Origin of the sequence: Haloarcula sediminis, from assembly GCF_035656455.1 — an archaeon.
Classification (GTDB): Archaea; Halobacteriota; Halobacteria; order Halobacteriales; family Haloarculaceae; genus Haloarcula; species Haloarcula sediminis.
Genome location: NZ_JAYMGA010000006.1, coordinates 112,464 through 166,380 on the forward strand (window position 1 = coordinate 112,464; position 53,917 = coordinate 166,380).

Below are 53,917 nucleotides of genomic sequence, written 5' to 3' on the forward strand. Positions count from 1 at the left end.
TTCCCGCGAGCGGCCCCCGCGCTGACCGCGAGATAGGAGCGCTGGCGGTCGAACCCCCCGTCTTCGCTCGCGTCTCGCCAGTGGCGACACGCCGCCCGGAGGGGGGCAAACTGGCCGGTGAGGTTCGTCTCGACCACGGCCGCCCAGTCTTCCGGGTCGAGTTTGTAGCTCATGCCGTCCCGGAGGATGCCCGCGAAGTTCGCGACGAAATCGAGGCGGCCGTGTTCCGCGACGGTCTCCTCTATGAGTCGCTCGGCGTCGTCGAAGTCACACACGTCACAGTGATGGGCCGTCGCCTCGCCGCCGGCCTCGCGGATGTCCGACGCGACTCGCTCGGGGACCGAGGGGTCGCTCCCCTCGCCGGTGACGGACGTGCCGCGGTCGGCCACCACGACCGTCGCGCCGCGGTTGGCCAGCCCGCGTGCCGCCGCTTCCCCGAGGCCGTTCCCGCCGCCGGCGACGACACAGACAGTGCCGTCCATCCTTTCAGAACGGGAACTCGCGGTCGTCGTGCTGGAGCGATATCCACTTCTTTTCGGTGACCCCGTCGAGGAAGTCGTCGCTGTTGTAGCCGCCGACCCCCGACGCGCCCGTCCCGCCGAATGGCACGTGGGCCTCGTCGTTGATCGGCTGGTCGTTGACGTGGACCATCCCCGTCTCCAGTCGCTGGGCGATGCGCTTGCCCGCGCCCACGTCGCCGGCGTGGACCGACCCCGACAGGCCGTACTCGGTGTCGTTGGCTATCTCGACGGCCTCGTCGACATCGGAGAACGGGATGACTGGGACGACCGGGCCGAAGTGCTCGTTGCACGCCGCCGCCATATCGTTTGTCACGTCCGAGAGGACGGTCGGTTCGACGACGAGCGAGTCCTCGACCCCGTCCACCTCGACGGTGTCGCCGCCGGTCTCCAGCGTCGCGCCGGCCTCGACGGTTCGCTCGATGTAGTCCAGTATCTGGTCGCGCTGTGACTCGTCGATGATGGGACCGACGACGACGTGGTCGTGGGCGCTCCCGGCCGGCAGGGCCGACGCTCGCTCGGTCATCCGCTCGACGTACTCGTCGTAGATGTCCTCGTGGACGAGATGGCGGTTGATGGAGATACAGACCTGTCCCTGATGGGCAAAGGAGCCGAACACGCCCGCGTCGACCGCCTGGTCGAGGTCGGCGTCGGCCGTGACGACGTGGGCGTTGTTCCCGCCAAGCTCCATCGCGGCCTCGGCGAGGTTCTCCCCGGCCGCGGCGGCGACGCGCCGACCGACCTCGGTCGACCCGGTAAAGGCGACCACGTCGCTCTCGTCGTGGCCGGCGACGGCGTCACCGATGTCGGACCCGCGCCCGGTGACGACGTTGATGACACCGTCGGGAAAGCCCGCGTCCTCGAACAGCCGAGCGAACAACAGCCCGCCCACGACCGGCGTGTTGCTGGCAGGCTTTACCACCACGGTGTTGCCCGCGGCGACGGCTGGGGCGATGGCTCGCGCCGAGAGGTTCAGCGGGAAGTTCCACGGCGAGATAACCGTCACGACACCCTTTGGCTCGCGCTGGACGATGTTTTCCTTCCCGGGGATGTTCGAGGCGGCGTGTTCCCCTTTCATCCGCCGGGGCAGGGTCGCGGCCTCGGCGACCTGGTCGGTCGCGAGGTGGAGGGAGGTCTCGCCCATGCCCTCTATCTGGCCGGCTTCTGCGGCCAGTAGCTCGACTATCTCCTCGCTGTGTTCGTCCATCGTCCCCAGGAGGTTCCGGACGAGTTCCTCGCGACGGGCCGGCGGTGTCTGGCCCCACTCTGTCTGTGCTTTGGCCGCCGCTTCGTACGCCGCGTCCACGTCCGCCTCGTTGCCGCGGGGCACTTCGGTCACCGTCTCGCGCGTCGAGGGGTCCGCTACCGCCATGGTCTCGCCGCTGTCGCTCCCGCGCCACTCACCGCCGATGTAGTGGCCGCTCCAGTCGGCGTCGATGCTGTACCGTGACAGGCTATCCTGTGCCATACAACAACATGCCGCGAAGCGACTATGAAGGTTTGGTGACACCGGTGTTATCGGCACGGTCCGTCGGCCCGCGGGGAATCCCAGCCGCCCGTCAGTCAGCGGTCGGGCCCGGCGATAGCCGCGTCGAGCGCCTCTATCGGCGTCGGCGGTTCGTCGCGGTCGACGCCAGCGAAGGTCCCGTCAGTCTCGACGTCGAGGTCGGACAGTTGGGTCCGACACGACGCGCCGGGCGCGACGACGGCCTCCGCCTCGCTCCCGTCTACCTGCCCTTCGAGCGTGTCTCCGATAGCCATACTCATCGCGTGGTGTTCGCTCTCGTAGCCGAAACTGCCGGCCATGCCACAACAGCCAGAGTCGAGCGGGTCGACCTCGTAGCCGGCCCGCCGCAGGACACCGACCGCGTGGTGATCCTTTTTCGTCGCCTTCTGGTGACAGTGCCCGTGATAGGCCAGGGAGTGCCCGGGGGCGTCGACCGTCAGCCCGTCGTCCAGGCGGAACGTATCCAGATACTCACAGACCCCATAGCTGTTGGCCGCAAGCGACGCCGCCGCGTCGCCGTCGAGCAGGTCCAGATAGTCCGACTGGAGCATCACCGCGTCGCTGGGTTCCACGACCACGACGTCCCACCCGTCTTCGACGCGCGGGGCCAGCGCCTCGACTGCCTCCGTGGCCGTCTCGCGGGTGGCGTCGACGAACCCCTTCGAGTACGACGGCCGCCCGCTGTCGGTCACTTCGGCCAGCTCGACGTGCACGTTCGCCGCTTCGAGGACCCGGACCGCGGCCTTCCCGACCTCGGGGTGGCTGAAGTTCGTGTACGTGTCGGGGAACAGGACGGCCTTTCGGTCGGCTTCGCTCTCCGGAACCCCCGGACCGCGCGCCGCGAACCAGTCCTGTAAGCTCTCCCGCTCGAAGGTCGGGAGCGAACGCTCGCTGGCGATGCCGAGCGTCTTCTCCATGAGCGTTCGTGCGCCCGGGAGCTTCGGCCCGATGTTCGAGAGCGGGGCCAGCGCGCTCCCGACGCGGGCGAGCGTGTCGACGTTGGCGAACACCCGTTCACGGAGCCCGGCGCCGTGTTCCTGGTGGTGGGCGTGTTCAACTTCGACTTTGAGCTTCGCCATGTCCACCTCGCTCGGGCAGTCGTGGGCACACCCCTTGCAACCGATACAGAGGTCCATCACCTCGCTGACGAACTCGTCGTCGGTCGGGTCGTCGGGAAGGTCACCGCTCATCGCCTGGCGGAGCATGTTCGCGCGGCCCCGGGTCGACGTGACCTCCTCGTCAGCCGCCCGGAACGTCGGGCACATCACGCCGCCCTCGGACTGCTGGGTGCGACAGCCGCCACAGCCGTGACAGAGCTCGACCATCCCCTGCATGCCGTTCTCGTTGTCCCAGGAAAGGGCCGAGTCGAAGCCGGCGTCGAACTCGTAGTCGGGGTCGAACCGCAGGTTCTCCGTCATCGAGACGTCCCCACAGACCTGCCCGGGGTTGAGCAGCCAGTCGGGGTCGAAAGCCGTCTTCAGGTCCCGGAAGGCCTCCCAGAGCCGCTCGCCGTACAGTTTCCGGTTCCACTGCGTGCGGGCGCGGCCGTCGCCGTGTTCGCCCGACACCGACCCGCCGTACTCGACGACGAGGTCGGTGATGGCCTCGCCGATGCGCTCCATCGCGTCGAGGTCGGGCTGTGACTTCGTGTTCACCAGCGGGCGGACGTGTAACACGCCCGGGCCAGCGTGCGCGTAGAACGCGGCGAACGTGTCGTTCGCTTCGAGCACGTCCTGGAACTCGCTGACGAACTCCGGGAGGTGTTCCGGCGGGATGGCGCAGTCTTCGAGGAAACTGATGTGTTTCTCGTCGCTCGTCCGGCCAAGCAGGATGGGTAGCCCCGACTTGCGGAGCTTCCAGATTTCCTTGCGCTCGTCGGCATCGTAGGCCTCCAGCGCGTCGAACGCGTAGCGGTCGGTGTCCGTAGCCGCCTCGTCCCCGCCGTCGGGGAGGCGGTCGGCCAGCAGCCCCGCGACCTGCTCGCGGCCGTGGTCGTCATCTTCGGCGTAGAACTCCACCAGCAGCGCGGCCCGCGTCCGGTCCGGGAGCCGCGCCACTACGTCGGCAAACTCCGTCGTGTCGGCCGCGAGGTCGATGAGTACGTCGTCGATGAGCTCGACCGCCGCCGGGTCGTGGTCGAGGACGTGTTGGACGTCGCTGACGGCCTCCACGACGCTGTCGTAGGTCAGCAGGGCGACCGACTTGGTCTCGGGGAGCGGTTCGAGCGAGACGGTCGCCTCGGTGACGACGGCCAGCGTCCCTTCGCTGCCGGCGAGCAACCGGGCGAGGTTGACCGTCCCTGCCTCGCCGTACTCACCCTCGTACTCGGCGACCAGTCGGTCGAGATTGTAGCCGGAGACGTTGCGCTTGAGTTCGGGGTAGCGGTCGTCTATCTCCCCGGCGTGGTCGTCGAGTAGCGTCAGGACGCCCGCCGCGATTCGGGCTTCGAGGTCGTCGCTTTCTGGGTCGGCGCGCTCTCTGAGAGTGTCGACCGACACCTCGCCGAACGTGGTGACGGTGCCGTCCGCGAGGACGACCTCGCACTCCTCGACGTAGTGGTCGGTCTTCTCGTAGACGAGCGAGTGGGCGCCCGTCGAGTTGTTCCCGATGGCACCGCCGATGGCACTCCGATTGCCCGCCGCCGGGTCCGGGCCGAAGGTAAGGCCGTGTTCGGCGGCCCGGTCGTTCAGGTCCGCAAGCACCGTCCCAGCCTGGACACGCGCCTCCCGGCCCGCGGAGTCCAGCGACACGACGGCGTCCATGTGTCGCGTGAAATCCAGGACGACCGCCTCGTTGACGGTCTGGCCCGCGAGACTCGTCCCGCCGCCCCGCGGGAGGACCGGAATCTCCCGCTCGGAGCAGTACGAGACGACGCTTGCCACATCGGCCGTCGAGGTGGGAAAGACCACACCGATGGGCGTCACCTCGTAGGCGCTGGCGTCCGTCGCGTACAGCTGGCGGGTGTAGGTGTCGAACCGGACGTCGCCGTCGACTCTGGACTCGAGGTCGGAGACGAGACCCGGACGCGCTACCGCCCCCCCGACGTAGTCGTAGTCCGCTCTGGCGTCGCTGGCGGTGGGGGCGAGTTGTGTACCGCCGTCCGTGGCGGTGGGGCTATCGTCGTCGCTCATGTGGGTTGACCTGTGTGAACCAGTCACTTAATCCCCCCGTTGTCAGTCCGCCTGAGAGAGTCTGTACCGCCCTTCTTCTATCGGTTCCGTGACAATATCCGCGGAGCGGTTACAAACGTCAGACAGCTAGTCGACCCCGGTCTGCCCACCGGTTTCGACGCGCCGGAGTACGGCCGCCGACTGTCCCCGTACCCGAATCCGAACTCTGTTTCGACGGCCGGTACTGACAGGCTCGCTGTCGCGACTGTCCGCTACTACGTCGACGGGCACGGTAGTAGCCAACGCCAACATTCTGTATAGCTGTATATGGTTTATAGATTTTTATGTCCCGAGGACATATTCTGCTGTTGGTTGTGTTGACTGGTGGAGTCACAACATCCAACAGAACTATTTGATATGCAACTGTATCCCCGAGCATGCCGAAATCGGCCGATTTAGCTGCGGATACCCCACGGGACTCGACCGCCTGGACGCTGCTGGACCGCGACGGGCTCGTCGACGCCTACTGGGACCTCGTTGCACCCGCCATGCGGGCCGACGGACTCGACCCCGAGACGGAGCAGCCGACCTACGAATGGCTCAACGAACACGGCTTCCGAACCCTCCTCTATACGCTCCAGGAGCACCACGACACGACGTTCTCGGCGTTCTGGCGCAAGGACCTGGGGCTGGATCCCGCCGGCTTCGACTGGCAGATCGACGACGGCGCTACCGTCGACGCCTTCGAACGGTATCTCGACCGCCAGCAACAGCGCAAATCCTGGAGTGAGTCCACTGTCGACGCTCACCGGAGTCGCCTCGCCCGCTACGGGCGCGCCTACGCCGCCGTCAACGACACCGACGACCTCCTCTCTCCGGTCGCCCGGGATTCCGACGTTCCGGCCCACGAGGCTGTCGACGCCTGCTGGGCGACCTTCGACGCGCTGGATACGGAGGTCGCTCGCGAGACGCTTCGGCGCATCTACATCACCGTCTCCGACTGGTACACCACGCTCGTCAGCCGCCGCGAGGCGGCGCTGAACCCGACCGACGGGCTCGACTACAACTGGACCGGCGACGACACGACCGCAAACCCCCCGCTGGCCCCGGAACACGTCGCCGCGCTGTTCGGGGCCGCGACCGATACCAGAGAGCGGCTGCTCGTCGTCGCCCTGTGTGGGTGGGGCCTCCGTTCCGGCGAGGTCGCCGCACTCCACGTCGACCAGCTGGTCCTCGACGGCGACGGACCACACATCGAGTTCGAGAGCCGGAAGAACGGTCCCGGCTCAGTAGCGCTGATATACGGGCAGGACGTCGCCGAGCGGCGGATAGCGGAGCTCGACGCCGAAGCGTGGAACGGCTACCTGTTCCCATCGCCGCGGTCGGCGAGTGGCCACCGGACCGGGGGGACGATTCGCAACTGGTTTCGCGAGCTCACGGAGCGGGCGTCGCTCCCCGACGAAATCGACGGCCACCGCCCGGTCCCGCAGATGGCACGCCGGTTCTGGTACGACCGCTACTCCTCGACGGTCGAGGAACTGGTCGAACACCAGATACAGGAGATCGCCAAAGAGCAGGGGAGCGCATCGGCCGCCGTTGTCTGGGACGACTACCTCTCGGAGGACCGGCGGCGGGAACTACGGCGGGAGTTCATGCAGGAGAAGCTATCTAGTGCGTTTGAGCGCTAACGTCGGGGGAAAGCCGGCTTTGTGCCGGATTCGCTGTGAACCATCAGTATCGAACCCGCCGCTGAGTGTCCAGACGACCCCGGGTCCGGCGATGACGAGCGCTGGCTCGGCTACGTGTGTGACTCCACGAGTGACCGCAGTTGGCCTTCGGGCTTGACGCCGACGATCTCCTCTACCTGCGTGCCGTCGGCAAAGAGGACGAGCGTCGGCACGCCCCGGACGTTGTAGGCGCTTGCCAGTTGCTGGTTCGCGTCGACGTCGACTTTCGCGACGACCGCGTCGGTTTCGGCGGCAAGCCGCTCGACGACCGGTTCGAGCATCTTGCAGGGCCCACACCAGTCGGCGTAGAAGTCGACAAGTACCACGCCGTGTGTCGCTACGAGATCGTCGAGTTGCTCGCCGCCCGAGACGGCCACCGGTTCGTTGCCCGCTTCCACGTCGGTGTCCGCTGTAGTATCAGTTGCCATCACCGTCAGGTAGGGGCCGAGAGAATTTAACAGTTATGGGTATAAAGCACAATACTACACCAAGCGACCACGGCACCACCGTGTCCCTCGGAAAACGCGGCCTCAGCTCTGGGCCTGCGGCGGGGTCTCGGACCTGTCCTCGTACTTCTGTTCGAACTCACCGATGAGCTGGCCCATCTTGGCGTACCAGTCGTTGAGCATCCGCTGCATCTCGTCGGCGATTTTCGAGGGGTCCGTCGGTCGGTAGACGTGGTAGTAGCCGCCCTGATCGTAGTTTATCTGTTCTTTCTGGATGAAACCCGTCTGGAGCAGGCGCTGGACCGCCCGATAGGCGGTCGAGCGCTCGCGGTCGACGGCCTCGGCTACCTCGTCAACAGTGAGCGGTTCGTCGGCGTTGACAAGCGCCTGAAAGCACTCCTTGTCGAGCTGTTTGAGCCCGTGGAAACACTCCAGTAGCCCCTCACACTCCATATCCTGTTGCAGCTGTTCAGTCATCGAATCAGGCATTGGTATAGGCGTACAGAGGTGCTGTACCTGTAAAAAGATTTGTGTAGAGTTCGCACAATTGTGTGGGGACGCGCCTCAGGCCGGCGAGGACGCCTGTGACTCCTCGCGGAGGGCGGTGATGCTGCTGTGGACGACGGCCCCGCTGACCATGAGCGCGGCGCCGAGGATGAGCACCAGACTGACCGTGTTCAGGCCCTCAATGCCGTAGACGTTGCCTACCTCGCGGACCGCGACGGCGAGTGCGCCGCCCAGCAACATCAGTCCGAAGTACACCTTGATCTCGTCTTCGTCGACAATGCTGGTCGCGGCCGAACCGATCCGAGCGCCGAAGGCACTACCGCCCAACAGCGGCACCACGATCGAGAGGTCGACCCCGCCGTCCATCGCGTACAGGAAACTCCCCAGTCCGCCCGAGAAGACGATCTCGAAGAGGTCGGTCCCGACCGCGATGGGGACCGGGACGCCGATGAGGTAAAACAGCGCGGGCATGCGGATGAACCCGCCACCGACGCCCAGTAAGCCCGAGAGCAGTCCGGTGGCGAACGCGACGGCCAGTATGAGCCACAGCGAGACGCTGACGCCGCCGCGGAGCGACATCATCGGGGGCACGCGATAGGACTGTATCTTCTTCGCGATTTCCGGGATGTCGTCGGCGTCCGCCTCCGCGTCCGCCTCGTCGTGGTCGATGCCGCCGCCACTGTCGCCTTTGACGGCTTCGTAGGTGACGAACGCGCCGATACCGCCCAGCAGGAAGACGTAGGTGACACTGATGATGCTCCCGGCCAGCCCGAGCGACTCCAGATAGATGACGATCCGCTTGCCGGCCTCGATGCCGGCGGTCGTCCCGGCGATCATCAACACCCCGAGTTTGTAGTCGACCTGGCCCATGTCACGGTGTTTCAGCGTCGCGATGACGGAGGTCCCGAACACGAACGCGAGCCCGCTCCCGACGGCGACGCGGGTGGGATACCCCATCACCAGCAGCGCCGGGGTGACGAGAAAGGACCCGCCCATCCCGAAAAACCCAAACAGGACGCCGATGAGTAGCCCGAACCCGATGAACAGGAGGACCATCCCCAGACCGAGACCCAGTATCTCCATCCGTTACTCTCCTCGCAGTCGTTCGACCACGCGGTTTCCAACCACCCGTTCGACGGCACCGTAGCCGATGTAGAGGAGGACCGCTTCGAGCAGCACGGTCCCGACGAGCAACGCTGCGTCGACGCTGCCCGCGCCGCCGGCTGCGACCGCCGCCAGGTCTACCATCGATACGCCCTCCCAAGATTGTGGTATCGTGTGAATATCATACTTTTCTGCTCGTCCCCTCCTAGCCGGAGGGTACTGATAATGGTTTTGGGAGTTAGACACAATATTACTGCAGAGAATCCGACCGCTAACCCACCGGAATATCCGGATACGTTATCGGAATATCGGCCACCGGGCCGTAGTGATTACGACCGCCTTATTCGGGTGAAAGTAACTCGCGCGCGCTCCACGTCCAGTATGGGACCGGCGGTTGCCAGCACAGCAACAGGTGCGTCGGTCGGCTCTCGGGGCCGACGCCGCCAGTAGTATTGTTTATTGCAAACAATATTAACGGCGGGTCACGTACCCACGCGTATGAGGGCCATCTATGCGACAGACCTCTCGGCGGCCAGTGAAGCGGCGATAGCGTCGGAGACGTGTCTAGAGTGTCTCGGGCGCATCGGCGTCGACACCGTTCACCTGGTCACGGTCATCCCGTCGAACGTCCACGCCGGGATGGCGGGGATGAACTTCAGCGAGCGGCGCGAGCAGGCGCTGGCTCGCTATCAGAGCGTCATGGCGGACGCGGGGTTCGATACTGAGACACACGTCGTTCGGGGGACGCCCCACCGACGTGTCAACGGGCTCGCCGAGGCCGAGAAGGCGGATCTGACGGTCGTCGGCTCCCGCGGCCAGAGCCCGCTTGAGAACCGCGTCATCGGGTCGACCGCCCGGAACCTCGCGCGGACGACCGTGGTTCCGCTCCTGGTCAACCGCGTCGAACGCGGGGCTGACGACCCCGAAGTGCTCAGAGAACACCTGTTCCAGCGGGTGCTCTATGCGACCGACTTCTCCGGGAACGCCGAGCGCGCCTTCGACGCGTTCTCGTATCTGCGCCACGCCACGCAGGAAGCGACGCTCGTCCACGTCACGTCGCCCAAGGACCCGAGCGCGACAGACGGGGACCCGGCTGACAAGCTGGACGAGTTCGCCTCGACGCTCGGGCGGTGGGATATCGACACGACCGTCGAGGTCCGACAGGGCGACCCCGCCGAGGAGATTCTGGCAGTCGAGGACAGAGTGGCGCCGACGACGACCCTCGTCGGCTCTCGGGGCCGAAGCCGGATACGGCGGCTGTTGCTCGGCAGCGTCTCCGAGGACATCGTGGCCCGTGCGAGCGGGAACGTCTTCCTCGTCCCGCCGCCCCGAACCGCCTGAAAAGGGCCGTCACAACGAGCCGAGGGCGGTCATCGACCCGTATCCGAGGGCAAAGGAGAGTGCGAAAGAGCCGACCCAGGCGCCGACGGTGACAGTTATCTTCCGCGGGTCGACGGCTTCGCTACCGCCGACCGCGGCGCCGCTCCCGATGATGGCGCTGACGATAATGGCGTTGAACGACACCGGTACGCCCAGCAGGACGGCGAGCTGGGCGATGAGGAAACTCGGAACGAGGGCGGCGATGGACCGTCGCGGCCCCAGCGAGGAGTAGTCCTGTGAGAGTGACTTTATCATCCTGGGAGCGCCGGTCCAGGAACCGACGAGGATACCGAGGCCGCCGCCCGAGAGGACGACGGCCGGGGAGAGCATGCCCACGTCGTCGAGTAGCGGGAGCAGCGGCCCGACCGCCAGTCCGACCTGGCTCCCGCCGGCCGAGAACGCCACGAGCGAGCCCAGTGCCAGCAGGACGCGTCTGAGCCCGCCACTCTCGTCGCGGCGAACGTCCCAGTACACGGCGCCGGCGACGGCCAGTGCGACACCTGTAGAGAGGGCGGCTGTCGCCGCGATGCCATCGACGCCGAGCAGCCGCCGCCCGAGCGCCGTGAGCGAGCCCGGCTCGCCGCCGGGCCCGAGGGCGGCGAAATCGACGTTCGCGAGGACGACGCCGACGAGCGCGGCAAGCGCCGGGACGGTCAGCCGTTCGGGGGCGTCCGTCCGCGGCAACACGCTCGCGATACCGTAGGCGATGCCGCCGCCGACGACAGGCGTCAGCAGCCACAGGGTGCCTATCTGCTGGTACTTGGCCCACACCGGGGTCCCCCCCAGCGCCAGGCCGACGCCGATGACCGCACCGGTGACCGTGAAGGCCGTCGCGATGGGGTAGCCGGTGTAGATACCGACGGCCATGAGTCCGGCACCGACGAACAGGGCGACGATGACGCCCGCCGCCGGGAGGCTGACACCGCCGACGAGCCCGCGCCCGACGGCCTCCGAGACGTTCGCCCCTTGGGTCACTGCACCCGCGAGCCCGAAGATACCGACGACGAAGGCCGCACGCATCGTCGAGATGGCGTTGGCGCCGACGGCGGGCGCGAAGGGGGTCGCGCCGCTGGAGCCAGCACCGATGACCCACGACATGAACAGGCTGGCGATACCGGCGGTCAGAAAGAGCGCGATGACTGCAAGTTCCATTGGTTGTATGAGAGTGCAAACCGAGCGTTAGTCCGCGCCCGCGGGGGCGGCGTCGGCGCTACTCGTCCGGCTGCGCCACCAGCCCTGCAGGTACGCGCCGAGGAACATCCCCCCGAGCGCCCAGAGGATGGTGACGTTGCCGATACCGAGGCTGGCGTAGGCGGCCCCGGGACAGATGCCCGAGAGCCCCCAGCCGACGCCGAATATCCCGCCGCCGAGCAGCACGTTCCGGTCGAAGGACTTCAGCCGCCGCTCGAAGCGGTCGCCGGTCAGGGGCGCCCGGTCGAGCACCCGCGGCATGACGAAGAAGACGACGCCCGTCACCGCCGCGCCGCCGAACATCACAAACAGCAGGCCGAAGTCCTCGAACTGGAGGAAGTGCAACACGACCTCCGGGCGGGCCATGTGGCTGTAGGCGAGCCCGAACCCGAATAGCAGCCCGCCAAACAGGACGAGCGGGATGAAAAGCGGGTGTCGGTCCGTCGACGTCCCCGCCATCACGGCGTCACCCCCAGTGCGGCGACTATCTGTGCCGTCACGATAGCGGTGAGCAGAAAGGCCAGCACGCCCGCAATGGACGTTTTCGAGGCCGAGCCGACGCCACAGACGCCGTGGCCCGACGTGCAGCCTTTACCCACTCGGGTCCCGACGCCGACGAAGACGCCACCCACGAGCAGCCGCCACCACGAGACGTCGGTCGTCCACGCGCCGCCCTGGTAGACGACCGCGTACACCGCGGCCCCGAGGACGATACCGAGCGTGAACACGAGCCGCCAGTCCCGCGAGGCGACGTACCGCTGGAATCGGGACTGTCCGGAGACGTACGACAGCGTCGACTCGAGGAACGTGCTCGCGCCGGCGCTGATGCCGGTGCCGACGTAGATGACGGCCGCTCCGAGACCGACGAGCAGCCCGCCGACGGCGTACCGACTGATGCCGTTGGGGAACAGCTCGGCGGCCACCTGCAGCGGCACTGGGTCCGGTACCATCGCCGCTCAGTCACCCGCGAGCGATTCCTGGCTCGCTGCGCAGTTGTTGGGACCGAGTTCGAGCGTGAACGCCGCCTCGTCGTCGACGGTGTTCTGTCCGAGGTTCGTCGCGATGATTTCCTCGTAGTTGGCCGGCCGCGGCGGCATATCGGCAAGCACCGTTTCGACGAAGTCGTCTTTCTCCATCGTGAGCGCGTCCATCTCCTCGACGAGCTGGCCGATGGGTGCGGTGTAGGTGCCGTCGTCGGCGGGGACGGCCGAGTCGCTGAAGTGTGCGCCGCCGACGAGCGTGTCGTCGGGCAGCGTGAGCACGCGCTCTTGCAGCGAGTCGTACAGCATCCGGGCGGCGTCGGGTGCACCCTCGTCGCCCTCCTCGAGGTCGGGACGGGCGACACTCTCGATGAACAGCCCGTCGCCGGTAGCGAGCAGGCTGTCGTCGACGAGATACGAGGTCATCCCGGTCGTGTGGCCGGGCGTCGCGACGGTCTCGATGGTCGCGTCGCCGACCTGGAACTCGTCGCCGTCGTCGGCGGTCGTCAGTTCGTCGGCGTAAGTGACCCCGCGGTCGACGGCCGCTGCGGGGATGACACCCTCGACGCCTTCGGCGGCCAGGTCACGCACGCCCGAGATGTGATCGGCGTGGATGTGCGTGTCCAGTGCGTACTGCAGGTCGACCCCGAGCTCCTCGGCGTCGTCGAGATAGCGCTCCGTGAACGCGCGTAGGGGGTCGATGATGGCCGCCTCGCCGTCGTCGTAAACGAGATAGCCCAGACAGCCCGAGGACGGGCGCTGGTACTGCAGCAGCGTCCCCGCACCGTCGTAGTCGGTGACCTCGACGGTCTCGTAGATGCGAGCCCAGCCGTTCATCCCGTCTTCGAGGTGGTGGACGTCGTAGCCCTCGTCCGCGAGCGTGCCCGCGACGTACTCGCTTGCGCCGCCCTTGGCACAGAGGACTGTGACCTCGCGGTCGTCGGGAATTGATTCAAAGACCTCGTCGTCGATGTCGTCCTCGAGGAACTGGAAGTACGGGACGTTGATAGACTCGACGTTCTCGCCGTCGATACGCCATTCTTCGTAGTCCGAAGACATACGCGCATCGAGGATAGTGACGGACTCGCCGTCGTCGATGCGTCCTTTCAGCGTTTCGGGCGTGACCGATTCGACTTCTGCGTCTGGAGTCGGGAAGTCGTCAGCGTTCATGTAGTACACCCCCCTCTACAGGGTTGATGCATAAAAGAGTTTGTATAGAAATCCCCAATATACACAATACTATACTTCCGAATAGCAGCCCGTCTCGCCCCTTTATATGGCTCAAAGCTGCCCATTGAGCGCTTTAAAGTCAGTCTGGGACGATTCTGGCAGAGACAATAGTTCGGGGTGAGTACAATAATCGACAATGTTTTAACCTGGCACCGAATATTGTGCAGTAGCTCCAATACACCACCTGGAGTCCTTCCAACAATGAGTGAATCATTCGACATCGCAGAGACGCTCGACGTGAAAGGCGAATCGTGCCCGATGCCCGTGGTAAAGACCAAAGGCGCCATCGACGGCCTCCCAGAGGGCGGTGTCCTCGAAGTGCTCTCGACGGACAGCGGCAGCATGAGCGACATCGACGGCTGGGCCCAGGGGACCGACGGCGTCGAACTGCTCGAACAGGTCGCAGACGGCGACGTGTACAAACACTACGTCGAGAAGACCGACTGAGATGAGCACGGAGACACCCTCGACCGGCGACGACGAGTCCATGACCGAAGCACAGCTCCAGGCTCGAATCGAAGAGCTAGAAGAGAGCGTCGCCCAGCTGGAAGCCGACGACGACCAGATGAAGATGACCATCGTCGCCACCCAGGGGACCTTCGATATGGCCTATCCGCCGCTCATCCTCGCCAGCACGGCCGCGGCCTTCGGCTGGGACGTGGTCGTCTTCCACACGTTCTGGGGGCTTGACATCCTCCACGAGGAGAAATCGGAGAAGCTCCAGCTCTCGGCCGTCGGCAACCCAAACATGCCGATGCCCAACGCGCTGGCCGCGCTGCCCGGTATGGACCGGATGGCGACGCGGATGATGGAAAAACGCATCGACGAGAACGGGACAGCGACTATCGAGGAGCTCATCGACCTGTCGCTGGACCAGGGCGTCGAGCTACAGGCCTGTCAGATGACCATCGAACTGATGGACTACGACGAGGACGACTTCCACGACGACGTCACCGTCGGCGTCGGCGCGGCCACGGCGCTCCAGCACATGGCCGAATCCGACATCCAGCTTCTGATCTGAGCGGCCACGTTCACAGGCTACCCTTTGCAGTACTGAAATCACTATGAACCAGACAATCGTAATCGTCGACGCGTCGGTCGGTGAGACGCCCGCAGAACGCAATCTGACACGGTCACTCGACGCCCAGACGCAAGTGTACAAGGTCAGTGACGGCCGGCTCCCCCCGCTTCCGACTGGCCCCGACCGACGGTACGACGGCGTTGTCATCAGCGGTTCCCAGACCTCTGTGTACGAGGACCACGACTGGATTCACGAGCTCACGTCGTGGGTCCGGGAGGCCCACCGTGCCGACGTGCCGACGCTTGGCATCTGCTGGGGCCACCAGCTGCTCGCGCAGGCACTGGGCGGCCGCGTGGTCGACATGGGCGCCCACGAACTGGGCTACCGGACGGTCCACCGGCGCGGCGACGACCCGCTGTTTGCGGGCGTTCCGGCGTCGTTTACCGCCTTCCAGACCCACTCTGACCGGGTTGCCGAGCTCCCGTCGGGTGCGGTCGAGCTGGCGCGCAACGACTACGGGGGGCAGGCGTTCCGGCTCGGCGCCCGCTACGGCGTCCAGTTCCACCCGGAGTACGACCGCGAGACCGCCGAGTGGGTCATCGGCAACAAAGACCTCTCGGACGAGCGGCTCGAAGCAGTGCGGGCGACGCTCACCGACGAGTTGGTCGAGGCGGCCGACGTGGCGACGAACGTGTTCCAGAACTTCCTCGGGCTGGTCGCCGACCACCAGCGCCGCCCTGACCGGACGGACTGACGCTGGCAGTACGGAACGCTTCGGCCGGCGGGTCTGGCAGCGACCGGACAACGAGCCCCTCGCGCGTCGTTCGACCGTCGCCGCCCCTGCCGAGGACGGGCTAGTCGAGCAGTTGGCCGCGGTACCGTTCGGCCAGCGCGCGGTCGAACGCTGTCAGTTCGACGATGTCGTCCTCGGTGAGGGAGTCGACTTCGGCGACGTAGGTAACCGCGTCCTCGCGGGCCCCGAAGGGTGCGGGGTTGACTCGCATCGGGTCCTCAAGGCGGTCGGCGTCGGTCTCTAGGGCGTAGTACGCTGTCGTTCCGTCAATGAGTGCCCGCGAATTGAGGTCTCTGACCCACAGACCAGCGATGTCCGTATCGGTCTCCGCGAACTGCTCGGTGACGGCGTAGTACGTCGTCGCACAGCCCGACGTACAGAAGAACGCTCGGGTGTCGTCGGCGTGGACCGCCTGTGCGTTCCACTCCGGGAAGTTCGCGGCCTTCATCTCGCAGACGGCACACCGAGCGTCCTCGGGGACTGCGACCGCTTCGCGGGCCGCACCGTCGTCGGTCCCGCCCTCGTGAGCGACGTAGCTCGTACAGTAGCCGCTGGGGTCGATCGTCCCCTCGACGATGGTACAGGCGCCGAGCCCGTCACCGTTCTTGTCCGGAACGTAGTAGCTACAGCCGGAACACTGCTTTCCGCCCTGCGGTTCGGACTGGTAGTTCACCGCGCTCTGTGTGGCGAGGGCGTCTGGGTCGCGCTGTCCGTCCCCCAGCCCCGTCGCTGTCCGGTACGCTTCGGGGACACCGTCGCCAGTCGTCGCTGTCGGCGTCGGGTCACCGCCGCCGCCACAGCCCGCGAGGGCACCAGCGGCACCGCTCCCCAGCAGCGCGAGCATGGTTCGTCTGTCGAGTGCCGTCATCTGTCCTTTGCCCATGCATCGACATCTATCGGCGACGAGGAAAGCCAGTCTGGTACGATCGTCGTTCCGTTTCGAGAGCCCCACCAGACCCCTTACCTCCGCCAGACAGAAAGTGAGGACCATGCAGCGACGGAGCGAGCGCGCGGCCGCCGGCAGCGGCGTCTGTCTCACCCCGGCCCTCGGTGAGAGCGGCAGCGAGACGGGGGCGCCTGACTGATGCAGTCCTGTACGCCGAGCAATCCGCTCTTGGGCACGGAGACGCTCGGCCTGCCGGTGCTGGCACTCGTCGGTCTGCTCGGCGGCGCCCACTGTATCGGAATGTGTGGCCCGCTGGTCGCAATCTACGCCGAGCGGATGGCCGAGGGCGAGCGTGACGACATCCTCTCGTTTCGGGAAATCCGACAGCACACGGTGTTCAACCTCGGACGGACGGCCACCTACTCCCTGCTGGGCGGTGCCTTCGGGCTCGCCGGCCGGCTCACCTTCGTGAGCCTCCGGAACGTGACCCTCCTAGCGACGGAGGTCCGCGCCGTGACAGGTATCGGCGTGGGGCTCGCCGTCGCCGTCGTCGGTGGCAGCTACGTCACCGGCACCGATGTGCGGACCGTTCCGATACCGGGTATGGACCGAATCATGGGTCCGGTTCGGGACGCCCTTCTCTCCCGGGTCGACGAGTGGGTAGGCGACTACCGCATCGCCGGCCTCGGTGCCGTCCACGGGTTCCTGCCGTGTCCGCTGCTGTACCCCGCCTACCTGTACGCCTTCGTGCAGGGGTCTGCACTGGGTGGCGCGGCGGCACTTGCTGCACTCGGACTCGGAACCGTGCCAGCAGTCTTCGTGACTGGGACGGTGTTCGAGGGGCTGAACGTCGACAGTCGACAGTGGCTCCACCGCGGGCTCGGTGTCGCCTTCGTCGTGCTGGGGTACATCCCGCTCCAACACGGGCTGGCCGCCCTCGGTGTCCCGCTGCCGGCCATTCCGCTCCCACATTTCCGGCCCTGGTAAACTATCCCCCTGCACCCGGGCGCCGCCCGGAGCGGACACGCCCGTCACGGGTCGCTGGACTGTTGTCGTGTGCCAACTGCAATTACATCTCCGTCTCGCCCCTCTCGTCGTACGTGACAGAGACACAGTCGCAGTCTGCAACCGGGACGGCGGCATCGTTGTCCGGGCTGGAACAGGGAATCGTCGTGCTCGTGGTCGTCACTGCGCTCACACACATCTACCCGGGTATCGTCGAGGGCGCGCCGCCACTCGTCCTCGCCGGCCTCGGCTTTCTGGGCGGTGCAGCGCTGTACGTCCGTGGCGTGCGCAGACAGGCGCTCGCCATCGCGGCAATACCGTATACGGCCGTCCAGATACCGCTGTGGGTCGTTATCAAGGCCGGCGAGTACACGCTCGTGGGATACCTCGATAAGGCCGTCCAGGCGGTCCTCATCGTCGCGTTGCTCGTCCTCGTCGTGGGCCAGCGACGCGACTGACGCCGACGCCCCCCGATAGACTGGTGCAGTTCCCTACTGCTGGGTGGTGAGTGCGGTACGAACGCACGGCCGGGGCATGGATAGCCCATGAGTGACTTCACCGTGGGTCGACAGCGCCCGGGTGCTATTCTATGATATTGGGAATTCAATACACAACTATAACCCCACACCGCCTATCTCCACCTGAGCACCGATGACAGCCAACAAGACCACCGACGAGCCGGATGCGGTCGTCGACGCCCGGGGTGCGACCTGCCCGGGGCCGTTGATGGACCTCATCGGGGAGATACGCACTGTCGAGACAGGCGCCGTCGTCGCGCTGCTGAGCGACGCCGAGAAATCCACGAGCGAGGTACAGGAGTGGGCCGAGGAGTCCGGGAACGAGGTCACCGACATCGTCGACGAGGGCGACCACGACAGGATTTACGTGCGAAAGCTATGACCGAACACATCGCAATCATCGGCGGCGGAACCGGTGGGACCGTGCTGGCGAACACCCTCGCGGAGAAGCTCGACACGGAGATCGACGCCGGCGAGGTCAGGGTAACGCTGTTCAACGACGGCCCGGACCACGTCTACAAGCCGGTGTGGCTCTACGTCGCCTTTGGTCAGCGCGAACCCGCGGACGGCAGGCGGCCGCTGCGCGAGGTCGTCGACGACCGCGTCGACATCCGCCAAGACTACGTCTACGATATCGACCACGAGCGCCACCGGCTCGAGCTCGTCGACGCCATCGACCCCGTCGAGTACGACACGCTCGTCGTCGCGACGGGCTCACAGCTGGAGCCGGAGCGCGTGCCCGGACTCGCCGAGGGCGGACACCACTTCTACGGTGAAGACGGGGCCCAGACGCTCCGGGACGAGCTCCTTACGCTGGAGGCGGGCCACATCGTGTTGAGCGTCGTCGGGTCGCCACATATGTGTCCCGCTGCGCCACTGGAGTTCGTCTTCATGGTCGACGACTGGCTCCGCGAGCGGGGTCGCCGGGACGCCTTCGACATCACCTACACGTACCCAATCATGCGGGTCCACGGGAACGAACACATCGCCGAGTGGGCCGAGCCGCGGCTCGAAGACCGCGACATCGGCATCGAGACGATGTTCAACGCCGAAGCGGTCGACCCGGAGGCCGGCACCATCTCCTCGATGGAGGGGACGGAACTGGACTACGACCTCCTCGTCGCCATCCCGCCCCACACCGGCAGTGACCTCATCGAGCGGGCGGGTCTGGGCGAGGGTGGCTGGGTCGACGTCGACAAGCACACGCTCGAAGCGACCGGCTTCGACGACATCTACGCTATCGGCGACGCCGCACAGACCGGCGTCCCCAAGGCCGGCAGCGCGGCCCACTACCAGGCGAACGTCGTCGGCCAGCGCCTCGCAAGCGAGGTCCGGGGCCAGCCGGCGACGGCCGTCTACGGCGGCAAGACCATCTGCTTTATAGAGACCGGGATGGACGACGCGACGTTCGTCGAGTTCGACTACGAGCGCCCGCCCCAGCCCAGCGAGCCGACCCGGGCGATGCACTGGTCGAAGCTCGCGTACAACGAGTCGTACTGGCTGACCGCGCGGGGACTGCTCTGAGGTGAGTATCCATGAGTAAACAACAATCCGACGACCCGACCGAGGAACTGACCGCCGCCATCGAGGCGAACCCGGAGGCGTTTGCCACGTTCGTCCGGAATCTGGACACGGTCAACGAGCTGGTCGAGGTGGCCGAGCTCGGGACCGCCGCGATGGACGACGAGATGGTCGCCGAGCTGGCCCGGACCGGCTCGTCGCTGGCCGAACTCGCCGACGTGGCCGCCGACGACGACGCCCGGCGTGGTATCGAGGCACTGTTGCGGGCGCTGGGGGAGGCCGACGCGAACGGGCCCGTCGACCGCTACGATGTGTGGGAGGGTCTCCGTGACGGGGAGTTCCTCGCGGGCGTCAGATACGCACTCTCTATGGTGCGGTCGCTCGGGCGCGCGGTGAAGGACCGTTGAGGGCCGATTTTTCCATGCCGACGGTCGACATCGTCGTCCCGGCGTACAACGAGCCCGCGTCGTCGCACAGCCGGAAAACGGGTCCGTCGCGGCGCCGGGAACTGTCTCCTCCGTCGGAGCGCCTGCGCAACCGGCCCGACACCGGGTCGCCGCGACCGACTCGGGGGCTGGGACCGCCGTCTACCGCGGCAGAACTAGCGGAAAATTTCCCGGCTGCGATGTGGACGACGTGGCGTCACCGGGTCTCGACCGGACAGGTGTCCATCCCCAGAACCGAGTAGAGAGGACAGAAACCCGTGACCGCGGTACCGAGGAGAATCACCGCGCCGAGTCCTAGGACAGGTGAGGCAAGCGGCGGGAGCGGGAGTACGCCCGCGAGTACCGCGAGCGAGACGATTCCGGCGATAGCGCCCAGTCCGATTCTGACGCGCCCGTCCGTCGCACCGACATTTTGAGCCATACTCGTATGTAGCGCTCCAGCGACAATAAGGTTGCTATTGCACAACTCTCCCAAGAAAGGTGGCGTTCTCAGCTGTACCGCTCGATGAGCGAGCGCAGCTGTGACTCCTGCTGGAGACCGACGAGCTGTTCGACCTGCTCGCCGCCCGCAAACAGCAGCAGGGTGGGAACGCTACGGACGCCGAACTGGGCCGCAAGGCCCTGGCTCGCGTCGATATCGACTTTTGCGACCGTGGCGTCGGTCCCGGCCGCCACGCGCTCGACGATGGGTTCGAGCTGCTTGCACGGGCCACACCAGTCGGCGTAGAAATCCACCAGAACGACCCCATCGGCGACGACATCCTGGAACGCTTCGGCGCCGTCGACGTGGACCGGCTCGCTCGGTGACAGCTCGCTCTGTCCGCTGTCGCCCGTCTGTCGCTCGCCGTTTCGGAGCTGTTCCAGTTTCCGTTGTCGAATCTCCGCTAGTTCGTCGGTCATCGACTGAGACAACGCGTTCCTCGGGCTTATTTGTTTTGCACATAGTGTACAATACTGGATGGCCGCCCGGCTGGGCGTGTCGGCTGGCCCACACCGCCGTCGCTGTCGAAACTGTTTCGTCGGTCACTCACGAAGTACCACGGCGAGGGATGCTCCGACTGATCGGCGACTGGCTCGGATGGGGCGAGGCCACGGCACTCCTGGCTCTCATCGGACTCGCGACGCTGGGGACGCTGGCGCTTTTCGCCGTCGCCGCCGCCGGCACGCTCAGGCGTCGGACCAGGCCGTACCTGCTTTTGACGGTCGCTATCGGGCTCCTCGTCGCCCGGTCCATGCTGGGTTTCGGGACTGCCCTGGGCGCGGTCCCGATGCCGGTCCATCACCTCGCCGGACACGGCGTCGACCTCGCGATAGCGCTTCTCGTCCTCGGGGCCATCGCCGCCGTCGACCGGCCGCCGTCGCCGGAGTGACCGGCAGTTTCGACGACCGCACCAAGAGCCATTTCCCGACCGTCGGAGTAGTACACGGTATGTCAGACCGCACACACCGCCCGACACGTAGACGGGTGCTCGCCACGGCGACAGCGCTTGCGCTCGCAGGCTGTCAGAGCGGCGCTGACGGCCCGGAGACCGTCACCATCGGGGACGAGGCGAACTGCGACCAGTGTGGCATGGTCATCGCTGACCACCCCGGGCCGGTCGGGGAGACCTACTACGAGGACAACACGCCGACCGGGGGCGAGCCGGCACTGTTCTGTAGTACGATCTGTACCTACCGACATCGGTTCCAGAAGGAACAGGAGGGGTGGGCGCCGGCGGCGACGTTCCTGACCGATTACAGCAGCGTCGACTACGACGTGCGGACCGACGGCGGGGCCACCGTGTTGACACACCACCTCGACGCCTCGGCGTTCGCCGGGACGGCGGATCTGACTGTCGTCGCCAACTCCGACGTACAGGGCGCGATGGGGGCCGCTATCGTCCCCTTTACCGACAGCGACGACGCCGAGGGCTTCGCCGAGGAGTACGGCGGGCAGACCCTCCCTGCGACGGATATCCGGCGCGAGCTCGTCAGTAGCGGCTGAGGGGATTCCTGTGAGTTGAGAACAGGCGACAGCCTGTTTTTACTGGTGTGAGAACTCCGAGACATCGAATGCCTACGGTCAGAGAGCGGGTGTACGAACACGTCGAAGCCAACCCGGGCGTCCACTTTACCGCCCTCAAAGACGAACTGGACATCGCGACGGGGCAGGCCCAGTACCACCTCAGGAAACTCGACAGGGCTGGGGACATCGTCGCCGACGAGATCCGCGGCCAGACACACTACTTCGACCGGTCTTACGACCCGTGGGAGCGCCGAACCATGGCGTTCGCCCGGCGCGAGACGGCCCGGGCACTGCTTGCCCACCTCATCGAGGATGGCCCGCTGGCGGCGGCCGAGCTCACCGACCGACTGGACGTGAGCCGCAGTACGGTCGCGTGGCACGTTTCCTCGCTCGCCGACGCGGGCGTCGTCGAGAAGTCCTACGGCGACCGGGGCCGGGTCGTCGTCGAACTGGTCCGGCCCGAGGAGACGCGCCGCCTGCTGGGCGAGGTGACCCCCTCCCTCGCGGACCGGCTCGTCGACCGGTTCACGCGCCTCATCGACGGGGGACTGGCCGACAGCAGTTAGTCACCGCAGGGTGGCGACGACGGCGGCGCCGACCAGCGTCGCCACCCACCAACACAGCAGGGCGCCGGTCGCGAGCCACCCCGAGACGAACGACGACCGGGTCGGGACAGCCACGTACAGCACCTGGTCGAACACCAGCCCGCGGTACGCCCCGGCGGGTGTCACCGCAAGCGCCCCGCCGAGAGAGCCACTCGTCACCACACCGCCGTCAAGCGCCGCAAACACCGCGACGTCCCCGCCGACGGTGAGCACCAGGAGGCCGGCCAGCGCGAGGACGAGCGCGCGAGCGCGAGAGCCGGCGACGACCGAAAGCAGGAGGACAAGCGACAGCGAGACGAGCCCGTACACCAGCGTGAGCGCGAGGAACCGCAGGTACAGCCACGGCGAATCGATCCCGCGGTGACTCGCAAACACCGTCGTCTCGGGCCCGGCCGTCGTCGCCACGTAGGCGCCAAGCGCCGCGAGGGGCACGCCGACCAGGGCCGAGAGCACCACCGCACGGCCCGCGTAGGTGCCGCCGACGTACCCCCACGCCGGGAGCGGATACGTCTCCAGTACGTCCAGTTCGCCCCGCGAGATGGGGTCGGCCAGCGCGCGGTAGCCGACGGCGAAGGCGACGGCCGGCACCAGCACCTCGACGACGACGAGTACGTCGATGACGGTGGGGACGTAGCCGCCGGTCGGGCCGCCACCGGCGACGGCGACGCCGAAGACGGCGACGGCCGTCACGAGCGCCAGCGCGAGATACGTCCGCGTTCGACGCGCCGCCCTGACCTCGCGGGCGAACACGCGCCAGACGCGGGCCGCCGTCGTCATCGGTCACCTCCCACCGAGACGACGCCGGTTTCCCCCGCTAACAGCGACGTGAACGTCTCGTGGAGCGGCCCGCCGGTCCGCTCTCGCAGCTCCGAGGGGGTTCCCGTCGTGCGGAGCCGCCCCGATTCGAGGACGGCCAGGCGGTCGGCGGTCCGTTCGACGAGGGGAAGTTCGTGCGAACTCAACACGACGGCACGGCCCTCGGCGGCGAGGTCCTCGACGACCGAGAATATCCGTTCGCTCATCGCCGGGTCCAGCCCGCTGGCCGGTTCGTCGAGCACCACCACCGGCGGGTCGCCGGCCAGCGCCTGTGCGATACCCAGCAGGCGCGTCATCCCGCCCGAGAGGCCAGTGACCGGTCGATCCGCGACCGCCTCGAGCCCGACTTCCGCCAGCAGTCGGTCCGGGTCGTCATCGACCAGCCCGGCGTAGAAGCCGAGCGTCTCGGCGACGGTAAACCCCGGCCGGAACGTCGGGCGCTGTGGCAGGTAGCCAAAGCGACGGACCGCGTCGGGTCCACCGTACTCGACAGTGCCGAGAGTCGGTCGCTCGATACCCAACAGTAGTTCAATCAGTGTCGTCTTCCCCGAGCCGTTCGGTCCGACGAGGCCGGTCACGGCGGTGTCGGGGAACGTGACTGTCACCGCATCGAGGGCGGTCACGTCGCCGTAGGACTTCGTCAGTTCGCTGGTCGACAGGTACGGTTCGTCGGTCATGTCGCTCGCTCCGTCGTAGTCTCGTTTCGTAGCATGGCGAGAGTGTCTGGGTTCGCTGGCTCGGCCAGCGGGTGCGTGTCGACGATGCTCCCACGGCGAAAGCCCGGTGTCGTGCCCCGCAGCGACCGGAGGGCGCGGACACTCGGCGCCGAGCGGAGGACGACCGCGGCGTCCGTCTCGTGGAGCCGGCGGTCGACCGTGTCGGTCGGCGAGTAGGGCTGGGTCAGTGTCGCCCTGTCGCCAGTCGCGAGGTCGTACGCGCCGCTCCAGTAGTTGCCTCGCCCGTCGTGGGTGTACCGGCGCAGCGGACCCGGGCCGGAGACGGCGTGTTTGCCGTTGGCGACGAAGTCGTTTGCCACGACATCGTTCGAGGGCAGCACCGTCGCGGCGCTGAGGCCGATTTTGTTGCCGTAGATGACGTTGTGCTCGTAGCGGGAGCGACCGGCGTTGGTCGAGAGCCCCCGTGACGTGTTCGCGATGACGTTGCGGGCGACGTAGCTCCGGCTGCCGGCCATCATGATACCGCTGCCCGAGTGGCGGATGTCGTTGCCCACGACGGCGTTGCGCTCGGGGTTTGTCATGACGACGACGCCCGAGTACAGCTGGCTGCGGGCCGTGTTGTCCGCGACGAGGGTCGAGGAGGTGTACATCAGGTGGACGCCAAACCGCCCGCCGTGGAAGGCGTTGTCACGGATGACGGTCCCGTCGGCGCGATGGAGATAGACGCCGTCGCGGCCGCCGCGAAACCGGCTGTTCTGGACGACGATGTCGCCGTGCATCCCGACGACGCTCATGAAGCCGTCCTGCCAGTGTCCAGTCCCGTTGACCGTGACGTTCTCGACGACCGCGTCGGGCGTCTGTCGGAGGACGAGACCGCTCGACGGCGTCCGGACCGAGAGGTCCGCGGCGTACAGCGACGAGGCGTTGTGGGCTGTGACCGCCGCGTCGCTGTTACCGTAGGCCGCGGTCACGGTCGCGTCCCAGGCGTCGCCGGCCGCCGAGCGATTGCCGACCGTCCGGTTCCCGACGCCGCGCAGGTCGAACCCGACGAGACCGACGCGGTCGGCCCGCACCGTCACGACGGAGCCGTTGTCGCCGCCGTCGAGTGTCGCCCCCCGCCCGCGGAGCGTTATCGGTTTCTCGACGGTCACTCGCTCCCGGTAGGTGCCGGCCGGGACGACCACGGTCGTGTTCGGCGGCGCGGCGTCGACGGCACCCTGAACCGTCGGGGCGTCCTTGCCCACGACGACCGACACCGGGCGCGCGCTGCGCTCGCGGGCGGCCCGGACGGTGGCGTTGGCGCGCGCTCGCCGGTCGTCGACCGACGCTCGCACCGCCGTCGAGGCGTCGCGCTCGAACGAGCGGTTCCGCAGCGTCGCCCAGTCGACGACGCGGCCGCCACACCGCTTTACGAACGCGTCGGCGTCGTCGCGGCTCCCGAACGGCACCGTGACGGGCCCCGACGGGCCCCGAGCGGCCCCGCCGACGACGAAGTGGGCGTCGCTCGCGGCCACCCAGCCCGGGGTGCCCTCGATCCTGAGCGTCCCCCTGTCGCTACAGCGGCCCTCGACGCCGCTGTAGTCGGAGACGTACACCGCAAGCGGGTAGCCAAACTGCTGTTCGTGGCCCGATTCGGTGAGCGCCGTCACGGCCCGGTCGAGCCCCTCGTAGCCGACGACGTAGCGGTACTGCGAGTAGAACACCTGCACCCGCGGGACGCTGATATCGCGGCTGAGCGCGCGCTGTTCGTCTGCCATCGTCATCCCGCGCTGGACGGTCTGGTCGAACGGAACGGGGTCGGGGCGTTCGCTGCCGAGGTCGACCGCGAAGGCGCCACCGAACACGACGGCGGCGACAACCACCCCCAGTGCCGCAACCGTCTGCCACATCGATAGCGTGTGACCCATCCACCGACGGGTACGAAACCCTCGATAATACCCGGTCTGGTTGGGTTGTCGAAGCTGTCCGTCGGAGTGTGGTACAGGCGTCGAACCGTTACGAGAGCCCCACCAGACCGCTTTTGCTCGCAATTTTCCAATTGCCACTGATGCGACGGCGACAGCTACTTCAGGGTGTCACAGCGTCCGGGACTGCAGCGGTCGCCGGTTGTCTCAGTCGAGTCTGGAACGGCTCGGGGTCGAACGTCGTGCTCGACCCGCCGGCCGACCGCCAGTTCGACAGTGACGAGCTACCGTACCCCGCACACGGCCAGGCCCTGCCGGCGTTCTCGCTCCCGAACCCGCTGTCGGGCGAGACGATTGCCACCGGGGAACTGGACGAGACGCTCGTCGTCACGGGTTTCTTTGCGACCTGCCCGGCCGAGTGTGTCCAGCTGGTCGGCCAGCTGGTCGGCGTCCAGCACGGGACTATCGAGCAGGACATCGCCGACAGCGTCCGCTTTCTGGCGATAACGTTCGACCCGGAACGGGACGACGCCGAGGCGCTTCGGGAGTACGCCACACGTATGGATGTCGACCGCGACGCCGGCAACTGGGAGTTTCTCCGGCCCGAGGACGCCGAAACCGCACAGCAGGTCGTCGACGAGCAACTCGGTATCACCTTCGAGCGCGTGGGGGGCGAAAAGAGCGAGCGGGTGGAGGGGTACGACTTCAAGCACCTCTCGCTTACCTTCCTTGTCAACCCCGACGGATACGTCGAGCGCACGTACCGGACCGAACAGCCGGACGCCGAACAGGTGCTTACAGACGTACAGACGGTCGTCGAGCGGACGGGGTGACATGCGCCGCCGCCACCTCCTCGCCGGCGTCGCCGGAACGGCCGCGCTGGGCGCGAGTGGGCTGTACGCCGGGCCGTGGCTGTCCGGCGACGGCGCCCCGGAATCCGTCGCGGTCGAGACGCTGGCCGCCCCCGGGAGCGAGGCCGGCACGGTCACCGTCCCGCCGGCCGACCGGCCGCTGATACTCGAGTTCTTCGCCACGACCTGTGCTGTCTGTGCCGACCAGATGTCGACGCTCGCGACCGCCCGGCGACGGCTGGACGCGCCGGTCGGGTTCCTTTCGGTGACGAGCGAGCCCGTCGGGCTCTCGGTGACACGGGCTGACGTACGCGAGTGGTGGCGGGCCCACGACGGGCGCTGGTCCGTCGGGCTGGACGAGGGGACGGCACTCGCCGAGCGATACGACGCGACGCGGGTGCCGACGACGCTCGTGCTCGACGCCGACGGCGGGGTCGCCTGGCGACACACCGGCCGGTTCGACGCGGCCAGCCTGGTCGAAGCCGTCACCGAGGTGACCGACGGATGACGGCCGGGAGCGCGCTCGCGTTCGCGTTCGGCGCTGGACTGACGACGTTTGCCGCCCCGTGTGTCTTCCCGCTCTTGCCGGGGTACGTCGCGTTCTACGCCGACCGGCACGGCGGTCGGGGGGAGACGTACCCGCTTTGGCAGGGCCTGGCCGCGGCCGCGGGCGTGCTCGTCGTCTTCGCGGCGCTGACGGCCGGCGTGTACGCCGTCGATACACACCTGGTGGCGTCGGTGGCCGGACTTGAACCCGTCGCCGGCGGCGTGCTGGTCGCGCTCGGCCTCGTGACGGCTGCCGGCCGGGCACCGTCGGTACGGGTGTCGCTCCCGCGCCGTCGGGGCACGCTGCCGGGCGTGTTCGCCTTCGGCGCCGCCTACGCGGTCGCCGCCGCGGGATGTACCGTCCCCGTCCTGCTGGCGGTGGTCGCACAGGCCATCGCGATGACACCGCTTTCGGGCGCGACTGTCGTCACGACCTACGCCGTTGGCGTGGCGCTCCCGATGGTCGGGACGACAGTGGCGGCAGGGTACGGCGCCGACCTCCTGACCGGTGCCACCGACGTGTCTGGCACGGCCGTGACCCGTATCGCGGGGGGCGTCATGGTCTGTGCAGGCGCCGTGCAACTGTGGGCCGGGCTATCGGTGGGCTGGTAACCAGCCCGCTCACTCCGCCGTCGCGACCAGGAGGTACGTCTCCGGCCGCGCGGCCTCGAACTCGACGGCAAAACCGTGTTCACGGAGCGTCTCGACCGCGTCGTCGAGCGAGTAGCGCTCAGCGAGGGGCGGTCCCCGCTCGCCCTCCCCGTCGGCGGCCCAGTCGGCGACGGCGAGGCGCCCGCCGGGTCGGAGCACGCGGCGTATCTCCTCGATCGCCGCCGCCGTCGCGAACTCGTGGTAGGTCATCGTCGAGAACGCCGCGTCGGCGCTGCCGGCGTCGAGGGGCATGTCGTCGACCGGCGCGGTCACGAGTTCGACGTTCGTCGGAACCCCCTTCTCGCGGTAGTAGTCGTGCATCTCCGGCTGGAGGTCGACGGCGTACAGCTCGCCGGCGTCGGCCGCGATGTCGTCGGTGTAGAACCCGGTCCCGCTACCTAAGTCTACGACGGTGTCGTCGGGCGAGCAGTCGACCGCCCAGCGCAGCTCCTCGGCGGAGAGAACACTGTACCGTCGCTCGGGGGCTTCAAGCGACGCCGCGCGGTCGGCGTCGAAGGTGTGGTGACCCATCGTTAGAGGTTCTCGAAGGCCTCATCGACCAGCTCACCGGTGTCGGCGATGATGTCGGCCATCGCCTCGTCGTCGGGCGCCATCCCGACGAGCCGGGCGATCCGCATGATGCTGACGTGGTAGACCCGCTGAACTCCGGGCTCTTCCTCCCAGATGACGACGTTACACGGAAAGAGCCCGCCCAGCCGCTTGTCCGACGCGTCGAGCGCCCGGTCGGCCACGTTCGGGTTGCACGCGCCCAGCACGTAGTACGGGTCCCGACCGGCGTCGACTTTCTCGTTGAGCAGCTCCGAGGGGGAAAACTCCGTGGCGACGCCGAAGCCGGCGTCGGTGAACACGTCACGCACGTGCTCGACGGCGGCCTCGTGGTCCATCTCCAGGGTCGTCTGGACTTCCCCGATGTCCTCCGGGTCGAACTGCCGTGGGTCAATTGGTAGCGACATTCGTGTATAAAATTGTGTTACACGCGCAAAATTCTTCGGATACCCTACGCCGGGCTGTCACACAACGCGTGATATCGTCTGTCACCGGTAAGTCGCGGTTATCGGCCCGGCGGGTCGCCATCGCGGGACAGGAGCCACGCCGAGTGAACCGTATCCTTGTCACACGACAAAACTGGAACTACCACTCTCTCGAACGTACTCCCGTTAGACACCAGTCCCCGCCGTCACCCGATTGCCAACCATGATCGACCCAGTCATCGCAAGTCGGCTCCAGTTTGCAGTCACGACGATCGTCCACATCATCTTCCCGGTGATGAGCATGGGCCTTGCCCCGTTTCTCATCTACTTCACGTGGAAGGACATCCGGACTGACGAGCCGATATACGAGCAGTTGCGTCGCTTCTGGACCAAAATATTCGCCATCTCCTTCGTCGTCGGCACCGTCACCGGCATCGTCCTCGAATTCGAGTTCGGCACGAACTTCGCCGCGTTCTCGACCACGGCGGGCGAACTGTTCGGCGGCCCGCTGGCCGTCGAGGGGATGATGGCGTTCATGCTAGAGGCGACCTTCCTCGGCGTGTTCGTCTTCGGCCGGGACCGCGTCGGTGACAAACTCTACTTCGTCTCGAGCGTCGCCGTCGGCCTGGGGACGTGGCTGTCGGCGGTGTGGATTCTCATCGCGAACTCGTGGATGCAGACTCCGCGTGGCTACGAACTCGCAACGGAGAATGGCCAGACCGTCGTCCACCTCGTCGACCCGATGGCGGCGTATCTCAACCCCCGATTTGGCTACATGTTCGTCCACATGCAGAACGCGGCCGTCGAGTCGGTCGCGCTGTTTATGGCCGGCGTCGGCGCCTACTACGTGTTCAGACACCACGTCTGGGGGTACCCCGTCGAGAACCCACGGTTCTGGGAGGCCACGCTGAAGATCGGGCTCGTCGCCCTGCTCATCACCGCGCCGTTACAGGTGCTCCACGGTGACATGTACGGTCGACACGTCGCCGAGACCCAGCCCCAGAAGTTCGCCGCGATGGAGGCCGTCTGGGAGACCGAGTCGTACGTCCCCGAGTACATCGTCGCCGTACCGACCAGCGTCGACGGATTCACCGACCCGCGGGCCAAAGAGCTGTTCGGCATCGGGATACCCGGCGGCGCATCCTGGCTGGCCAGCGGGGGTGACCCGACAGCCGAGATACGCGGGCTGAACTCCTTCGAGACCGAGTCTCCGCCCGTCGCTATCGTGTTCTGGGCGTTCCGCGCGATGGTCGGGCTGGGCTTTTGGTTCATCCTGCTTGCCCTCTGGGGCGGCTACCGGTGGTACAAGGGCCAGTTGCTCGAAGACGGCCTCCTGCACAAGGCACTGATGGGGTCGTCCCTGCTGGGTATCCTCGCCGTCGAGCTGGGCTGGATTGTCACCGAAGTCGGTCGACAGCCGTGGGTCATCCAGGATGTGTTGCGAACGAGCGCCGGCGTCTCGTCGGGCCTGACCGGGACGGAAGCGACCATCACGCTGGTCGGCTTCGTGGGGGTCTACGCGGCGCTGCTGGGGCTGTACACATACGTTATCTGGCGTATCATCCGGAACGGGCCGCCGGAACACGACGAGCTCCGGTCCGTTGAGAACGACACGCCATCTCCCGACCCGGACCCGAGTCCGAGCGGGCCGACCCCGGAGGCGGTCGACGATGACTAGCGTCGACGCGCTCGCCGCCGGCCCGCTCTTTGGCCTCCCGCTGCCCGAGCTGTGGTTCGGTCTTGTCTTCACAATGCTGGCTACCTTCCTCTTCCTCGACGGCTTTGACTTCGGGGCCGGCGCGATATTCGCTCTGCTGGAGTCCGAGGACGAACGCGAGACCGTGCTGGCGGCTATCGGCCCGTTCTGGGACGGCAACGAGGTGTGGCTGGTCGTCTTCGGCGGGGCACTCTTTGCCGCGTTCCCGGCGGCGTATGCCGGCCTGTTCAGCCGCCACTACCTGCTTATGTTCGGCGTTCTGGGCGCGCTCATCCTTCGCGGGCTGGCCCCGGAGATGTACGAACAGCGCCACAACGCGGCGTGGCAGCGGTGGTGGGGGCGGGCCTTCGTCGCCGGCAGCGTCCTCGCTCCCTTCCTGCTTGGCGTTTTCGCCGGCAATTGGCTCGTCGGCAGTGGCCGTTCGCTCACTCTCGTCGGCCTCGTCGTGGGCGTCACGCTGACGCTGCTGACCGTCGTCTCGGGGGCGGCGTTCCTCCAGCTGAAAGCCCGCAAGCGGCTCCCCGAGGCGGTGACAACCTACGGCACGGCCGCGACTGTGGGATACCTGCTCGCCGTGGTCGCCACGCTGGGCGTCCTCGCCCTGCGGTTGCCGGACGGGCTCTCGGCGCTGCTCACCCCCACAATCCTTGCCCTCGTCGTCGCCTCTGTCGGACTCGGAGCGGGGTACGTCGTGGCGCTCCGGCGAGAGTGGAGCCTTCGAGCCCTCGGGGCGGCGGCGGCCATGACCTACGGGCTCGTCGCCGTCGTCGCGACACTCATGTACCCCCACATCGACCCGGCGGCTGGTGCCACCGTCCGTGACACCGTCGTCTCGACGCTGCCGCTGAACCTGATGACCATCGGTGCGTCGCTGTTGCTGCCGCTGGTTGCGGTGTACTTCGTGACCCTGTACTCGGCCTTCCGTGGTCCCATCTCTCCCGAGGAGGCGTACTGACAGTGGCCGATGCGAGCGCACCAGGGACCCTGTTACTGTCGCGCATCGTCGTCACCTGGGTCGAGGTCGTTGCCGTCGGCTTCGCCGGGGCGGCGCTGGGCGGTGCAGCCTCGGGTCCACCGCAGCTCATCGTCTATCTGGCGACAGTGCTGGCCTCCGTCGGCGCCCTGTTGTACAACGTGGATAGACTGATACAGCAACGCATCGCCGACCGTCAGTAGGCAGTCGACGCGACTGGCTTACAGCTGCGCTATCTGTCAGACAGGGGCGTGTTCTTCCGCCGGAGACCGACCGCAAAGAGCAACGCTGCGTTCGGCACGAGCAAGAGGGCGCCCAGTGCCGTTACCATATCGTCGGTCGTCAGTCCGTACACGATACCGGCCGTGAACGGGGCTGGGATACAGAGACGACAGTCGAGAATCCGGCGTTTCAGTGCAGTACGTAGAGACAGACGCGTAGCTTCAGTCCGGAAACTCCTGTGCCCTGAGTTGTCGCCTGACAATCCCGGACGCGGTCAGTCGTCGCCGCTGACAAGCGGTGGATCGGCCCGGGCCTCTCGGTCGCGCTGGACAGCCTCGTAGAGAGCGTGCCCGCCGCTCAGGCTCCGGGCTTCGATACCGTGCTGGTCGAGGACGCGGGCGGCCGCGTAAGAGGTCTGGCCCATCTTGCAGTAGGTGATGACCTCGTCCGGGAGCTCTCCGGCCCGCTCCCGGAGCTCCGGAAGCGGGACGTTGTGCGCATCGGGGATGTGCCCGTCTTCGGCCCGCATCTCCGGCGGCCGGCAGTCGACCAGCGGCGGGACTTCGCCGTCGAGGTCGTGCCAGTGACAGATATCGACGAGCCCCTCTACGACGTTCTCTGCGGCCATCCCAGCCATGTTGACCGGGTCCTTCGCCGAGGAGTACGGTGGCGCGTACGCGAGGTCGAGCTGAGCGAGCTCCGACACTGTGGCGCCCTTTTGCATCGCCGTCGCGAGGACATCGATGCGCTTGTCGACGCCGTTCCGACCGACACTCTGTGCCCCGCGAACAGTCCCCTCGTCCGGGTCGAACAGAAGCTTCAGCCAGAATCGCTCGGCGCCGGGGTAGTACTCCGCGTGGGCCGGCGGGTAGACGTACACTTTCTCCGGGGTATCGTCCCCACCGGCGGGTGATTCCGTCGCACCGACGGTCCCCACCGTCAGGTCGAACACTTTCGCGACAGCGGTGTCGAGCACGGGCTGTAGGGTGTCCGTCTGCCCTCCGAGCACTGTGCCCAGCACGCGGCCCTGGCGGTTGGCCGGCCCGCCCAGCGGGACCCACGCGTGCCCGCCACCGGCGGCCGGGACCGCCGCGGCGTCGCCGAGCGCGTACACGTCCGGCTCGGATGTCCGCAACTGGTCGTCGACGCGGATCGCTCCGGACTCGTGGCGTTCGAGCCCTGCGTCCTCGGCGAGTTCGGTTCTGGGGCTGACGCCGGCCGCCAGCACGACGAGGTCGACGGCCAGTGTCTCACCGTCGGCGAACTCGACGGTCGTCTCCTCGCCGGGCCGAAGCCCGCTGACAATGGTGTCCAGCCGCAGGTCGATACCGGCCTCCCGGACGTGGTTGTGGACGGTCGCGGCCATCGCCGGGCCGAGCGTGCGGGGCATCACCTGTGACTCCATCTCCGCGGTTGTGACCGACAGCCCCGCCTCGTGAAGCGTCTCGGTCACCTCGAGCCCGATGTAGCCGCCGCCGACGACGAGCGCCCGGTTGACCTCGTCGGCCTCGACACGCTCCCGGATGGCCGCCACATCGTCGATAGTCCGGACCGAGTGGGTCTCGACCGCGTCGATGCCGTCTATCGGCGGCTCGATGGGAGCCGCACCCGGCGACAGCACCAGCGAGTCGTAGCACAGTTCCGCCGTTCCGTCGGGCGACTGTACCGTCACTGTCCGCGCGTCGGTATCGACACCGGTCGCCTCGTGGTTCGTCCGGATATCGAGGTCGAACATCCCTCCGACCTCCTGGGGCGTGAGCACGGCGAGGTCGGCCTCGGGTATCGTCCCGTCCAGGTGGTAGGGGAGCCCACAGCTCGCGTACGAAACGTGGTCGCCGGCCTCGATGACGACGATGTCGGCGTCCTCGTCGAGCCGCCGCAGTCTGGTCGCAGTACTCATCCCGCCGGCGTTCCCGCCGACGATGACGACGCGTTGTCTCATCGTCTACCCCCGGAGACTGCTGTCCCGTCACGGTTTGCCACCGGGGATAGTCCGCTACGACACGCGGTCCTCCTCGTAGGGCCACTCGAAGACATTCGTCTGCATGTTACCGACGGAGAGGATGAACCCCCGCTTGGCACGCGACAAGTCGGGTCGAGCCGGCGCCGCGTCAAAGTCTGTTCGAGACGGATACTGCCGGCTGTACCAAGCTGAAGGAATTCGCACCGCGAATGTCTGTACGAACGCACAGACGGCAGTATTAGACGGGGAACGGCGGTGACGCGGGGCTGAGCGCACCGTCAGCGACCATCGAGTAGATCGGGAATCCGTAGGCGATGGCGACGAGGACGACGGCGAGAGCAAACCAGAGCTTGACGTTGTCGAGCACCCGCGGACTGTCGGTGGCGCCGGAGATAGGTTCGGGGAGGTGGCTGTCGACGCGCAGCCGTCCACGCCCGCGTTCGGCCATCCAGGTCCCGGCCATCACGACCACGAACATGAGCGCCCCCAGAGTCAGCAACGTTCCGCCGACGGCAATCTGGAGGCGCATCTCCGGCATCGAGCCCAGCACCGGCGCGAAGTCGAACTGGGTGTACTGCGGTTCGGCGGTTCGCCGCGGGACGCCGGCCAGTCCCGCACGGTGCATCGCGTTGGACATCAGCCCCATCCCGATAAACCAGATGTACGGTTGTATCTGTGCGACGCCGTAGAACTGGAGTCGCTTGCCGCTAATCTGGGGGTAGAGCCAGTAGCTTATCGCCATCATCGTCAGCGCACTGGCCGTCCCCACGGTGAGGTGGAAGTGGCCGGGGACCCACAGCGTGTTGTGGATCAGCGAGTTGATGTTCATCCCGGCGTTGACGATGCCCGAGAAGCCCCCGGCGGCGAACATCATCCCGGCCAGCGCACAGCCCGCAAAGGCCGGGTTCCCCCACGGGAGCGCCCTGAGCCAGCCGAGATACCCCGACCCACCGCGCTGTCTGGCCCCGTACTCCATGCTCGCGACGACGGTGAAAGCGGTGAGGAAACTCGGGAGCAACAGGAACATCGTGTTCGTCATGGCGATGAACTTGAACCCTTCGGGCACCCCGGGGTCGGCGTACTGGTGATGAAAGCCCACCGGCGTCGAAAGCAGGAGAAAGAGGATGAAGACGACGCGGGCCAGCGGGTCGCTGAACAGCCGCCCGCCCGACAGTTTCGGCAGGACGGTGTACCACGCGAAGTAGGCCGGCATCAGCCAGAAGTACACCACCGGATGGCCGAAGAACCAGAACAGCGTCCGCGTCAGGAGCGGATCAACGCTGTCGATGAGCCCCAGCGACAGCGGCAGGAGGAACACGAGCACCTCGACGGCGACGCCGAGCGTGGCGATGTACCACATCAGCGTCGTCGTCATGATCATGAACATCTGCAGCGGGATGCGCTCGTCCGGGTTGTCCTGTCGCCAGTGGTAATAGGTACGTATCCAGTCGGCTCCGGCGAGCCACGTTCCCACGAGCCAGGCCGCAAGCCCCGCGTAGAACAGCGGGTGGGCCTGCAGCGGCGCGTAGAACGTATAGAGCACGTCCGCCGAGAACGGAATCTGACCCACCAGCCCGCCGAAGATAGCCGTCGAGGTCATCACTGCGCCCGAGAGCATCAAGAGGAACCAGGCCAGCGAGAACCGCGGCGAGGGGAGCTCACGGCCGAGACTCCGGCTGGTCCCCCAGGTGAAGATGCCAGTCAGGAAGAAGATAGTGAAAAACAGCGCCAGCAAGACGCCGTGACCCGTCAGGACGGAGTAGTAGTCGGCCGACTCGATGACCCCCCGGAAGACGTTCGTCCGGTGGAGCGCCTGGACGATACCCAGGATTGCGCCGATAGTCAGCGCGGTAAACGAGACGCCCAGCGAGAGGCGGGTAATCCGCGCGGCGTTCGGGAACCGGTCGATAAAGGCGAGCCGGTCTTTCAGCTGTGTCTCCTCGGCCTCGTACGCTTGTGGTCGCTCTGATTTGTGTGGATGTGCCATCTCAGTTCACCCCGCTCGTCGCGGTGGCCGTACTGGTGTTCTCACCGCTGGTCGCGCTGTCCGTACCCGTCGCGCTGGCGCTTGCGGTATCGTTCGTGCTCGTCCCGTTGAACTGCCCGGCCGGGATGACTTCCAACGACCCCTCCATCGTGTGATGGCCACTCCCGCAGTACTCGTTGCAGACGAGCCCGTACTCGTCGGGCTCGTCGAACTCGACAGTGACCGTCGCGACCTGCCCGGGGACGGCCATCGTGTTGATGTTCGTCCCCACGACCTCGAAGCCGTGCATCACGTCCGTGCTGGTCACGTAGAAGGTGACAGTGCTGTTTGCGGGCACGCGAACCGGCTCACTCGTCCCGGGCGCGAACAGGAACTGCTTTGCCTCGATATAGACGTCGTAGTGGCCGGGTTCGCTCCCGTTGTAGACGCCCGGCTGTCTGAAGTTGTCGCTGGCAGCCGCGTTCGTCGGGTCGACCTCGCCGCCAGTGTCGTCGACCATGCCGTAGCCGGCGCCAACTGCGCCGTAGGTCACTGTCCCGATAAACAGGACGATAAGTGCGAGCGCCCCCACCAGCCACAGACGTTCGAATCGGTGGACGTGCATGGTTAGCCCACCACCGTTGGCCCGTTACCGAGGAACTCGACGAAGTACATGAACAGCCACGCGAGCGCGATAACCGCGAAGTAGATGGCGATTATCGTCCCAGTTCCGACCGGGTCAAAGGCGTCGTGGTCGACCGATTCCGTCTCGCTCGCCGCAACGTCGGACTCGTACATCTGTCCGGTGTGTTGGTTCGGCGGGACTCGCTCTTCGGTCGGTGTCGCCGGCGTGAACGTCGGTTCCGGCCTGTCGCGCCAGCTGAACAGGTAGACCGCGCCGATGGCGAGCGCGGTGAGCGCGAGCGCCGCCACAGTCACGTAGAGCCCAGAGCCCCCACCGGCTGACCCACTGGCGCCCGCTCTCTGTGCGCTCGCGACGCTGACGGAACCAAGTGCGACCGCATACGATACCACTCGCAAGACCGCTTTGCGGACGAGTCGGCGTCCGGACGGTCCGTCCCGTACGGAACGGGACGCTGTGGTGCTTGACTGCACCTCGTTAGTACTCATCCTGGTTCGACTGAATCGACCCGACAGAGTTGAAAGCTACCTTGGCACAGGACAACTTAGGGACTGTCAGCCGCCTATGGCTTCGAAGTTGCGCGGTCACCGACGGCCCGTGTCGAGTTGAGCACCACGAGGAGGCTGCTCGTGGCCATGGCGACGGCCGCGAACAGTGGGTTAAGCACTCCGGCAACCGCAAGCGGGACAGCGATACCGTTGTAGAGAAAAGCCCACCCTAGGTTCTCACGTACTCGCCGGCGCGTACCCTCGGTAATCTCGAAGACCGACGGAACCGGCCTCAGCGAGTCGGTCGTGACCACCACGTCCGCTGCGTCGACGGCGAGGCGGGTGCCACGCTCCATCGCGATACCGACATCGGCGGCGGCCAGCGCGGGCGCATCGTTGCTCCCGTCACCGACCATCGCGACTGTCTCCGTCGCCGACAGCTGGTCGACGACGGCCGCCTTCGCCTCCGGCGGGACGCCGGCAAACACCTCGTCGACAGCGCGGTCGTCTTCGAGCGGGCGGGCGGCACCCGGGTCGTCACCGGTGATGACGACGACACGGTGGGTTTTGGCGAGTTCAGCCACGACAGACTCCCACTCGGGCCGGAACTCGTCGCCGGCGACGACGACACCCCGGACACGGCCGTCCCAGCCAACGTAGCTCGGGACAGTCGAGGCCGGTGCCGAGCGGTAGTGGTCTTCGAGTTCCGCCGGAATCGTCCAGCCGTGGTCCGAAAGCAGATCGTGGCCGCCGACGAGCACGTCGCGGTCACCGACTTTCGCCCCGACGCCCTGGCCGGGGTAGTTCTCGAAGCCGGTGACCGGGTCGCCGTGGGGCTCGCCGGCGTCGACGATGGCCTCGGCGACCGGATGGGTCGCGAACTGCTCGACCGCCGCCGCGAGAGACAGCGCCGCCTCGTTCCCGGCGATGTCCCGCACCGTCATCTCGCCGGTGGTCAGCGTCCCGGTCTTGTCGAACGCGACGGTCTCTATCTCCGGGGCCGTCTGGAGGACATCCCTGTCGGTGATGACGATGCCGTCCGCGAGCGCGTCGCGGATACCGGCGGCCACCGCCATCGGCGTCGCCAGCCCGAGCGCACACGGACAGGAGACCACGAGAACTGTCAGCCCGGTCAGCAGCGCCGCAGTGGCGCCCGCCCCGAACGCGAGATGGCCGACAATGGTCAGGGCCGCGAGGACGAACACGAGCGGGACGAACACCGCGGCGATGCGGTCGACGAGTCGCTGGGGGCCAGCGGCCCCGCTCTGGACGTGCCACAGGGTCTCGACCAGCCGGTCGGCAGTGTTCGTCGGCTCCTCGCTAGCGCGGACCACCAGCCCGCCGTCGACGAGACTGGCGCCGCCGATGACCTCGTCTCCGGGGGTCTTCGAGACTGGGAGCGACTCCCCGGTGACCAGCGCCTCGTCGACGGCACCCGCCCCGTCAACGACGCGTCCGTCGACGGGCACTCGCTCGCCTTCCCGAACGACCAGCTCGTCGTGACCGTCGACCACGTCGCGCTGGACCGTCTCTGTGCCCGCCGGGGTGCGCCGACGCGCCGTGTCGCTCCGCTCGTCGGTTATTTCCGCGAGCCGACCGGTCGCTCGCCGTCGGACCCGCTCCTGGTAGTAGTCCCCGACAGTGACGGCGAGCACGACCACGATGGCGATATCGAAGTAAACATCGACCTGTCCAAGCGCCATTGCGAGTGTGCTGTAGCCGTAGGCGGTCGTCGCCGCGACGGCGACAAGCAGGTCCATGTTTGGGTGACCGACACGGAGGCTGACTGCGGCTCCGCGGAGGAGCGGATACCCAGTGTATCCCAGGACGATAGTCGTCATGACCCAGACGTTCGCGAACAGGAACCCGCCGGCCGGCCCCGAGAGGTCGACGAGTCCGCCGGCCGGCCCGACGCCGAGATAGACCGGGTAGAGAAAGAGGACGTACCACATCATCACCATCATCCCGAAAAAGCCGCCGACAAGCAGCCGCCCCTCGGTCTGGTGGTCGTCGTCGGGTTCGTCGGTCGCGTGTTCGCGGGCTTCGTAGCCGTACGCCGTGACGCCCTCGGCCACGGCCGCCGTATCAGTCCGGTCCGCGTCGTAGACGATGTGCATCATCCCCGACGTGTAGCTCGCTTCGGCGGCGCGGACGCCAGTCAGGTCGGTCGCCGTCGTCTCCAGGAACTGCTCGCAGGTCGCACAGTGCATTCCCGACACGTCGAGGTACGTCTCGTCCCCGTCTACGTCCGCCGTCGACGGGCCGGAGTCGAGCTGTTCGTCGATATCGGCCTCGCTCGGGTTGTCATCGAGCGTGCCAGCCACGGTGAGACAGCCCTGACAGCAGTACTTGCCGTCGACGCCCGGATCGGTGTGTGGCGGATTCGGCGTCGGCAACCCACAGAGTGTACAGTCGCCCACCGCATCACCCCAGCGGCTGGTATATCGGAATCGTCGGGTGTGGGAGCCCGACACCCAGTATCATGAGGCCGTGCGATAGCGGCAGGTACCCCAGGACGAGGAACACGACGCCGAGCGTGCGATGCAGCCGACTCTGGAACCGTGGCGAAACCGAGTTGAACGCGACGCCGTAGCCGAACACCGCGGGGACGGTTCCGAGTCCGAGCACCGACAGCGCGACGGCGCCGTACGCCGGCGAGCCGACGACGAAGGCATAGAGGAAGGCCGGATACAGCAGCGGACACGGCAACAGGCCGTGGACCGCGCCCAGTGCGACGATGCGGGGGCCGCCGACCCACCGCTTGACGTGCTGATGGAGCCCCATACTGAACCGTTGGAACAGGGACCCCGAACCGAGATGGCCCACAGCGCCGGCCGTCGTCCCGGTCCGGAGATACATCCCGCCGGTCACGATGATGAATCCCCCGACAGCGATGCCGGCAACCGCCCGGACGTTGTCGGCCACTGTGACGACCGCTGCAGTGTCGTAGACGACGGTTCCGAGCAACCCCATGAGCGCGCCGATGAGCGCATAACTCGCCGTCCGACCGAAATTGAACAGCAGGTGCTGGCGGATCTCGCCCCACGCGACCGGTCCGTCGTCGCCCAGCCGGTCGGCGTACAGGGTGACGAGCGGCCCGCACATTCCCAGGCAGTGGGCACCGCCGAGCAGTCCGACGAGACCGAAGACGACGAGATCGACATCGCCGGTGACAGCGCCCGCTCCGTGGCCACCGGCCATCATCGTATCCGGTTCAACCCACGCTCTAGGGTTTCGAGGTCGTCCGACCCGAACATGAGACGGACCGCAACGACGATGAGGACCGTATTGACGACTGCCAGGACGGCGACTGGTTCGAGGGCGACCACGAACGCGACCGCGAACGGTATCGCGAGCAGGCCGACGAGCGGCAACCGCGAGACGGGCATCGAGAGCATAGCCGAGAGTCACGTCCTCCCTGACTTAGCTCCCCGGTTGGCCTGTGACAATGCTGCCCGCTCGACTGTCGGGTCTCGCGGGAGCTATCCGCTCAGTTCGGCGCCCGTCGCAATGGGGGCGCCGACCAGGTTCCCCCACTCGGTCCAGGCACCGTCGTAGTTCCGAACGGAACGGTAGCCAAGTAGCTCCGAAAGCACGAACCACGTCAGCGACGACCGCTCGCCGATTCGACAGTAGACGATAACGTCGTCGCCCCGCTCGATACCGTGGGCACGATACAGCTCTGTGAGTCGCTCGCGGGATTTGAACCGCCCGTCCGACCGGAGATTCGCCGACCAAACGATGTTCGTGGCGCCGGGAATGTGCCCGCCCCGCTGTGCGGACTCGGTCATGCCGGGCGGTGCGAGGATGGTCCCATCGTACTCGTCGGGCAACCGAACGTCGACAAGTTCGGTTGGGCCGGACAGTGCGCGTTCGACACCGTCGCGATAGGCCCTGACGCGTTCGAACGGACCGGCTGGGCGGTACGAGCGCGTGCTGTAGGACGGGACACGGTCCGTCGTCGGTCGCCCGGACTCGATCCAGTGTCTCCGTCCACCGTCCAGGAGACACACATCGTCGTGGCCGTAATATTTGAGCATCCAGTAGCAGTGCGCGGCGAACCAGTTCGAGTTGTCCCCGTACAGGACGAGCGTCGAGTCCTCTGTGACGCCACGGGCACCGAAGAGGTCCGCAAACGCCGTTTTGGGCGGAATGTCCCGCCGCGTCGCGTGTTGCAGCTGGCGGCGCCAGTCGATACAGACGGCGCCGGGGATGTGTTCCCGCTCGTAGAACTCGGTGTTGAGATCGACCTCAACCAGCCGGAGGTCAGCGTCGTCAGCTGTGACCGTTTCGAGGTGGTTTTCGAGCCATGTGGGCGTGACGACCGCGTCCGTTTCGGACTGCGCGTGGGACTGCTGTGCGTTCATTCTCGACTCACCGGGCCAGCTGTCGCGCTGACCTAGCTATGGCCACCGGGTTCAGTTACATAACGTTGTCTCTGGTGTCGGACAACCGGGCCCGTCAAATGGACCCGTCGGACGGCGGACGAGAGACAGCCCCTGGTTACCAAGCTGCAGCGAACGTGAGCAAGTCGACGCCGATTATGAAAACGACGACTAGCAGTGCGACAGCGATAACGGCTTTGACGAACCACGGTAGCGACCCATCAGCGGAGGAATTACTCATGGCGACCCGTTGTTGCGTTACCGACCTGAACGTTTGGTTGTCCAGCGACAAACGCGGACACGAACCGAAATTGACTGTATTGTCGACAGCTAGTTTCGAACAGATGCGGGAGTTCGTCTTCGAGGTCCGATACGAAACCGGCGCTGACGAGTTGATGGATCTGTTTATCGAGACTCCGGACGCCCGTTCGACGACGTTCCTCTGTTCGATGGGAGACGCACAGCTCTGGCGGTTAGACCGAATAACTGGCCCCGAGTCCGTCGTCGAACAGGCGACTGCGTTGCTGACTGGTTCGACGTACAATCAGTTGACCGTCAGCGACCGTCCCTGCGGTGGGCGCCACTACAGTGACGTACTGGAGAACAGTTCGTGTCGAAGCCTGGTCTACAGCTACTTCGAGGACCTCGTTCACTGCGACTCGATACCGACAATTACCAACCGGTACATCAACGGGGCACTACTCTTCGAGATAACCCGTCAGGAGAATACTGAACGCTGGCGGATTCTCATGGAAAGCGACAAGAAGGTCGGAATGCTGTACGACACGCTTGGGGGTGTCCTCCAAGACGGGCTCTCCTTTCACTTCGACCATGTCAGCGACGCGTCGGGCGCCCTGCTTGCGCTCTTCGACTCGGTCTCAGTTCGCCCCGAACAGCGCCGGGTGCTGGAACTGGCAGCAGAGAACGGCTACTACGAAACGCCTCGACAGACAACTCTTGACGATCTCGCCGAGCAGCTGGATTGGCCCCGCTCGACGGTCTCGTACAGGCTACGCCAGGCAGAGGCAGCGCTCGTCGACAGCTATATGTCCAGCAGATAATCGGTGCGCCGACAGCTCATGCTGTCACCGGTTTATTCTGAGCTGTCTCCGCGTCGGGTTCGGGTCGCCTCGCCGATACCCGCGTTCGGTGAGCAGTTTGGACACGCGTAGACGTTTCCCGTTGGGTCGCTGAAGACGCGATGAAACCGTTCGGAGATGTGATGATCACAGGTGGCACACGCTGGCATATGTTATCACCTTTTTCGCTTCGTAGATGGGGGCCCTCGAAGCCCGGGTACCAATGGTGTACAGTAATCCACCTCAACGGACATACATAGTTCTCTGTTTGTGACGCAACAAGGTCCCCTAAACTGTTTTGAGAGCGTCAGTACCCGAGTAATCGGTTCTCCATGCGCTAACTCGTTTCAGGAGTCGCTTCCCAGTATACAGCGTCGTCAGCTCTGCCGACGGCAGACTTGAACTCGCCGGATCTCTGCAGAGGTGTGTAATCCTGAATCGAGTATTCTCGATTAGTGGATTCGGACCTTGATGAGACGGTCACGACTAGCACTCTGGCTGGAGGTACTTTTTCCAACGTAAAGCTTACTTACAACGCTGTTATCGGTATTTATTATTATCTCTCTGGGGCATTTTTGCTCCTGCTGATACAATCTAACTGCGCTCCGATAGTAACAAATCGGAATTTCCCGAAACGTATTTATCCCATACCGTATTTTATCGATATGTATGGCGGAGATCATAGTCGATACGGTGAGAACAGAACGACGACTGACCGCTGCTGACGAGCACATCACTACTGGCGGTGTCCGATGAACATCACCGTCTACGGACCGTCGGGCTGTAGCAACTGCACGCAACTCAAGGAGACGACCGAAGCGGTCGTCGAGCGCAACGACATCGACGCCGATGTAACGAAAGAAACCGATATGACGGAGCTGGCTGCAAAGGGTGTCATGTCGACCCCGGGCTTCGAGATCGACGACGAGATGGTCTTCAGCGGCTCGACGCCGTCGGAAGACGAACTCGAAGACATCATCACGGACCGATTGTAAGCCGGATGGTATTCAAACAGTTCGCGACCTACGTCGTCGACGCACTCGGGCTCTCGGGAGCGGCTAGAGCGGCGGCGCACTTTTTCGTGTACGACACCCTCAAGATTCTCGCGATACTCACGGCCGTTATTATCGGTGTCACTTATCTCCGGACGTATTTCCCGCCGGAGAAGATACGGGAGTATCTCGACGGGAAAACGGCGTTTACGGGCTATCTGCTGGCTGCACTTATGGGAATCGTCTCGCCGTTCTGTTCGTGTTCGACGATTCCGATATTCCTCGGGATGGTCGGCGCGGGAATTCCCTTTGGGATCACGATTACGTTTCTGGCGGTCTCGCCGATGATCAACGAGGCTGCCCTCGTTGTGCTGCCGGGTGTCGTCGGGCTGGAGCTGACCGCGATGTACGCGTTCAGCGGCATCGCCATCGGGATGACCAGCGGCTACACGCTCAACAGACTCGGGTTCGACCGCTACGTAGACGAGTTCGAGTTCGGCGACTCGGGAGCCGACATCGACGAGCCGAGCCGACGCGAACGGCTCGAAGAGGCCTACGTTGAGGCCAAGGACATCATCCTCGAAATCGTCCCCTACGTCATCGTCGGCGTTGGGGTCGGAGCGCTCATCCATGGCTACCTCCCCGAGCAACTTGTCGAGACGTACCTCTCGGGCCAGTGGGGCGTCTTCGGCGCCGTGGCCGTCGGCGTGCCGATGTACACCGACATCCTCGGCGTCATCCCGGTCGTCGAATCGCTCATCGGAAAGGGACTGCCGGTCGGAACCGGTCTCGCCTTTATGATGTCGGTCGCCGCACTCTCGCTGCCGCAGTTCATGATTCTCAAGAAGGTCATGCAAAAAGAACTTATCGCGGCCTACGCGGGAACGCTAGCCACCGGTATCTTGCTGATCGGACTGCTGTTCAACGCAGTGCTGTAGCGCCTTAGCGGCGCTCTCGTTCACGATACAACCGAACGCTTTTGATTCGAACCGAGCAATACCAATACGTCGAGTCGGTTTGCCGTTCACAGTGTCGCGGAACCGGACAATCCGGCAGGCCGACCCCACCGCGAGACACGGTGACAATTCACCCCACCAAAGTATGACTGATTCAGTTCCGGAATCCACACGCCAGACACTGGAGCGACTCTACGAGAACCCCGAGGATCGCCTGACCTCCTTGTTCGAAATCGCTGCAGACGACGAACAGGTCGATGCGCAGGTAACGGTATTCAAAGCGTTGGCAAACGAGTTGCGAGTTCGTATCTTGGATGCGTTGCGGGACGGCGAGATGTGTGCCTGTGAGCTACAGGTCGTCCTCGATGCTCCCCAGTCGACGGTCGCCAGCCACCTCCGAGAACTCGCTGATGCAGGGGTTGTTAAGAAACGGCGCCAGGGCAAGTGGACCTACTATCGGATCGGCGATACGGCTGTGCTCCAACTCCTCGATATCGCCGCCGCATTAGATGGCTAACAGTCAGGCCACAGTGAGCGACACGGAGCCGTGCTCTGTCGTGTCTGCGGTGGTGGTCCGCAACCTGTCGGCTGTCCCAAACTGAAACAAAAAGGCGACCGCTATGCGGGGCCGCGGTGTTCAGATAGGGATTGGAAAATGAGACATAGCGTTTTCTGAGTGTCAATGTCGGAAAACGCTGGCCTCAGCAGTAGGTCACACCACGGGCTCACGCCATCGTTATCCGTGCAAGAGTACTCACGTCCACACCGATTCGGTCAGAGTCGCGGCGTGAAGGACGGGTCCGGTGCGCCAATAGAGAGACCCACGTTGGTCCGGATCGGTCGCACTGTCGATGTTTCGTGATTCGCGGGCGTCTCCCACGAAGTAGACATCGACCGGCAGCGAGTCGAGATTCCCCGCCAGCGAGTCCAGGTTCGTCATCAACGCATAATACAGAAATTGATCCAGAATCAAGACCCATGTCACTGCTTCACACCCCTCCCGAATAAAACGGTTCGGTGACGAAACCAGTCTACCGCAGCCACACCCTGTACCAACTGATCTGATAATATTTCTTAGCGGTTGATCATGTCCAAGACTTACGAGTCGGCGACGACGACCGCGCCGCGCATCTTGACCTCGGTCTGTGTCTCACAGTAGTAGAAGTAGGTCCCGGGTTCGTCGAACGTGTACTCGTAGGTATGGCCGCCTGCATTGGTCGCACCGGAGTGAACTCGCCACTCTCGCTGACGACGTTGTGCCGTCCGCCATCGCCCGTCCAGACCCACCTGACCAGCGTCCCGGGAGCGACCTCCATCGCGGCGGGATCGTACGCCTGTGCGCCGGGGCCGTTGCCCTGCACACCGACCATCACGTCGATGTCGTCGTCGCCGGTTTTGTCTTCGACTGTGCCGTCGTAGTTGCCGGTATCAGCGAGATACTCGTCAACGGAGGTGGGAGTGGTCCCGGACTCGGTCGTGGTCTCGTTGTCGACGCTCGTGTCGTCGCCGTCAGTCCCGGTAGCCCCGGTCTGTGTGTCCGTCTCCGCTGCCGGATCGTCTGTGGCGTTCGTACCCGCCGGCGTGTCCGTCTCCCCGGGGGCGTCGCCCCCGTTGTTGTCGCCACAGCCAGCAATCGATACGAATCCGACGCTCGCGGCAGCCGTGAGGAAGCGGCGCCGGTCCGTCTCGTTTCGGGTCACGGGGTTTCGTCGTTCCAGCCCGATTTAAAGAGATGTAGTTCCCCGATTGTCTGTTTGTTATTCTATACACTGCAGCCCAAGGGCCGTTTTGACAGGCGCTACTGGTATCTGCCATCCGGCAGTAAAACGCCCCACGCTGGTGGCGGCGGATTCGCTTATATCGTGGCGAGCGACACCGGCGCTGTCGACGGGCCCGGGCGGGCGACAGAACCCGCCGCCATATGTGTTCTGGAGGACGGTGTCGGCGTGGTGCCGGATGAGTACGCGTAAACGGGCGGCTGACAACGACAGTGTATGGATCGGTCGGAGCTCCGACAGGGTATCAGAGATGTGAGTCCCCTCCTGCTGGGAATCGTCCCCTTCGGTTTGATCGCCGGCGTCGCCACGGTAAACGCGGGGCTTGGACTCCCGGAAGCAGTGGGGCTGTCTGCGATCGTGTTCGCCGGGGCAGCACAGCTCGCTGCACTGGACCTTATTGGCCGAGATGCACCGCTCGCGGTCGTCGTCGTCACCGCCGTGGTCATCAACCTCCGCATGCTGATGTACTCGGCCTCGATCGCGCCCTACGTCCAGGATCTGTCGAGGCGAACGAAAGCCACGGTCGCGTACCTCCTCACCGACCAGGCGTACGCCCTCGCCATCGCCCGCTATCGGACCGGTGACGGGACTCGTTCTGTCGCCTATTATCTCGGCGTGGCAGCGACACTGTGGGTCGTCTGGCAGCTGGCGACTATCGCCGGCGTCGTAGTGGGTACGAGCGTGCCCGAATCGCTTGGCCTCGAGTTCGCTGTGCCGTTGGTTTTTCTCGCCCTGCTGGTTCCCGCGATGGAGGACGGGCCAACAACCATCGCCGGCGGTGTCAGTGGCACAGTCGCCGTTGTGGCTACTGGGTTACCGCTAAATCTGGGCTTGCTCGTTGGTGCCACAGCGGGAATCGTGACTGGGCGCCTCACAGAGGTCGCCACGGAGGGGTCGTCGAGTGGCGACTAGTTACTCTGGGCCGGTTATCTGGGGCCTCATCGCCCTGATCGGCGCTGTGACGTTCCTGATTAGACTGTCGTTTATCGGTCTCTTCGGGTATCTCGACGAGATACCGCCACAGGTCAAACGCGGCCTTCGGTTTGTGCCGGCCGCCGTGTTAGCCGCGCTCGTGTTGCCATCGCTCATCACGCTGGAACCTGGGACCGGCGGCGTCGCGGTAGACAAGCTCGCCGCTGGGGCCGTGGCTGGCGCCGTCGCCTGGCGGACCGAGAGTGTCTTCACCACTATCGGGGCCGGTATGGTGACTCTGTGGGCCGTCCGGTTTGTCCTGCTCCCGGCAGTCTGATTGTGCCCCAAGGCGGTAGTGGCCGATTCAGTGAAACCGCCACAACGCCAGAAGTGCTGTGCTGTGTCGGTTGCTCAGCATGACGTACCACAGCGTTGTGTCGCCCGACCGCCGTGGGGCCGATGCAGATGATGAACACTTATTGTGGTCAACCTCTGACAGTTCAGGTGGGATCCGGTCCCCGCTTGCGCTCCCTCCCACCTGCACCCACCCGCGCTCTCCGTGGGGCCGGACCCCACACTCTCCCGGCCGGACGGTGCCCACGTCCGGCCCCTTTCTCCCCTTTCGGCCGCCGTCGACTGCGTCTGCGATAGGTGACTGGCAGGCCAGCGGCGTGAACGGATGCACACCCGAATCCGATACGTTCAGCACCGTCTATGACGAGCGAGCCGCCACGTACTACCGCGACAGGGTACGTCTCGCTACCGTCAACAGGCGAGTCGAGTGTGACTACGACGTGCCCGACTACCCGAACGGGACACCCCGCGGCCAGTACCTGCTGAACGAGGAGGACTCGTGTTCGACCAGCACAGGACGGTTCGTCAGGAGCGCCGAACCTCGACGCGATAGCCGCGGCGACCGGCACGGAAGAGTAGACTTCCCCCGTCGAGTTCAACGGCATTGGGAACCGTGCCGTCGCCGACGGGATGGTTACCGATTATCCGCCTCGTCGGTTCGGGGCGTCGAACGAGCGCTATCGGCGGCCCGAAAGTGAGCGTCGAGGCGCTCTGCCCACGACTCGTTGGCATCGCGCGTGCGACCAGCGATGTGGGGCGTGTGGACGACGTTGTGTCGGTCGAGCAGCGGGTCGTCGAGCGGCAGCGGCTCCTCGTCCCAGACATCGGCCGCGAGCGCGATCTCGTCGGCGAGGACGCGCTCGCGGATCGCGTCCATGTCCACCACGCCCGCGCGGGTGATCAGGACCACGACACACCCCTCCGGCAGCGCGCGGACGTGCTCGGCCGTGATCAGCCCCTCGGTGGCGTCGGTCAGGGGGACCGTCGGCGCGAACACCTCGGCGTCCGCGACGAGGTCGTCCAGCGACCGAACGCGGTCGGCACCCGACCGGTAGAAGCAGGGCTCGTCGGCGTAGGGGTCGTAGGCCGCAACGTCCGCGCCCAGCGAGGCTACGGCTTCGGCGTATGTACTCCCGATGTTGCCGACGCCGGCCACTCTGACGCGGGTGCCGGCGACGGTGCCGTTGGTAAACGTCGGATCGTCGGCGAACTGGTGACCGTTCGCGCCCGGCACCTCGTTGTCGAGTTGCTCTAGGTCCCAGGGATCGTGGCTGTCGATCATCCTGGCGTGCTTCTGGGGGATCTGCCGGAGGGCGTCGATCGTCAGGCCGAGGCCGAACTCGGCGACCGACTGCGCCCAGAACCCCTCGTCGGTGTGGTCGTGGACGGCGACGCCGCGCTCCGCGAGGCGCTCGTGGGCGTCGGCGTCGACCGCATACATCGAGTCGGTCATCACGATCGCCGACTCCAAGGCGGACAGTCTCTCGGCGTCCACCTCGGTGACGGGCACGCCCAGCGCCGCCAGTTCCGTGACCTCGCCCGGCTCGTCCAGGACATCGACGAGCCGACTTGGCGTCTCGTCGAGGCATCGAAGTTCGACGGGGCCGCGCTCGGCCCACAGTTCTTGGAGGTGATCGGCAGCGAGCGGCCAGACGTCCTCGAATAGCGGGCCGGTGATGATCGTCCGGGTCACTGCCCGTCACCTCCGTCCTCGAAGAGGAACTGCATAGTGTCGAGCATATCGGCGGGCATCCGCTCGGGGAACGACGGGTAAGTGGGCACCTCGGCGGTGATCCAGCCGTCGTAGTCGATCACGTCGACGGCGTCGAGCACGCGCTCCCAGTTGACATCGCCCTGGGGCGGGTACGTCACCCGGTGGGCGTCGGTCAGCCAGTCTTTGACGTGTATCTTCTCGATGCGGCCCTCGAGCGCGTGCAGCCACCGGCTCGGCAGTCCCGAGCGGAGCGCGTTCCCGACATCGAAGTACGCCCCGACGGGGCCGGCGTCCTCGACGTCATCGAGAAACGTCGCGAACTCGTCGGGCGAGGGCAGGAAGTTGTTCTGGACGTTTTCGATCGCCACGCCGACGCCGCGGTCGGCCGCGTAGCCGGCGAGTTCGCGGACCGACTGGACGGCGCGCTCGTAGTCGGCGTCGTACGTCGCGCCGTCCTCGATTACGGCGGGGACGATAAGGATGTCCTCGGCGCCAAGCGCCACAGCGGCGTCGACCATGTCGCGGCTGATCTCCAGGCCGATCTCCCGCAGTTCGTCGTCCACGCTCGAAAGCGGGTACTCCCAGTGACTGATCGTCGAGACAGCGGGCACCTGTAGATCGTGGGCCTCGACCGCCTCGACCGCAGCTTGGCGCCCCGTCTCGGTCGTCAGCGGACCGTCGCGCTCGACGTTCGGCTCGATGCCGTCGTAGCCCGCCGCCGCGAGGATCGAACACGTCTCCTCGAACTCATCGGCGGGAAAGCCGGCTTGGTTGAGTCCGTAGCGCATCTCAGTTCGCCACCTCCGACCAGGCCTCGGGCTGATCAAGCACGATCCGAGTCCCCTCGACGTCCTCAAGCGTCGCGCCGCGGCCACCGACGCCGTACTCCTGACCGTCGGATTCGAGCACGATGGTCGCCTGCCCGGCGAGCTGGGTCAGCGTCAGGGAGCCGTTTTCGTTTGGCGGCGCCGCCGAGATGATCTCGGTTATCTCACCGGAAAGGGAGACGTTCTCGCCCGTCTGGACGTCGAACCCGTGGACAGTGGCCGGAATCGTCGTCCCGTCGTTGACGATCGGTGCGATGTCCTGGACGCACTCGCGGACGTCGACGTACTCCAGTTTGGTCCCCTCCGCGACCGAGTCGTAGACGTGTGGCCAGGTCCCCCAGAGCGCACCCTGAAAGTACCAGTGGAACACGTACGTCAGGGTGAGGTCGTCGATGATGATGCCGTACTGGTCGGTCGGATGGGACTGCGAGGAAAAGAACGTGTGCGAGCGGTCGACCAGCGCGGTAAAGGGCGCCGGGAGCGTCCGGTGGCGGACCTCGGTTGCGGCGTCCGCAAACGTCATGTCGTTGACGACGTGGGGGTCTTCCACCCTCGTCGCCACGCAGAGTTTGACGAACACGCCGCGATCGACGGCGTCTTCGAGCGCCGGGCGGATGGCCTCGAACTGCGAGGGCGAGACCGCAAGCTGGATCCGGTTGGTCGCGTCCTCGGCGGCGGCCCGGAACTGCTCGACGACGGAGTCGAGCCGTTTGACGATTGAAATCTTGTGGCCGCTGATCTCGGGGCGTTCCCAGCGGTCCTCGATCGCCTCCGCGGTCGAGGCGAGCTTGTCCGCGCGCTGTTTGAGGTCCGACATCATCTCCGAGGGGTCGCGCGGACGGACCGACAGCGCGGAGTCCTGTTCGAACGTCTCGACGTAGTCGTCGCGTTCGAGGTCCTCGAGGACATCGTAGATTCTGGACTTCGGGATGCCCGTCTGCTCGGCGATCTTGACGGCGGGCGCCGTGCCCCGCTCCAGCACCGCGAGGTACGCGTTGGTTTCGTACTGGGAGAGCCCGGCTTCCCGCAACCCGTCGCGGAGCTCGTCGTCGTCCATTATCGCACCTCTTGGACGCACACCAACTTGGATGCCGTACCGGTCACGGTCGGGGATAGGGGACGAGTTGAATTCACTATAGTAAACAATCGCTAGCAAATACTTATATATTTTTGTTAGGCGGCCGCTGTGCACACAGCGTCTCGGAACTCTATCTGTCACACCGATGTCGGACACACGCACGATCGGCCTTGGCGGGCCCCGATCGACGGTGTCGACGCGATGCCGACCGAGGCGCCGACGAGCGACACCGTGACTCAGACAGCTGATATCGACACAGAACCGAGCGGTGTCAACCTGTCGGACGGCGCCGCCGGGATTGCCCTCGACGCGACAGTAGAGGCGGAGCGTGCTGCTGTGCTGTTCGCTCGATACCGATCGGTGAAGCGCTGTCGGTAAGGTTCGGAGAATGTCAGGGGGTGACCGTAGTCGCGACTATCACCAAGCAGTGCTCGAAGTCAGATATTGCAGACTGCGGAGCGGAGTCGATTGAGTAGTTACTCCAGTTAATAGAAGCACACAAAGATTTAAGTGGTTGTTTTGCGCTTATTGAGATGGCTTATCATGACAGATCCGACTGCCGGGCGCGAACGGCGAACAGTGCTGAAAGGGATTGGCGCGGCGATGCTCGCCGGGGGACTCACAGGTTGCATGGGCGGGGGTAGCGACGACAGCGACGGCGCGACGACGTACTGGACGACACAGGTCGAGCAGGACCGCCAGGAGGTCATCAAGAGCCTGATCGAAGGGTTCGAGGAGGACGCCGACGGGACGATCGACATGGTCCCTGTCGAAGAGGGTGACCTGCCGACACAGATATCCTCGGCGACCGCGTCGGGAACGCTCCCCGCCTTCGGTGGGTGGGGGCTCGAATCCATGCAGAATTTGGGGAGTGAGGATCTGCTCTCGACGGAGTCCGCCGAATCGGTCGTCGACAGCATCGGGCGCGACGAGTTCGCCGACGGCGCAATGTCGCTAGCGACCTCCTCGGAGGGCAACCTGCTCGCGGTGCCGGCCCACGGCTGGGTGCAGGGGTTCTGGTACCGCCAGAGCGCGTTCGACGAGGCGGGGCTGGACGCCCCAACGACGTGGGAGTCGATCCGTCAGGCCGCAGAAACGCTCCACGACCCTGACAACGACCAGTACGGAATCGTCGTCGGCTCCGACGAGACGCCGTTTGCACGTCAGTGTTTCACGCCGTACGCGCGTTCGATCGGCGCACGGGTGTTCAACGCCGACAGGGAGATCGTGTTCGACAGCGACGCGATGGTCGAGGCGCTCGACTTCTACGGCTCGCTGGCCCAGTACAGTCCGCCAGGGACCAACACGTTTGAGACGGCCAACAACACGTACCTCAACGAGCAGTGCCACATGGTGATGTACTCGTCGTTCCTCATGGGCGACGTCTCGAACAATACCGACGAGATGGCGAACGACACGTCGTTCGCACCCTTCATCGAGCGCGACCGGCGCAGTTCGTTCGGCCAGCTCCTCCTGTTCAATATTCTCGACACGGCCTCGGACGCGGACCGCGAGACCGCCGAGGCGTTCGTCGAGCACGTCCTCACTGGCGACCAGTACATAGAGCTCCTGCACATGGCGCCCGGCGGGATGAACCCCGTGCTCCAGTCGACAGCCGAGAGCGAGGCCTACCGCGACAACGAGGTTCTCCAGGAATGGGGCCAGGACACGCTGAGCGACATCTCCAGGGCGTTCGACAACATCGAGCGCTTTGGCTACGTCAACGGCCAGATGATCCCGGCGTTCGGGGAGATCACGAGCCGCTCGCTCGTCTCGCAGGCGGTTAGGCGCGTGTCCGAGGGCGAGGACGCCCGGACGGTCGCCGACGACGTCGCCAGCCAGATGCGCGACGTGATCAACTGAGTTCGTAGTCATTATTTCCCACTATGGTCTCACTCACCCGGAGCGGCGATCGGACGATCGAGGAGAAGGAAGCGCTGCTGGGGTACGCGCTGATCGCTCCCGCACTGTTGCTGATCGCCGCAGTAATCCTCTATCCGGTGCTGTACAACGTCTACCTGAGCTTCACCGTCGTGCCGCTGCGGCCGGACGAAGCGCCCCAGTGGATCGGACTGGAGCACTACTACAACCTGTTTGCCAGCAGCGCGTTCTGGTCGGCGCTTCGAACGACAGTCGTGTTCACGTTCTTCAGTACGACGCTCGCGACGCTGGGTGGCCTCGGCACGGCGCTGCTGTTCAACCGCTCGTTCCGCGGGCGCCGGTACATCCGCGGAATGGTGTTGTTGCCCTACGTTGCGCCGCTGATCTCGGTGGCGTTCGTCTGGCGGTTCATGCTCGACCCGCTGTACGGCATCTTTCCGTACCTCGGGAGCGACGTGCTCGGGCTGTACGCCGGCAGCATCGACATCCTGAGCAACGGCGACACCGCGATCTGGTCGGTGATCCTCATCGACGCGTGGCGGTACTTCCCGTTCGCGTTCCTGATGCTGATCGCGCGCGTGCAGGCGATCCCCGGCGACATGTACGAGGCCGCGAAGATCGACGGCGCCTCGAAGCTCGCGCAGTTCAAGGACATCACGCTGCCGGAGCTGAAGTACATCTTGGCGACGGTGTTCCTGCTGCGGTGGATCTGGAACTTCAACAAGTTCGCGGACATCTGGCTGCTGACCCGTCGGGTCGAGACATTGCCGATCTACGCGTACCAGGTCGCGTTCGCAAACTACCAGCACGGCCAGGCGGCCGCGATCTCGATGGTGCTGTTCTTAGCGCTGATCGTGTTCGTCCTCGCGTACGTCGCCTGGGCACTGGACTGGTGATACGATGAGTACGAAACAATCCACATACCGACACGTCGTCGACTCGTTCAAGACCGCGCTCGGGCTCGGCGAGAGCACCCTCGAGACCTCGCTCGCCGAACGCGTCGTGTTCTACGTCGCGCTGGGGCTGACGCTGCTTATCACGCTGTTCCCGTT

General features: G+C 65.8%; 60 protein-coding genes (2 of these 60 only partly in view). 28 read left to right on the top strand and 32 right to left on the bottom strand.

All coding sequences use genetic code 11. The annotated features are described in order from the left end of the window. The 3 genes from VJ162_RS11455 to VJ162_RS11465 all read right to left on the bottom strand — a co-directional run. Nucleotides 1–482 carry the 5' portion of an SDR family oxidoreductase gene (locus VJ162_RS11455; RefSeq protein WP_324664402.1) on the bottom strand. The gene continues 406 nt to the left of window position 1, outside the view, so only the first 482 of its 888 coding nucleotides appear in the window; it begins with the start codon at nucleotides 480–482; its stop codon lies beyond the left edge, outside the window. Nucleotides 483–486: 4 nt separating this feature from the next. After that, nucleotides 487–1,986 carry an aldehyde dehydrogenase family protein gene (locus tag VJ162_RS11460; protein WP_324664403.1) on the bottom strand — a complete coding sequence of 500 codons (1,500 nt, stop codon included), beginning with the start codon at nucleotides 1,984–1,986 and terminating at the stop codon, nucleotides 487–489. A 95-nt stretch (nucleotides 1,987–2,081) separates the two neighbouring features. After that, nucleotides 2,082–5,156, bottom strand: a complete 3,075-nt coding sequence (locus tag VJ162_RS11465; RefSeq protein WP_324664404.1) for an FAD-binding and (Fe-S)-binding domain-containing protein — start codon at nucleotides 5,154–5,156, stop codon at nucleotides 2,082–2,084. A gap of 416 nt (nucleotides 5,157–5,572) precedes the next feature. Between VJ162_RS11465 and VJ162_RS11470 the strand changes: the two genes are divergently transcribed. After that, on the top strand, nucleotides 5,573–6,823 hold the full coding sequence (locus VJ162_RS11470; protein WP_324664405.1) for a site-specific integrase: 1,251 nt from the start codon (nucleotides 5,573–5,575) through the stop codon (nucleotides 6,821–6,823). Between the two features lie 110 nt (nucleotides 6,824–6,933). Here VJ162_RS11470 and trxA (VJ162_RS11475) read toward each other — a convergent pair whose 3' ends face one another. The 4 genes from trxA (VJ162_RS11475) to VJ162_RS11490 form a co-directional block, all read right to left on the bottom strand. Beyond that, complete coding sequence (gene trxA, locus VJ162_RS11475) at nucleotides 6,934–7,290, bottom strand: thioredoxin (RefSeq protein WP_324664407.1); 357 nt, start codon at nucleotides 7,288–7,290, stop codon at nucleotides 6,934–6,936. A 102-nt stretch (nucleotides 7,291–7,392) separates the two neighbouring features. Further along, complete coding sequence (locus VJ162_RS11480; protein WP_324664408.1) at nucleotides 7,393–7,797, bottom strand: helix-turn-helix domain-containing protein; 405 nt, start codon at nucleotides 7,795–7,797, stop codon at nucleotides 7,393–7,395. Between the two features lie 75 nt (nucleotides 7,798–7,872). After that, a complete protein-coding gene (locus tag VJ162_RS11485) occupies nucleotides 7,873–8,898 on the bottom strand; it encodes a sulfite exporter TauE/SafE family protein (RefSeq protein ID WP_324664409.1) in 1,026 nt (341 codons plus the stop codon). Between the two features lie 3 nt (nucleotides 8,899–8,901). Beyond that, on the bottom strand, nucleotides 8,902–9,063 hold the full coding sequence (locus VJ162_RS11490; protein WP_324664410.1) for a DUF7512 family protein: 162 nt from the start codon (nucleotides 9,061–9,063) through the stop codon (nucleotides 8,902–8,904). Nucleotides 9,064–9,417: 354 nt separating this feature from the next. Between VJ162_RS11490 and VJ162_RS11495 the strand changes: the two genes are divergently transcribed. Continuing rightward, nucleotides 9,418–10,260 (top strand): universal stress protein, encoded by an 843-nt coding sequence (locus tag VJ162_RS11495; RefSeq protein WP_324664412.1) that lies wholly within the window; start codon nucleotides 9,418–9,420, stop codon nucleotides 10,258–10,260. A gap of 9 nt (nucleotides 10,261–10,269) precedes the next feature. On the opposite strand, the gene VJ162_RS11500 is transcribed toward VJ162_RS11495, so the two are convergent. From VJ162_RS11500 to VJ162_RS11515, 4 genes are read right to left on the bottom strand one after another with little or no spacing between them, the layout of a single operon-like run. Next, nucleotides 10,270–11,451, bottom strand: a complete 1,182-nt coding sequence (locus tag VJ162_RS11500; protein WP_324664413.1) for an inorganic phosphate transporter — start codon at nucleotides 11,449–11,451, stop codon at nucleotides 10,270–10,272. A 27-nt stretch (nucleotides 11,452–11,478) separates the two neighbouring features. Continuing rightward, entirely contained in the window at nucleotides 11,479–11,949 is a 471-nt protein-coding gene (locus tag VJ162_RS11505; RefSeq protein WP_324664415.1) for a DUF6691 family protein, read from the bottom strand. Further along, nucleotides 11,949–12,440, bottom strand: a complete 492-nt coding sequence (locus VJ162_RS11510) for a YeeE/YedE family protein (protein ID WP_324664417.1) — start codon at nucleotides 12,438–12,440, stop codon at nucleotides 11,949–11,951. Before VJ162_RS11510 ends, VJ162_RS11505 begins: the two co-directional genes overlap by 1 nt. A gap of 6 nt (nucleotides 12,441–12,446) precedes the next feature. Next, complete coding sequence (locus VJ162_RS11515) at nucleotides 12,447–13,640, bottom strand: MBL fold metallo-hydrolase (protein WP_324664418.1); 1,194 nt, start codon at nucleotides 13,638–13,640, stop codon at nucleotides 12,447–12,449. Nucleotides 13,641–13,901: 261 nt separating this feature from the next. Here VJ162_RS11515 and VJ162_RS11520 point away from each other — a divergent pair, with 261 nt between their 5' ends. From VJ162_RS11520 to VJ162_RS11530, 3 genes are read left to right on the top strand one after another with little or no spacing between them, the layout of a single operon-like run. Then, the gene (locus VJ162_RS11520) at nucleotides 13,902–14,147 is read left to right on the top strand and encodes a sulfurtransferase TusA family protein (RefSeq protein WP_324664419.1); all 246 of its coding nucleotides are present in this window, start codon (nucleotides 13,902–13,904) and stop codon (nucleotides 14,145–14,147) included. Between the two features lies 1 nt (nucleotide 14,148). Next, entirely contained in the window at nucleotides 14,149–14,721 is a 573-nt protein-coding gene (locus tag VJ162_RS11525) for a DsrE/DsrF/DrsH-like family protein (protein WP_324664420.1), read from the top strand. Between the two features lie 43 nt (nucleotides 14,722–14,764). Then, on the top strand, nucleotides 14,765–15,475 hold the full coding sequence (locus tag VJ162_RS11530) for a type 1 glutamine amidotransferase (protein WP_324664421.1): 711 nt from the start codon (nucleotides 14,765–14,767) through the stop codon (nucleotides 15,473–15,475). A gap of 100 nt (nucleotides 15,476–15,575) precedes the next feature. On the opposite strand, the gene VJ162_RS11535 is transcribed toward VJ162_RS11530, so the two are convergent. Beyond that, nucleotides 15,576–16,397 (bottom strand): nitrous oxide reductase accessory protein NosL, encoded by an 822-nt coding sequence (locus VJ162_RS11535; RefSeq protein WP_324664422.1) that lies wholly within the window; start codon nucleotides 16,395–16,397, stop codon nucleotides 15,576–15,578. 201 nt (nucleotides 16,398–16,598) lie between these two features. Here VJ162_RS11535 and VJ162_RS11540 point away from each other — a divergent pair, with 201 nt between their 5' ends. The 5 genes from VJ162_RS11540 to VJ162_RS11560 all read left to right on the top strand — a co-directional run bounded on the left by VJ162_RS11540 (nucleotide 16,599) and on the right by VJ162_RS11560 (nucleotide 19,851). Further along, the gene (locus VJ162_RS11540) at nucleotides 16,599–17,387 is read left to right on the top strand and encodes a sulfite exporter TauE/SafE family protein (RefSeq protein ID WP_324664423.1); all 789 of its coding nucleotides are present in this window, start codon (nucleotides 16,599–16,601) and stop codon (nucleotides 17,385–17,387) included. A 113-nt stretch (nucleotides 17,388–17,500) separates the two neighbouring features. Beyond that, entirely contained in the window at nucleotides 17,501–17,863 is a 363-nt protein-coding gene (locus VJ162_RS11545) for a hypothetical protein (protein WP_324664424.1), read from the top strand. A 193-nt stretch (nucleotides 17,864–18,056) separates the two neighbouring features. Next, entirely contained in the window at nucleotides 18,057–18,305 is a 249-nt protein-coding gene (locus tag VJ162_RS11550) for a sulfurtransferase TusA family protein (protein ID WP_324664425.1), read from the top strand. Next, entirely contained in the window at nucleotides 18,302–19,447 is a 1,146-nt protein-coding gene (locus VJ162_RS11555; protein WP_324664426.1) for an NAD(P)/FAD-dependent oxidoreductase, read from the top strand. Before VJ162_RS11550 ends, VJ162_RS11555 begins: the two co-directional genes overlap by 4 nt. Before the next feature lie 11 nt (nucleotides 19,448–19,458). Continuing rightward, a complete protein-coding gene (locus tag VJ162_RS11560) occupies nucleotides 19,459–19,851 on the top strand; it encodes a hypothetical protein (protein WP_324664427.1) in 393 nt (130 codons plus the stop codon). 235 nt (nucleotides 19,852–20,086) lie between these two features. On the opposite strand, the gene VJ162_RS11565 is transcribed toward VJ162_RS11560, so the two are convergent. Together VJ162_RS11565 and trxA (VJ162_RS11570) are read right to left on the bottom strand one after the other, a co-directional pair. Next, nucleotides 20,087–20,311 (bottom strand): YgaP family membrane protein, encoded by a 225-nt coding sequence (locus VJ162_RS11565; protein WP_324664428.1) that lies wholly within the window; start codon nucleotides 20,309–20,311, stop codon nucleotides 20,087–20,089. Between the two features lie 68 nt (nucleotides 20,312–20,379). After that, the gene (gene trxA, locus VJ162_RS11570) at nucleotides 20,380–20,790 is read right to left on the bottom strand and encodes a thioredoxin (protein WP_324664429.1); all 411 of its coding nucleotides are present in this window, start codon (nucleotides 20,788–20,790) and stop codon (nucleotides 20,380–20,382) included. Nucleotides 20,791–20,939: 149 nt separating this feature from the next. Between trxA (VJ162_RS11570) and VJ162_RS11575 the strand changes: the two genes are divergently transcribed. From VJ162_RS11575 to VJ162_RS11585, 3 genes are all read left to right on the top strand, one after another. Next, nucleotides 20,940–21,260, top strand: coding sequence for a DUF7471 family protein (locus VJ162_RS11575; protein WP_324664430.1), 321 nt, complete (start codon nucleotides 20,940–20,942; stop codon nucleotides 21,258–21,260). 59 nt (nucleotides 21,261–21,319) lie between these two features. After that, nucleotides 21,320–21,874 carry a nitrous oxide reductase accessory protein NosL gene (locus tag VJ162_RS11580; protein WP_324664432.1) on the top strand — a complete coding sequence of 185 codons (555 nt, stop codon included), beginning with the start codon at nucleotides 21,320–21,322 and terminating at the stop codon, nucleotides 21,872–21,874. Nucleotides 21,875–21,942: 68 nt separating this feature from the next. Next, nucleotides 21,943–22,461, top strand: a complete 519-nt coding sequence (locus tag VJ162_RS11585; RefSeq protein WP_324664434.1) for a winged helix-turn-helix transcriptional regulator — start codon at nucleotides 21,943–21,945, stop codon at nucleotides 22,459–22,461. Here the strand turns inward: VJ162_RS11585 and VJ162_RS11590 are convergent, their stop codons facing one another. Genes VJ162_RS11590 through VJ162_RS11600 form a run of 3 tightly spaced genes read right to left on the bottom strand, consistent with a single transcriptional unit; the run spans nucleotide 22,462 to nucleotide 25,900 of the window. Beyond that, nucleotides 22,462–23,277 (bottom strand): hypothetical protein, encoded by an 816-nt coding sequence (locus tag VJ162_RS11590; protein WP_324664435.1) that lies wholly within the window; start codon nucleotides 23,275–23,277, stop codon nucleotides 22,462–22,464. It lies immediately after the preceding gene. Then, nucleotides 23,274–23,993, bottom strand: coding sequence for an ABC transporter ATP-binding protein (locus VJ162_RS11595; RefSeq protein WP_324664437.1), 720 nt, complete (start codon nucleotides 23,991–23,993; stop codon nucleotides 23,274–23,276). Before VJ162_RS11595 ends, VJ162_RS11590 begins: the two co-directional genes overlap by 4 nt. After that, a complete protein-coding gene (locus VJ162_RS11600; RefSeq protein WP_324664438.1) occupies nucleotides 23,990–25,900 on the bottom strand; it encodes a NosD domain-containing protein in 1,911 nt (636 codons plus the stop codon). The genes VJ162_RS11595 and VJ162_RS11600 overlap by 4 nt, the downstream gene beginning before the upstream one ends. A gap of 140 nt (nucleotides 25,901–26,040) precedes the next feature. On the opposite strand from VJ162_RS11600, the gene VJ162_RS11605 reads away from it, so the two are divergent. From VJ162_RS11605 to VJ162_RS11615, 3 genes are read left to right on the top strand one after another with little or no spacing between them, the layout of a single operon-like run. Then, nucleotides 26,041–26,730, top strand: a complete 690-nt coding sequence (locus VJ162_RS11605; protein WP_324664439.1) for an SCO family protein — start codon at nucleotides 26,041–26,043, stop codon at nucleotides 26,728–26,730. 1 nt (nucleotide 26,731) lies between these two features. Further along, nucleotides 26,732–27,256, top strand: a complete 525-nt coding sequence (locus VJ162_RS11610) for a TlpA family protein disulfide reductase (protein ID WP_324664440.1) — start codon at nucleotides 26,732–26,734, stop codon at nucleotides 27,254–27,256. Further along, complete coding sequence (locus tag VJ162_RS11615; protein WP_324664441.1) at nucleotides 27,253–27,906, top strand: cytochrome c biogenesis CcdA family protein; 654 nt, start codon at nucleotides 27,253–27,255, stop codon at nucleotides 27,904–27,906. Before VJ162_RS11610 ends, VJ162_RS11615 begins: the two co-directional genes overlap by 4 nt. Nucleotides 27,907–27,915: 9 nt before the next feature. Here the strand turns inward: VJ162_RS11615 and VJ162_RS11620 are convergent, their stop codons facing one another. Beyond that, nucleotides 27,916–28,476, bottom strand: a complete 561-nt coding sequence (locus VJ162_RS11620; RefSeq protein ID WP_324664443.1) for a class I SAM-dependent methyltransferase — start codon at nucleotides 28,474–28,476, stop codon at nucleotides 27,916–27,918. 2 nt (nucleotides 28,477–28,478) lie between these two features. Further along, entirely contained in the window at nucleotides 28,479–28,919 is a 441-nt protein-coding gene (locus tag VJ162_RS11625) for a DUF302 domain-containing protein (RefSeq protein ID WP_324664444.1), read from the bottom strand. 241 nt (nucleotides 28,920–29,160) lie between these two features. Between VJ162_RS11625 and VJ162_RS11630 the strand changes: the two genes are divergently transcribed. The 3 genes from VJ162_RS11630 to VJ162_RS11640 are packed head-to-tail and all read left to right on the top strand — an operon-like array spanning nucleotide 29,161 to nucleotide 31,830. Then, complete coding sequence (locus tag VJ162_RS11630; protein ID WP_324664445.1) at nucleotides 29,161–30,615, top strand: cytochrome ubiquinol oxidase subunit I; 1,455 nt, start codon at nucleotides 29,161–29,163, stop codon at nucleotides 30,613–30,615. Further along, nucleotides 30,608–31,609, top strand: coding sequence for a cytochrome d ubiquinol oxidase subunit II (locus VJ162_RS11635; protein WP_324664446.1), 1,002 nt, complete (start codon nucleotides 30,608–30,610; stop codon nucleotides 31,607–31,609). The genes VJ162_RS11630 and VJ162_RS11635 overlap by 8 nt, the downstream gene beginning before the upstream one ends. Nucleotides 31,610–31,611: 2 nt before the next feature. Continuing rightward, a complete protein-coding gene (locus tag VJ162_RS11640) occupies nucleotides 31,612–31,830 on the top strand; it encodes a hypothetical protein (RefSeq protein WP_324664447.1) in 219 nt (72 codons plus the stop codon). A gap of 293 nt (nucleotides 31,831–32,123) precedes the next feature. Here the strand turns inward: VJ162_RS11640 and VJ162_RS11645 are convergent, their stop codons facing one another. From VJ162_RS11645 to VJ162_RS11680, 8 genes are all read right to left on the bottom strand, one after another. Then, nucleotides 32,124–33,791 carry an FAD-dependent oxidoreductase gene (locus VJ162_RS11645; protein WP_324664448.1) on the bottom strand — a complete coding sequence of 556 codons (1,668 nt, stop codon included), beginning with the start codon at nucleotides 33,789–33,791 and terminating at the stop codon, nucleotides 32,124–32,126. Nucleotides 33,792–34,050: 259 nt separating this feature from the next. Then, nucleotides 34,051–35,799, bottom strand: a complete 1,749-nt coding sequence (locus VJ162_RS11650; protein ID WP_324664450.1) for a b(o/a)3-type cytochrome-c oxidase subunit 1 — start codon at nucleotides 35,797–35,799, stop codon at nucleotides 34,051–34,053. 1 nt (nucleotide 35,800) lies between these two features. Then, nucleotides 35,801–36,403, bottom strand: coding sequence for a cytochrome c oxidase subunit II (locus VJ162_RS11655; RefSeq protein ID WP_324664452.1), 603 nt, complete (start codon nucleotides 36,401–36,403; stop codon nucleotides 35,801–35,803). 2 nt (nucleotides 36,404–36,405) lie between these two features. Then, nucleotides 36,406–36,576 (bottom strand): cytochrome oxidase, encoded by a 171-nt coding sequence (locus VJ162_RS18490; protein ID WP_407066858.1) that lies wholly within the window; start codon nucleotides 36,574–36,576, stop codon nucleotides 36,406–36,408. 407 nt (nucleotides 36,577–36,983) lie between these two features. Then, entirely contained in the window at nucleotides 36,984–39,329 is a 2,346-nt protein-coding gene (locus VJ162_RS11665; protein WP_324664455.1) for a heavy metal translocating P-type ATPase, read from the bottom strand. 4 nt (nucleotides 39,330–39,333) lie between these two features. Further along, nucleotides 39,334–40,110, bottom strand: a complete 777-nt coding sequence (locus VJ162_RS11670) for a sulfite exporter TauE/SafE family protein (protein ID WP_324664457.1) — start codon at nucleotides 40,108–40,110, stop codon at nucleotides 39,334–39,336. Then, the gene (locus VJ162_RS11675) at nucleotides 40,110–40,307 is read right to left on the bottom strand and encodes a hypothetical protein (RefSeq protein WP_324664459.1); all 198 of its coding nucleotides are present in this window, start codon (nucleotides 40,305–40,307) and stop codon (nucleotides 40,110–40,112) included. Before VJ162_RS11675 ends, VJ162_RS11670 begins: the two co-directional genes overlap by 1 nt. Nucleotides 40,308–40,391: 84 nt before the next feature. Beyond that, nucleotides 40,392–41,276 (bottom strand): sulfurtransferase, encoded by an 885-nt coding sequence (locus tag VJ162_RS11680; protein ID WP_324664461.1) that lies wholly within the window; start codon nucleotides 41,274–41,276, stop codon nucleotides 40,392–40,394. A 98-nt stretch (nucleotides 41,277–41,374) separates the two neighbouring features. Here VJ162_RS11680 and VJ162_RS11685 point away from each other — a divergent pair, with 98 nt between their 5' ends. Beyond that, complete coding sequence (locus VJ162_RS11685) at nucleotides 41,375–42,355, top strand: helix-turn-helix domain-containing protein (RefSeq protein WP_324664463.1); 981 nt, start codon at nucleotides 41,375–41,377, stop codon at nucleotides 42,353–42,355. Nucleotides 42,356–42,387: 32 nt separating this feature from the next. Here the strand turns inward: VJ162_RS11685 and VJ162_RS18595 are convergent, their stop codons facing one another. Beyond that, on the bottom strand, nucleotides 42,388–42,543 hold the full coding sequence (locus VJ162_RS18595) for a DUF7563 family protein (RefSeq protein WP_455429318.1): 156 nt from the start codon (nucleotides 42,541–42,543) through the stop codon (nucleotides 42,388–42,390). A gap of 582 nt (nucleotides 42,544–43,125) precedes the next feature. Between VJ162_RS18595 and VJ162_RS11690 the strand changes: the two genes are divergently transcribed. From VJ162_RS11690 to VJ162_RS11700, 3 genes are all read left to right on the top strand, one after another. Further along, the gene (locus VJ162_RS11690; protein WP_324664465.1) at nucleotides 43,126–43,368 is read left to right on the top strand and encodes a thioredoxin family protein; all 243 of its coding nucleotides are present in this window, start codon (nucleotides 43,126–43,128) and stop codon (nucleotides 43,366–43,368) included. Nucleotides 43,369–43,373: 5 nt separating this feature from the next. Beyond that, complete coding sequence (locus VJ162_RS11695) at nucleotides 43,374–44,303, top strand: permease (RefSeq protein ID WP_324664467.1); 930 nt, start codon at nucleotides 43,374–43,376, stop codon at nucleotides 44,301–44,303. Nucleotides 44,304–44,466: 163 nt separating this feature from the next. Next, a complete protein-coding gene (locus tag VJ162_RS11700; RefSeq protein WP_324664469.1) occupies nucleotides 44,467–44,838 on the top strand; it encodes an ArsR/SmtB family transcription factor in 372 nt (123 codons plus the stop codon). A 568-nt stretch (nucleotides 44,839–45,406) separates the two neighbouring features. Here the strand turns inward: VJ162_RS11700 and VJ162_RS18600 are convergent. Next, entirely contained in the window at nucleotides 45,407–46,021 is a 615-nt protein-coding gene (locus tag VJ162_RS18600) for a halocyanin domain-containing protein (protein ID WP_324664470.1), read from the bottom strand. Between the two features lie 294 nt (nucleotides 46,022–46,315). Here VJ162_RS18600 and VJ162_RS11710 point away from each other — a divergent pair, with 294 nt between their 5' ends. Both VJ162_RS11710 and VJ162_RS11715 read left to right on the top strand, forming a co-directional pair. Next, nucleotides 46,316–47,011, top strand: a complete 696-nt coding sequence (locus VJ162_RS11710; protein WP_324664471.1) for an AzlC family ABC transporter permease — start codon at nucleotides 46,316–46,318, stop codon at nucleotides 47,009–47,011. Continuing rightward, the gene (locus tag VJ162_RS11715) at nucleotides 47,001–47,348 is read left to right on the top strand and encodes an AzlD domain-containing protein (RefSeq protein WP_324664472.1); all 348 of its coding nucleotides are present in this window, start codon (nucleotides 47,001–47,003) and stop codon (nucleotides 47,346–47,348) included. The genes VJ162_RS11710 and VJ162_RS11715 overlap by 11 nt, the downstream gene beginning before the upstream one ends. 651 nt (nucleotides 47,349–47,999) lie before the next feature. On the opposite strand, the gene VJ162_RS11720 is transcribed toward VJ162_RS11715, so the two are convergent. The 3 genes from VJ162_RS11720 to VJ162_RS11730 are packed head-to-tail and all read right to left on the bottom strand — an operon-like array spanning nucleotide 48,000 to nucleotide 50,963. Continuing rightward, a complete protein-coding gene (locus VJ162_RS11720) occupies nucleotides 48,000–49,058 on the bottom strand; it encodes an NAD(P)-dependent oxidoreductase (RefSeq protein WP_324664473.1) in 1,059 nt (352 codons plus the stop codon). After that, a complete protein-coding gene (locus VJ162_RS11725) occupies nucleotides 49,055–49,867 on the bottom strand; it encodes a sugar phosphate isomerase/epimerase family protein (RefSeq protein ID WP_324664474.1) in 813 nt (270 codons plus the stop codon). The genes VJ162_RS11720 and VJ162_RS11725 overlap by 4 nt, the downstream gene beginning before the upstream one ends. Nucleotide 49,868: 1 nt before the next feature. Further along, the gene (locus VJ162_RS11730) at nucleotides 49,869–50,963 is read right to left on the bottom strand and encodes a TrmB family transcriptional regulator (RefSeq protein WP_324664475.1); all 1,095 of its coding nucleotides are present in this window, start codon (nucleotides 50,961–50,963) and stop codon (nucleotides 49,869–49,871) included. A 564-nt stretch (nucleotides 50,964–51,527) separates the two neighbouring features. Here VJ162_RS11730 and VJ162_RS11735 point away from each other — a divergent pair. The 3 genes in view from VJ162_RS11735 to VJ162_RS11745 are tightly spaced (at most 23 nt apart) and all read left to right on the top strand, a layout consistent with a single transcriptional unit that may run on beyond the window. Continuing rightward, nucleotides 51,528–52,847, top strand: coding sequence for an ABC transporter substrate-binding protein (locus VJ162_RS11735; RefSeq protein WP_324664476.1), 1,320 nt, complete (start codon nucleotides 51,528–51,530; stop codon nucleotides 52,845–52,847). 23 nt (nucleotides 52,848–52,870) lie between these two features. Then, on the top strand, nucleotides 52,871–53,761 hold the full coding sequence (locus tag VJ162_RS11740; RefSeq protein ID WP_324664477.1) for a carbohydrate ABC transporter permease: 891 nt from the start codon (nucleotides 52,871–52,873) through the stop codon (nucleotides 53,759–53,761). Nucleotides 53,762–53,765: 4 nt separating this feature from the next. Then, a protein-coding gene (locus VJ162_RS11745; RefSeq protein ID WP_324664478.1) for a carbohydrate ABC transporter permease crosses the window boundary here: on the top strand, nucleotides 53,766–53,917 show its beginning. 760 nt of this gene lie beyond the right edge of the window; the window shows 152 of its 912 coding nt (coding positions 1–152); its start codon is at nucleotides 53,766–53,768; the stop codon falls past the right edge of the window.

What these genes read in the sequence shown, in the direction of transcription:
- VJ162_RS11530 (WP_324664421.1), top strand. Translation starts at nt 14,765, where the DNA reads ATGAACCAGACAATCGTAATCGTCGACGCGTCGGTCGGTGAGACGCCC.
- VJ162_RS11550 (WP_324664425.1), top strand. Translation starts at nt 18,057, where the DNA reads ATGACAGCCAACAAGACCACCGACGAGCCGGATGCGGTCGTCGACGCC.
- VJ162_RS11605 (WP_324664439.1), top strand. Translation starts at nt 26,041, where the DNA reads ATGCGACGGCGACAGCTACTTCAGGGTGTCACAGCGTCCGGGACTGCA.
- VJ162_RS11500 (WP_324664413.1), bottom strand. Translation starts at nt 11,451, where the DNA reads ATGGAACTTGCAGTCATCGCGCTCTTTCTGACCGCCGGTATCGCCAGC.
- VJ162_RS11465 (WP_324664404.1), bottom strand. Translation starts at nt 5,156, where the DNA reads ATGAGCGACGACGATAGCCCCACCGCCACGGACGGCGGTACACAACTC.
- VJ162_RS11685 (WP_324664463.1), top strand. Translation starts at nt 41,375, where the DNA reads ATGGACCCGTCGGACGGCGGACGAGAGACAGCCCCTGGTTACCAAGCT.
- trxA (WP_324664429.1), bottom strand. Translation starts at nt 20,790, where the DNA reads ATGACCGACGAACTAGCGGAGATTCGACAACGGAAACTGGAACAGCTC.
- VJ162_RS11670 (WP_324664457.1), bottom strand. Translation starts at nt 40,110, where the DNA reads ATGGCCGGTGGCCACGGAGCGGGCGCTGTCACCGGCGATGTCGATCTC.
- VJ162_RS11595 (WP_324664437.1), bottom strand. Translation starts at nt 23,993, where the DNA reads ATGACCGACGAACCGTACCTGTCGACCAGCGAACTGACGAAGTCCTAC.
- VJ162_RS11510 (WP_324664417.1), bottom strand. Translation starts at nt 12,440, where the DNA reads ATGGTACCGGACCCAGTGCCGCTGCAGGTGGCCGCCGAGCTGTTCCCC.
- VJ162_RS11585 (WP_324664434.1), top strand. Translation starts at nt 21,943, where the DNA reads ATGCCTACGGTCAGAGAGCGGGTGTACGAACACGTCGAAGCCAACCCG.
- VJ162_RS11535 (WP_324664422.1), bottom strand. Translation starts at nt 16,397, where the DNA reads ATGGGCAAAGGACAGATGACGGCACTCGACAGACGAACCATGCTCGCG.
- VJ162_RS11505 (WP_324664415.1), bottom strand. Translation starts at nt 11,949, where the DNA reads ATGGCGGGGACGTCGACGGACCGACACCCGCTTTTCATCCCGCTCGTC.
- VJ162_RS11625 (WP_324664444.1), bottom strand. Translation starts at nt 28,919, where the DNA reads ATGTCGCTACCAATTGACCCACGGCAGTTCGACCCGGAGGACATCGGG.
- VJ162_RS11650 (WP_324664450.1), bottom strand. Translation starts at nt 35,799, where the DNA reads ATGGCACATCCACACAAATCAGAGCGACCACAAGCGTACGAGGCCGAG.
- VJ162_RS11575 (WP_324664430.1), top strand. Translation starts at nt 20,940, where the DNA reads ATGCTCCGACTGATCGGCGACTGGCTCGGATGGGGCGAGGCCACGGCA.
- VJ162_RS11470 (WP_324664405.1), top strand. Translation starts at nt 5,573, where the DNA reads ATGCCGAAATCGGCCGATTTAGCTGCGGATACCCCACGGGACTCGACC.
- VJ162_RS11515 (WP_324664418.1), bottom strand. Translation starts at nt 13,640, where the DNA reads ATGAACGCTGACGACTTCCCGACTCCAGACGCAGAAGTCGAATCGGTC.
- VJ162_RS11460 (WP_324664403.1), bottom strand. Translation starts at nt 1,986, where the DNA reads ATGGCACAGGATAGCCTGTCACGGTACAGCATCGACGCCGACTGGAGC.
- VJ162_RS11610 (WP_324664440.1), top strand. Translation starts at nt 26,732, where the DNA reads ATGCGCCGCCGCCACCTCCTCGCCGGCGTCGCCGGAACGGCCGCGCTG.
- VJ162_RS11525 (WP_324664420.1), top strand. Translation starts at nt 14,149, where the DNA reads ATGAGCACGGAGACACCCTCGACCGGCGACGACGAGTCCATGACCGAA.
- VJ162_RS11490 (WP_324664410.1), bottom strand. Translation starts at nt 9,063, where the DNA reads ATGGTAGACCTGGCGGCGGTCGCAGCCGGCGGCGCGGGCAGCGTCGAC.
- VJ162_RS11540 (WP_324664423.1), top strand. Translation starts at nt 16,599, where the DNA reads ATGCAGTCCTGTACGCCGAGCAATCCGCTCTTGGGCACGGAGACGCTC.
- VJ162_RS11555 (WP_324664426.1), top strand. Translation starts at nt 18,302, where the DNA reads ATGACCGAACACATCGCAATCATCGGCGGCGGAACCGGTGGGACCGTG.
- VJ162_RS11590 (WP_324664435.1), bottom strand. Translation starts at nt 23,277, where the DNA reads ATGACGACGGCGGCCCGCGTCTGGCGCGTGTTCGCCCGCGAGGTCAGG.
- VJ162_RS11560 (WP_324664427.1), top strand. Translation starts at nt 19,459, where the DNA reads ATGAGTAAACAACAATCCGACGACCCGACCGAGGAACTGACCGCCGCC.
- VJ162_RS18595 (WP_455429318.1), bottom strand. Translation starts at nt 42,543, where the DNA reads ATGCCAGCGTGTGCCACCTGTGATCATCACATCTCCGAACGGTTTCAT.
- VJ162_RS11480 (WP_324664408.1), bottom strand. Translation starts at nt 7,797, where the DNA reads ATGCCTGATTCGATGACTGAACAGCTGCAACAGGATATGGAGTGTGAG.
- VJ162_RS11630 (WP_324664445.1), top strand. Translation starts at nt 29,161, where the DNA reads ATGATCGACCCAGTCATCGCAAGTCGGCTCCAGTTTGCAGTCACGACG.
- VJ162_RS11485 (WP_324664409.1), bottom strand. Translation starts at nt 8,898, where the DNA reads ATGGAGATACTGGGTCTCGGTCTGGGGATGGTCCTCCTGTTCATCGGG.
- VJ162_RS11680 (WP_324664461.1), bottom strand. Translation starts at nt 41,276, where the DNA reads ATGAACGCACAGCAGTCCCACGCGCAGTCCGAAACGGACGCGGTCGTC.
- VJ162_RS11635 (WP_324664446.1), top strand. Translation starts at nt 30,608, where the DNA reads ATGACTAGCGTCGACGCGCTCGCCGCCGGCCCGCTCTTTGGCCTCCCG.
- VJ162_RS11690 (WP_324664465.1), top strand. Translation starts at nt 43,126, where the DNA reads ATGAACATCACCGTCTACGGACCGTCGGGCTGTAGCAACTGCACGCAA.
- VJ162_RS11710 (WP_324664471.1), top strand. Translation starts at nt 46,316, where the DNA reads ATGGATCGGTCGGAGCTCCGACAGGGTATCAGAGATGTGAGTCCCCTC.
- VJ162_RS11600 (WP_324664438.1), bottom strand. Translation starts at nt 25,900, where the DNA reads ATGGGTCACACGCTATCGATGTGGCAGACGGTTGCGGCACTGGGGGTG.
- VJ162_RS11495 (WP_324664412.1), top strand. Translation starts at nt 9,418, where the DNA reads ATGAGGGCCATCTATGCGACAGACCTCTCGGCGGCCAGTGAAGCGGCG.
- VJ162_RS11675 (WP_324664459.1), bottom strand. Translation starts at nt 40,307, where the DNA reads ATGCTCTCGATGCCCGTCTCGCGGTTGCCGCTCGTCGGCCTGCTCGCG.
- VJ162_RS11730 (WP_324664475.1), bottom strand. Translation starts at nt 50,963, where the DNA reads ATGGACGACGACGAGCTCCGCGACGGGTTGCGGGAAGCCGGGCTCTCC.
- VJ162_RS11565 (WP_324664428.1), bottom strand. Translation starts at nt 20,311, where the DNA reads ATGGCTCAAAATGTCGGTGCGACGGACGGGCGCGTCAGAATCGGACTG.
- trxA (WP_324664407.1), bottom strand. Translation starts at nt 7,290, where the DNA reads ATGGCAACTGATACTACAGCGGACACCGACGTGGAAGCGGGCAACGAA.
- VJ162_RS11740 (WP_324664477.1), top strand. Translation starts at nt 52,871, where the DNA reads ATGGTCTCACTCACCCGGAGCGGCGATCGGACGATCGAGGAGAAGGAA.
- VJ162_RS11735 (WP_324664476.1), top strand. Translation starts at nt 51,528, where the DNA reads ATGACAGATCCGACTGCCGGGCGCGAACGGCGAACAGTGCTGAAAGGG.
- VJ162_RS11645 (WP_324664448.1), bottom strand. Translation starts at nt 33,791, where the DNA reads ATGAGACAACGCGTCGTCATCGTCGGCGGGAACGCCGGCGGGATGAGT.
- VJ162_RS11620 (WP_324664443.1), bottom strand. Translation starts at nt 28,476, where the DNA reads ATGGGTCACCACACCTTCGACGCCGACCGCGCGGCGTCGCTTGAAGCC.
- VJ162_RS11700 (WP_324664469.1), top strand. Translation starts at nt 44,467, where the DNA reads ATGACTGATTCAGTTCCGGAATCCACACGCCAGACACTGGAGCGACTC.
- VJ162_RS18490 (WP_407066858.1), bottom strand. Translation starts at nt 36,576, where the DNA reads ATGTACGAGTCCGACGTTGCGGCGAGCGAGACGGAATCGGTCGACCAC.
- VJ162_RS11655 (WP_324664452.1), bottom strand. Translation starts at nt 36,403, where the DNA reads ATGCACGTCCACCGATTCGAACGTCTGTGGCTGGTGGGGGCGCTCGCA.
- VJ162_RS11695 (WP_324664467.1), top strand. Translation starts at nt 43,374, where the DNA reads ATGGTATTCAAACAGTTCGCGACCTACGTCGTCGACGCACTCGGGCTC.
- VJ162_RS11520 (WP_324664419.1), top strand. Translation starts at nt 13,902, where the DNA reads ATGAGTGAATCATTCGACATCGCAGAGACGCTCGACGTGAAAGGCGAA.
- VJ162_RS11615 (WP_324664441.1), top strand. Translation starts at nt 27,253, where the DNA reads ATGACGGCCGGGAGCGCGCTCGCGTTCGCGTTCGGCGCTGGACTGACG.
- VJ162_RS11580 (WP_324664432.1), top strand. Translation starts at nt 21,320, where the DNA reads ATGTCAGACCGCACACACCGCCCGACACGTAGACGGGTGCTCGCCACG.
- VJ162_RS11725 (WP_324664474.1), bottom strand. Translation starts at nt 49,867, where the DNA reads ATGCGCTACGGACTCAACCAAGCCGGCTTTCCCGCCGATGAGTTCGAG.